The organism is Rhizobium binae, from assembly GCF_017357225.1.
In the GTDB taxonomy this organism is placed as follows: domain Bacteria; phylum Pseudomonadota; class Alphaproteobacteria; order Rhizobiales; family Rhizobiaceae; genus Rhizobium; species Rhizobium binae.
In genome coordinates, this window is record NZ_CP071610.1 from 57672 (window position 1) to 114849 (window position 57178).

Here is a 57178-nt window from a genome sequence, read left to right on the forward strand (position 1 = left end):
GGCGAAAGTGGAAGCTGCGGTTCGTATCGTCGAGCGCTGGCTGTTGGGCCGGCTGCGCCATCGCGTCTTCTACAGTCTCGCCGAGGTCAATGCAGCGATCATGGAGTTGCTCCATGACCTCAACGACATCAGGGTCTTGCGTCGGGTCAATTGCACGCGGCGTCAATTATTCGAGGAACTCGATCGTCCGGCTTTACGGCCATTGCCTGTCGAGCGCTATGTCTTCGCCGAATGGCGTATCCGGCGCGCTGGACTGGATTACCACGTCGAGATCGAACGGCATTATTACTCCGTTCCCTATCGCTTTGCCCGCGAGCAGGTAGAGGCACGCATCACCGCCAATACGATCGAGATATTCCATAAGGGCGAGCGGATTGCCGCGCACCGCCGCTCGAGCGGCAACGGCAAGCACACGACCATCCCCGATCATATGCCCTCGGCGCATCGTCGGTTCGCCGACTGGACGATCGAACGCATTCGACGCGAAGCCTCAGCCATGGGGCCGGATGTCGACCTGTTGTGCGAGCGCATCCTTGCCGACCGGCCCCATCCAGAGCAGGGCTTTCGCGCCTGCCTCGGGATTATCCGCCTTAACAAGAGCTTCGGCCGCGACAGAGTCAATGCCGCTTGCGCCCGAGCGCTGGAGATCGGGGCCCGGACCTATGGCTCGGTGCGCTCCATCCTCGACAATCGCCTCGACCGCACGGCGAGCTCGAATGGAGCCGCCTCGCACGAACCGATCCACCACGAGAACATCCGCGGACCTCGCTATTACCACTAAGGAGAACGAAGAATGCTTGCTCATCCAACACTTGATAGACTGAACGCCATGGGCCTGGCCGGCATGGCCAAGGCCTTCGGCGAACTCGTCGCCAACGGCGAGGCCGAACACCTCTCTCATGCTGAATGGCTCGGACTGCTGCTCGAACGGGAATGGAGTTCCCGTTACGACCGCAAGCTCGCGGCGCGCCTCAGATTCGCCAAGCTTCGTCATCAAGCCACCCCGGAAGATGTCGATTATCGCGCTGAACGCGGCCTCGACCGTGCGCTCTTCATGAAGCTGCTCGGTGGCGACTGGATCGGTGCCCACGACAATCTCGCTATCTGCGGTCCCTCAGGTGTCGGAAAGAGCTGGTTGGCTTGTGCCCTTGGCCACAAGGCCTGCCGTGACGACCGTTCCGTTCTCTATCAGCGTGTCCCACGACTCTTTGCCCAGCTCGCGCTCGCGCGCGGCGACGGCAGATACGCTCGCCTGCAACGCACCTTGGGTCATGTTCAGCTGCTGATCCTGGACGATTGGGGCCTTGAGCCGCTCAACGAACAGGCCCGTCACGATCTGCTTGAAATCCTCGAGGACCGCTACGGCCGTCGATCGACGATCATCACCAGCCAACTCCCCGTATCAGCCTGGCACGGTGTCATCGGTGATCCCACCTATGCCGACGCCATCCTGGATCGCCTCGTCCACAATGCCCACCGCATCGAACTCAGTGGAGAAAGCCTACGCCGAAATCTGCCGCGCAAAGCTTGACACATCACTCGAACGAACTGACAACAATTATTGCCTGCAGACCCCTGAGACAGGGGGCGAGATCATCCCGGAATCCGGGGGCGCAATCATCTCGGAACAATGGGGCGGCTTCATCGGAATCGGCACGCACTGGGCCTGGCGCTGCCGTGCGCCTCGGGGATCGAGCGTTATCTTAAGGAAAAGCAGGAAAACAATGTCCCCATCCTGGCGCCGGGCGAGATCTGCTCCGCGGCCTATAGGTTCGGCTGCCTCTCGGCCGACTTGGCCCAAACACTGAACGACAAGATGATGCGTGCTTCGATCGCTTAGGAGTCGAAGTGGGTTCGGCACTCCGCCCGCATGAAAAGCGATCTTTCTGAAGCAGGACTCAACGAGCCGGAACGCACTTCTCCTAAATGTTCATGTGGACCTTAGTTTTTCGTGCCTGGGCTCGCTTGAGAACGGGTCGCAGCGCTAACCCAGAAGGCGTGCCGATTTCCAATCGCCAAGCTTGCAATCGTTGGATGCGATGAGGAGTTGGACAACCGAAGAGATCTCTCCGCGATAAATGGCGAGATCGGCATCGGTTGCATCGGAAAAATCGTGGTGCCGTGTCACCTCCTGATTGCTGTAGAAGCGGGGCACTAGAAATCAACTTGAACTTGAACCGAGTGCACCGCGTTTCTCGCATCAGATACCGGCTGTTCTTCCCCAAGCTCGTTTTTGCAGCGACATAACAGGACGTGGGGGCCTGGCTCCGGCGACCAAGTCAACTCGAACCGCTGCCAACTTCTTCCCTCGCGCGGCCCTACTGAGGCAGTCCGCCATGAGCCTCCACCGTCCACGCTGACCTCGACGCTAGAGATCTGGCGATTTCCCCAAGCCCAGCCCCATATTTTCGTTGGCATGTCCGCTGACAGCAGATCATTTGGGGACGGCGATACGATAACGGACTCCGGGGCCACGCCCCAAACCGGCTTCGTTCCCGACGCGGTGGGGTCATTATAAAAGCGCGTCGTATAGGCGCCGCTTGCGCGCCGATCCGCAGCCGTGATCGAACCAACCCATTTTACGGAGTTTGTGCCATACCAACCTGGCACGACCAATCGAACCGGTCCTCCGCGCTCTGGAGTGAGTGGCCGACCGTTGATCTCAAGCGCGAGGATAACTTCTTCTGCAAGTGCTTTGGCTATCGGCAGGTCTTTTTGATAGGCTTCTTCAACATCTGCGTATTCGCCCCACTCGAGGCCGGAAGTCCAGATGTAAGACGCATGGCTGCTGATCTTTGCGCGTTCCAGAACAAGCGACAGTGGCACACCTTTCCAAACTACATTTCCGATTCTGCGTTTAGCCACTGTCGGAGCAAGCGGACTTCCAGCGCATTCGTGAAACGACATGTACTCGCGCTGTGGCATTGCTCGAAGGTCAGACAGATGCAATCTCGTCGGGTTACCCACGAGGCCATCGACATCCAAATGCCAATGCTCGGGGTCGATCTCCAGGAACCCCATATGCGTGACCAGAAAAAGATCATCTTCAGGGGTGATCCACGATTTAAGGGCATGAACGCCGTCGGCAGGGCCCTGGAAGGAGAACCCCTTCTTGGTCATGTGCATACCCGTCCGCGCCATCACCTCTACTCCGGCATGGCCACGGCCTCAGGGCTCGTTAGAGCGTCCTCAGCGCGGCCTTCCAAAAATCTGATTGGGTTTCGACGCATCCGATTCACGGTGACGTCGAAAATATCGAATCGGTTGTAACCAGCAACGACGTCGTGAAATCGTTTCGGCTCAACACAGTCGTCGAGATCGATTTGGGCATAGCCGATACCTTCGTCGGTCATTTCGTCACCAGTTGCCGCTCCAGTCGGCCCTAGGAAAAAGCTAGTGGCCCGCGGACTGGCATCTATGATCGCTTCGATCGCAGGATCATCCAAAGCAATGGATTTGCGTGCGACTTCGTCCAGGTGCCCCGCCACGATGATCCCGAAGCACTTGGCCTCGAAGCAATGCGCCGAGGCACGAATGCGGTTGGCCGCTCGGTTGTCGTAGTTGTCGCTTTCTGTCGGGACGCGAGTGGGCCAGATCGGCGGATAGCTGCTGATGTGGACTTGCTCGCCCTGCGTCATCAGACTGTAGCGCGCGAGCGGATTGGTATTCTCTCCGCAAATCAGACCGCCAATACGACCAATCCTCGTGCTTGCAACGACCAATCCTGCGCCATCGCCTGGATCCCAGACCAGTTTTTCAAAGAAGGTCGCGACCAGTTTTCGATGGTGGATCAGAATTTGTCCGGTATCGGAAATCAAGATATTACTATTCCACAACCCTCCGACACTTGCCGGGTTGCGCTCGGAAAAACCGATTGAAACGAAAACACCGTTATCGGAGGCTGCCTTTCGCACACGCTCAATTTCCGGGCCGTCTATGTACACCGAAGCTCTCAAGAAGCGTTTGAAATGTTGGTGCGATTGAATGGGCGGGTAAAGTGCTGCCCAGACGGGGAAACCGGGAAGAAAGCTCTCCGAAAATACCACGAGCGATGCGCCGTTTCGGACAGCCTCTGCTATCACTGAGCAAGCTTTTTCAGCGCTCGCTCCAGGATCGAGATAGACGGGGGCAATATGAGCAGCCGCGGCCCAGAATTTCATGTTTCCCATCAACATTCCTCTACAGATCCAGGCTCGCCATCAGCCATCTCGACTAGCTCGGCAAAGGCAGGCTCAAGATAGCCGCTTTGCTGTTAGACCGATTTCAATGCGTGCACCAAGCGGCAAGCTGGCGCAGCCGATTGTGGTGCGGGCCGGGTAGGGCGATGAAAAACGCGTCGCGTAAATCTCATTCATCTGGCCAAAGTCACCCATGTCGGTGAGATAGACATTGACGGATACGACATCATCCGACCCCAGGCCCGCTGCCTCAAGGACTTGAAACAGATTATCGAAACACTGGCGTGTCTGGTCGGCTACATTTCCGTCGACAAGTTTGCCGGTGCCGGGGTCTAGCGGTGTCTGGCCGGAGCAGAACAGAAGATCGCCGGCCCATGTCGCGTGCGAATACGGCCCCACTGCCGCAGCGTTTGAAGCATTCACAGTTCGTCTGGACATGCGTTCTCCCAAGGTAGGTTCAAGTAGTGCGACCTGCTGGCGATCAGCGTTTCCGCAAGATATTTTGCTTCACTGCGCACCACACATACAGCGGCACAGCACGTTTGAAACTATCAAAACGAATTTGCGAGCCAACCCGAATAGGATGCACTACCCTGTGCAAAAATAGACGGAGGGAGCATGGCGACTGCAATCGATCATCTTGATTGGGACGATCTCAAACTCTTCCTAATCGTCGTCCGGTGCAAGAGCATGACCGGCGCCGCTCGCGAACTAAAAGTCAGCCACTCCACCGTATCTCGTCGACTTGCTCGTCTGGAATATACGGTTGGCGGCGCACTCGTCGAACGGACCAAGGACGGACTTCTGCTGACACCGGCCGGCCTAGTTACAATGCGGCGAGCGGAGGAAATCGAGAACGGCGTGAATGCTCTTCGCAGCGACGTAAGCAATCGTGACGAAATACGCGGCACAGTCAGATTGGCCACCATGGAAGGCATCGCAACGCTTTATCTCTCCGAGCGCCTCGTTGAACTCAGTAGCCGGTACCCTGATCTAGACCTCGAGCTTGTAACATCGCCGCAAACGGTTCGGGTCGCTCGCCGGGAAGCTGATTTATTCCTAAGCTTCTTCAAGCCCCATGGAACTTCTCTCGACAGTCAGCTGATCGGACGTTTCAAGACTGGGTTGTTCGCTTCGCAGGCTTATCTTGAGCGAAATGGCGTTCCCTCTCAGGCGGCGGACCTTAGCGAGCACCGCTTTGTTGGCTATATCGAGGAGCTGATTCAGCTAGAAAGCGTGCTCTGGCTAGAGGAACTTGTACCCACCCCAAAAATTGCGTTCAGCTCAAATAGCATGATGTCGCAGATGTTCGCGGCGTCTGCGGGCGCAGGAATCGTAGCGCTTCCCGAATTCGCACTTAGTCTAAACCTGGGTCTCGTTCCAGTGCTCGACGAACTGAGCGGCGAGCGCGAGATCTGGATGTCAGCACACCAAGATCTAGCTTATCTTCCAAGAGTGAGAGCCGTAAAGCAATTCGTGAAAGAGCTGGTTCGTCGAGACGAACAACGCCTTCTGAGAAACTCACCTTGGTCTTCGTGAAGTTTCACAGATCGGACTGCGCGGAGCGCTCTGGCCGGCTGAATTGGCGGACGCTTACGCCCCGTCGCTCAATTCTGCACATCGGATTGCGAAGTTGTCAGCTTCCGTGACAACGCCGATTGCGTCAACAAGATTGACGCTCGATCAAAGGAAGGATCCCTCATGTCGCAAATCAGCCGCGACGCTCGCAAGACTTTGGACCTTCTTCGCTTGCGTGCTGATACCCCCGGCACAAAAAACAGAAACCACCTCAATAATGCTGGTGCTGCGCTGATGCCGAGCCCTGTTATTGAAGCGGTGGTTGAATACCTAAGCCGGGAAGGGGAGATCGGCGGATACGAAGCCGCAGCTGAGTCCAATTCTCTACTGGAGGGGACATATGACAGCTTGGCTACATTAGTAAACTGTGGCCGCGACGAGATTGCGATAGCTGAAAATGCGACGATCGCCTGGCAACGCGCCTTCTACTCCCTCTCTTTCGGACCTGGAGACCGGATCCTGACGGCAAGTGCCGAATTTGCAGCCAACTACATCGCCTTTCTGCAGGTTGCCAAGCGCACCGGCGTATCGATCGAGGTCATTCCGAATGACGCTTCTGGGGTCCTCGATCCGGACGCACTGGCGAAAATGATCGATGATCGCGTTCGGTTGATAGCAGTTACCTGGATCCCGACCAACGGCGGGCTTATCAATCCAGCAGCAGCGATCGGTCGAATTGCGCGAAAAAACGGCATCCTCTATCTTCTCGACGCATGCCAAGCTGCGGGTCAAATCCCGATCGATGTCAACGCGCTCGGGTGCGACATCCTGACTGCTACCGGCAGGAAGTTTCTCCGTGCACCGCGGGGAACGGGATTCATGTACATGCGCAAATCACTCCTGGATAAGATCGAGCCAGTGATGATCGACCTCTATGGCGCGCCCTGGACTGGTCCGGATCGATACGAATTGCGACCTGATGCGAGGCGTTTTGAAACATGGGAGAAGAATTATTCGGTTCGTCTCGGCCTGCGGGCAGCAGTGGACTACGCGCTCGATATTGGGCTCAAAAATATCGAAAAGCGCTGCAATCACCTTTCGTCAAAGCTTCGCGAAGGCCTGCGGGGGATACGAGCCGTGTCCGTGCATGATCTCGGGACGCCCCTTGCTTCCATCATCTCATTCACTGTCAACGACTGGGACTCGTCATCCGTCATGGCTTATCTGACTGGCAAGGGAATCAACGTCTCAGTTTCCCCTCCTTCCAGCACACCCGTCGACGCCTATACGCGACAACTCCCGCCCGTGGTGCGAGCGTCGCCACATTATTACAATACCGAGGAAGAGATTGATGCGTTCCTGGAGGCGATTGCTGGTATTGCCTCATAGCAGATTTGCTCGCCTGACGAATGAGCGGATCTTTGCAAAAAGACAAAGCAGTTGATGCGACCTTCCGTTCGCACGTGTTAAGCGGATCATGCCAACGCAACGCCGCCCTGACCTTCCACCAGAACGACAAGCTTCAAAACCGATGAAGATCGGCTCGACCCGAACACTGCGCGGTGTTCGTCGATGAACGAGATCATCGCTTCAATGGGCGGTCGAGCTCCGCCATCGCGAAAAATGCTGACGCTCTGCACAAAATCTCGTTGGCCAGCCGAAGCTCACGGTTCTCCGCTCCAGCGCCTTCATCCTTTCGGCGACGTCGCTTGGGAGCCCAAGTCGGGGACCATTGTCCACCCGGCCTTCTTCACCCCTCCCACTGAACGTCTGCGCAGTGCAGCCGATCTTGGCGGGGGCGCGGACTTCCGGTGAAAACTTGTTCGTTGTCTTGCTCATACCGGCTCCACTTTCTCAAAAGTTGGAGCGTCCGGCAATCAGGCACGGTTCACATCAAACGGCTCCAGGCATTTAGGCGTTGCGTCATTTAAGCATCCGTTCCGTGGATGGATTTCATTCAAACTATCAATTTCACCAATATCATTGAATCACTTAGGAAGACTGACGTCGACAAATTCGAAGGCGGCAAAGGACGAGTCAAGGAGTGCAGGATGGCCCGGATTGGTTAGTATCGCCCACAGTGCTCCTCCATTTATAACGCGACAACATCGTGTCACGTTGCCCGGCCAACCCTGCTCAAGCGTGCTTGGATGAACAGCAGGAAGAAGCTCGCTGCAATGGGCTGGAATGCCAACTCAATGTCATACACCACGCTAAAAGCACTGAGATTCGCTACCACCGGGAAACGCGACGCTTTCATCGGAAGAGCATTAGATGATCGAATTCGGGCCGCAAAAATAGTCGTCCCGCTCAATCGGCTACAACTCTCGCATCCTATCAACCGCGTCAAACGAAGTGGAACCGATAGATCGCATCGAAAGCACGTCGCTAACATCACGCTTTAAGGCCAACACCCGGCCTGTCGGGCCTCGTTGTCATCGTTGCGCATTCCTCGACGAACGGCCGCGCGTGAGTTGGCGGACCAAGAAGTTTGTTTCTAACGGATGCGCCGCTGGCAGAATATTTGCGACCAATTGTGTCTTTCACCAAATCGCGAACTTTGGGTCGCTTCTCAAGCGTGCACGGAACTGGTGACTTCATTGGAAACGAGCGAATACAAACCAGTAGCCTGGAGTTGCCAGCGTAGATAAGTTTGAAAGGTACGCGATTGAAACACGTTCTTGTCGCCGATGACGACCTCGCCATGCGCAATCTTATTGTCGAGTATCTGACATTGCATGCCTTTAAGGTAACCGCAGTCAGCGATAGTGGGCAGCTGAAACGTGTGCTCGCATGTGAACCGGTTGACCTTGTGGTTCTTGATTTTAATCTGGGTCGTGAAGATGGATCGGACATCGTGCGTAATCTGACGGTGAAATGGGATATCCCCATCATTGCCATTAGTGGCGACCGCCTTGAGGAGGCAGATCGAGTTGTTGCACTGGAGCTCGGGGCAACTGATTTCATTTCGAAGCCTTTTGGAATGCGCGAATTCTTAGCCCGTATCCGCGTAGCATTGCGCCGGCGGCCTATCAGCCCACGGGCAAAAGATCGACGTTCCTTTCATTTTTCCGGATGGACTTTGAACCTTAGGCAGCGTCAGTTAACCTCTGAAGAAAGCGATGAGGTCAAGTTGACGGCCGGTGAATTCAATCTTTTAGTAGCCTTTTTGGAAAGGCCACGTGACGTTATGACGAGAGAACAGCTTCTACTTGCGAGCCGTGTCCGGGGAGAAGAGGTGTATGACCGAAGCGTTGATGTCCTCATTTTGCGCGTGCGCCGAAAGCTTGAAGCAGATCCGGCCAACCCCCGTCTAATTAAAACAGCCCGGGGCGCAGGCTATTTTTTCGACGCTGACGTGGGCATATGGACCACATCAGCGTCTACGGTCCTGACAACGACAAGCGCCTGACCGGCAAGCATAACACGGCTTCGTGGAACAAGTTCTCCTACGGCGTTGCCGACCGAGGTGCTTCGATTCGCGTGCCACACTCCTTCTCAGGAAGCACTACAAGGGCTATCTCGAAGATCGCCGCCCGAACTCCCAGGCGCGCCCTACAAGTTCGCTTCGCAGATTCTGAAGACCATCTCGGAGAAATCCCCTCCGACTCCGCTTCGGCTGCATCCTAAGTTTTAATACGGCGCCGGCCTCCCCGCCGGCGCCAATGCAACTCGGGCGCTGGCGCGCCAATGACGTGATCAGGTTAAAACATCTCACAATGCAATGCTCGACTACTGCGAGTGCGACCGGACGTTTGCATTTGCTGCGACACCCGCGAAGCCTCCACCCAGGGCGACGCGACCATGGGAGCCGCAAAAACACCGCCGATTGCGACATTCAACTGCACGTGATCCTTGGCCAATTTTTGGATTGCCGTAGCGAGGCCTGCCTGAGCGCTGGACACCTGCCTTTGCGCGTCGAGAACATCGAGCAGAGACGAGGCGCCATCCTTGTACGAGTCCACCGAAAGCTTCAGTGTTTCTTCGGTCGTTTCCACTTGCCTGTGACGTGAGTTTACTGTGCGAACGTCGCGTCGGGCGGCTGTCAAAGCGTCCTGGACTTCCTGCACAGCTGTCAGCACGGTTGATTTCCAGCTTATGTAGGCTGCTGCCGCGGCCGATTTAGAAGTCTCCACGTTTGCCCGCAAACGGCCGCCGTCCAGAATCGGGAGGTCAAGGCTCGGCCCGAAGGACCATTTCGAGATATCGCCGCGACGGCCACGCTGATTGATATAGGAAGGTGTGATCGAGCCGGAGAGCGTTATCGCGGGATAAAGCCGTGCTTCCGCCACGCCGATCTTTGCAGTCGCCGCAGCGAGATTCCGCTCAGCTTCGCGAATATCGGGTCGATTGCGAATAAGATCGGCGGGAATTCCGGCATTGATCTTTTCGCGATAGACCGGCTGCCCTTCGTTTTTCTGCAGTTGCTTGACCACCATTTCCGACGGCAAGGCGATGAGGGTAGCAATGTGATGAGCCGACACGCGGAAGTTCAGTTCCAGACTTGGTAATTCGGCAATCGTCGACTGGACAAGCGCTTCGGCCTGCGAGACATCCAGCCGGGAAGCTGCTCCCGCTTCGAGTTGAAAATTCGTGAGATCGTAGGTCTCCTGGCGCGACTTCAGGTTCGCTCGAGAAATGGAGACGCGCTGCTGGTAGTACCGGGCGTCGATGTAGGAGGAAACAAGATCTTTGATTAGAGCCAGCTTTGCGACGTCGACAGCCGCATGCGCAGAATCAAGAGAAGCAAGTGCGCTTTCGGTGCTGCGCCGGTACTGGCCGAATACGTCCAGCAGCCAGGTCAACGATAGTTGCCCCCCGGAGATATTCTGGGTGCTCGTGACATCTCGCGCTTTGCAGATCGTGTGTGATGCTCCAAAATCAAGGTTGGGAAAGCCCCCGGCGCCAGTGATGGTGACGTCCGCGGCGGCGGCATTAATCCTTTCGAGCGCCTGCTGAACACTGAGGTTCTCATCCAGGCCGGTGGCAACGTACTGGTTGAGCGTACGATCTGAAAAGGAATTCCACCATGCCGACACCGCAACATCGCCGACGCTCTGTTTTGCACCCTCGGAAAACTTCGACGGTAAAGGCGTTTCCGGCGATGCATAGTCGGGCCCGAGCATGCAAGATGACAAAAGCAGCGGCAACACCGCAGCGGTTAGAGGGAGCGAATGCATTTCAATCAACCTCGATTACAGCACAATTCAAGTCAAACCCGTTTCGCCTGCCCGAAGAATGATGCAAGCGCACAATTGCCGACGCAGTCGATCGAGGCGAAAATTCGAGCGTGAGACTACGAAATCGCGTGCAGCCAAAGCAACAAGTCTACAACCGTTGTCCTCCCCCATTTGACTACATTTGTAATAAGTCGCCAGAAAGCCGGCCAGACTCCGACAGGAAGCCTAAAGTCTCGGCGCTTTGAGGAAGGACGCTGGCTATGACACCATTGACGAGTCCAGAACGCATATTTGCACTTGTCGCCTCGCCAATTTCGTGACGGCTACACCCAACGGGGCTATGGCCACTCCCTTACCTATATTCCTCGATGAGGCCGAGGGAGAAAGGGACGTCCTCTATGCACATCTGGCGCGACCGAACCCGCAGTGGCAGGCTTCTGTCATCGGCCATAGACTGCAGTCTTTATGGGGCAGGACGCCTATGTGAGGCCGTCCTTGTACGCTTCGAAAGCAGAGCATGGGAAGGTTGTCCCAACGTGGAATTACACAGCGGTTCACGCCTGCGGGCCGGTCGAGTTTTTCGAAGAAGCCGAACGACTATTTGAGATTGTGTCGCGCCTCACGAGAATCCACGAGGTGTCACGCTCGCTACCTTGGTCAGTCACTGACGCTCCCGAAGCCTACATTCATGCTCAAATTCGTGGCATTAATGGTATTCGCCCGCCGGTCGTGTCGCTGCAGGGAAAGTGCAAAATGAGCCAAAATCGTCCTGCGGCCGATCGCAATGGGGTGAAACAGGGACTTGGCGATAGCGGCAGCCCTACCGATCAGATCGTTTCTGACATGATCTTCGGCTGAGGCGAGCAATTGGGGAGTGAGATTGCGGAAATCGGCCTAGGAATGCAGCAATAAGTTAGCTGGCTCGTCATCCGTAGTTGGCTTGAGACACGAGAGCGAATGCCCCCAAACCATCAACATCGCAGCATTTTGTGCCGGATCGTACACATCGTGTTCCAAGAAGCTATCCTACGGGCAAGGTTGTCGGGATCGAGTTTCTCATCGACGGAGGCGGCAGCCGCGCGGACGGTGACGGTGGGCGTCATGGCGCGGTGGGATGTCGACAACAACAGCGGCTTGGTCATAGGTTACGAGGGAACGAGCGATCCCAGTTCGTACAATTTCGACGAATGTTGCGTTCGTACCGCCGTCAGGTCAATTCAGTTTAGCGAAAAATTCCTTGCAACAAATCATGGGGTACGATAGTTGTTCAGTCGGGCCTGGCCCATGAGATCGCCTTTGCGGTCGCCCAAAAGCCTCGATGGAAACGTCGGAGGCTTTTTGAGTTTTTAGGCCTTCCGTTCGACATTCTCAAAGCAGCTATATTTGGATCCGAGCACCGGCCGCTCGTCTTCCTTGATATGGCAGTCAATCAGCTTTCCGTCGTCGGTCAGGCGCTGGTAAGGACGATTGCTGGCATGATAGCCGCCCATGCAGATCGGCCATAGATACAGGTCCGCCAGTTGCGCCATCGGCGAAGTCTTTTGCTTGGTCTTGAACTCGTAGAGCGTCTGGTTCAACTGCTCGGGGGTCAAGGGGCCGTACTTATCGGAATTTTCCTTAGCGAACGGCATTCCCTCCGCCTTTAGAGCCTTGTAGTAGCCCTCCAGGTTCGCATCCTCAGCCTTGTTGCAGCGCTCAGGATGCACGCGCAGCTTCATGCCTTGGGCGATAGCGCATTTCGCGGCGCGTTCAACGACGACAGTAAATGCGGTTTTGCAGAGCATCCAAGGATTCTTCTTGTACTGGTCGAGGTATCGTCCACAGTATCCGGGGCGGTCGACAGTGCACGCGATACCGACCACGGGCGCCTCTCGCATCAGAATGTAAAGTTCCTCGTAGAATGCTCTCAGTTTGTCCTTCTCCCAACCCCGTAGCAAATCGAAGTTCTCGTTCTGCGATCTGATTTCCGAGGAGTGCAAGGGCGCGGTGATTTCCCATTTCGCACAGAACTCTGCGTGAAGGTCTCGGGCATTTTCCTCTGCGTCACTTCGAACCAGGATTCCACCGAGTGCGAACCAGTCGTACCCGTGCGCCGCTTTCTTCCCGACCTTGTGGGTGGGATGTCTAGTACCGGAATCGTCGAGGTAGAGGTTCAAGGTGACAGGCAAGGCAATCTCTCGTGGCAGTCGATCGGATTCGTTCTACTCGACTACTGATACCGCCAAATACATAATTTTTGCTCACTTACCATTTCACCACACCTTGATGTCGCTCAGCACCTAGTCAAGCTTGCGGCGGTTGGTGAGGAATGTCGCACGCAGCTGGCGGTAGTCAGGCGGCTGGTTCAGTCCTGACGACGGCGGTCGGCAAAAGGTCACGCACAGCAGCGGAACGGAGGCATCTAAGGGAAATCGACCGCTTAGATTTTTGGGATGGTTCGAATTCCTATAGTGCGATTATCTTCAACACAACGGTAGCCAAATGGCGCGTCGAACGCCACATCGAGGGCACCGTGCACTGCTGCTAAGTTATTATTTCGGCCGACATGGAATTCCAGGATCAGAATTCCACACTTTGAACGAACATTAGAATTCAGTCGTTGTCATTAGTCTATTAATTATATAAACGACGCCAACAATTGAGGCGCAACGAAATGAAAATTCTAGGTCTATCAGGCAATGTCAAGCAACCATCCCGAACTGCCTCTGTTGTGGAGGCCGTCGTCGCAGCAGCGGCATCGAAGCTGGGCCTCGAACGGCGAACCATAGAGCTGGTCGACGCTGCTCCCGTTCTATTCAAGGCGCTTCGATCCGACCAGCTGGATGCCGCGGGGCGTTCAATTATCGACGCCGTCGAGGCGGCTGATGTCCTGGTTGTCGGGTCGCCGGTCTACCGGGCATCGTATGCCGGCGCTCTCAAACATCTTTTCGATCTTGTTGACTACCGCGCACTAGCCGGCAAGCGGGTCATTTTAGCTGCGACAGGCGGCACACCGCTGCACGGTTTGATGATTGAACATCAGTTGCGCCCACTGTTCGGCTTCTTCAACGCCCTGACGCTGCCGACTTCGATCTACGCGACTGAATGCGATTTCGTGGATTATGAGATCACCAGCCCTGCGGTTCGCGAGCGCATTGAGCGCGCCGTTTCAGAACTCGCGCAGGTGCTGCCGGTCTCAGATAACGCCGCTGCCGACCGCGCCCATGGAAACCGACCAGCGCTCGTCGCCGCGTCAGCTTAGCCATTTCTAGGGAGAGTACCATGTCCTACGCCAGCAGAGAGCCGGTCAAATTTGCGTACTGGGTGCCCAATGTTTCGGGCGGCCTCGTCATTTCCAACATCGAGCAACGGACCAGCTGGACGATCGAGTACAACAGAAAGCTGGCGCAGATCGCCGAGGCCAGCGGCTTCGATTACGCACTGAGCCAGGTTCGCTTCACCGCCGGTTACGGCGCCGAGTTTCAGCATGAATCGGTCTCCTTCAGCCATGCGCTGCTGGAATCGACGACGACACTGAAGGTGATCGCCGCCATTCTGCCGGGACCATGGAATCCGACACTGGCAGCCAAGCAGATTGCGACGATCAATCACCTCACCAATGGTCGTGTCGCCGTCAACATCGTCAGTGGCTGGTTCCGCGGCGAGTTCCACGCGATCGGAGAACACTGGCTGGATCATGACGAGCGTTACCGCCGCTCGGAGGAATTCATCCGCGCGCTGCGGGGCATCTGGACCGAAGACAATTTCACCTTCCACGGCGATTTCTATCGCTTCAACAATTATTCGCTGAAGCCAAAGCCGACCGATCCACAGCCGGAAATCTTCCAGGGCGGCTCCTCGCGCGCGGCGCGCGACATGGCGTCGCGTGTTTCCGACTGGTATTTTACCAACGGCAACACGCCAGAGGAAATCAGAAAGCAGGTCGCCGATATTCAGGGTAAGGCAAAGGCCAGCGGCCACTCGGTGCGCGTCGGGGTCAATGCCTTCGCAATCGTGCGCGAGACCGAAGAGGAGGCCCGCGCCGTTCTGGCCGAGATCATTGAAAAGGCCAATCCCGAGGCCGTCAACGCCTTCGGCCATGAGGTGAAGAATGCCGGAAAATCCTCGCCGGAAGGTGAGGGAAACTGGGCGAAATCCTCTTTCGAGGATCTTGTTCAGTATAATGATGGCTTCCGTTCCAATCTCATCGGCACACCTCGTCAGGTCGCGGAGCGGGTTATCAATCTGAAGCGCGCTGGCGCCGACCTCATCCTTCTCGGTTTCCTGCATTTCCAGGAAGAGGTCGAGTATTTCGGCAAGCACGTCATCCCGTTGATCCGCGAGTTGGAAGAAGCCGAAACGGCGACTGCAGTCGCCGCAGAGTAATCGCAATACGTTGTCGGCCGACTGGAAAGCTGGCGGCCTGAAACAATGACAGGCCAAGAACCCGGTGGTTCGTGGAGGGATAGCGTGCGCCTATGAGTCCGTGGGCTCGTGGCGCGCCGCGAAAGCAGGGGCGTGCACACTATGACATTTGCCTTCGGAGGCTTGGGAGCGGCGCCGTTTCCGCCGGACGTTCAGGAGCACTTGGCCGGCTTGGACAGAGGAACAGGCGGCGCCTGGACCTCGCCCATTGAAGCCGGCGCAAAGGACGGCATCGTTCTGAAGCTGGCCGGCATTGATCTGTCCTTCGGTGGCGTCGTCGCCCTGAAGGATATCGATCTGTCCGTACGGCGCGGCGAAATCCTCGCCATTATCGGGCCCAACGGTGCTGGCAAGAGCTCGATCATAAATGTGATCAGCGGCGTATACCGACCCGATCGCGGTTTTGTGTGGCTCTCCGGGCGCCGCCATGCACAGGTCCCGACGCAGAAACTTGCCCGTCTCGGCATTGCTCGCACGTTCCAAAACCTGGCGTTGTTCAGGGGTTTGAGCGTTCTCGACAATGTCGTGGTTGGACGAGCGCACAAGACGCGGTCTAGCTTCGTCGAACAGATCGTCGGCCTCGGTCGAGCCCGCACGGAACAGAGGGATGCCCGCAGTCGGGCTTTCGAGGTGCTTGAGTTCCTCCACCTTTCGCATGTTGGCGATCGTCTGGTCGGTACACTGCCTTATGGTCTGCAAAAACGGGTGGAATTGGCGCGCGCTCTGGTGGCCGAGCCCGATATCCTGCTGCTCGACGAGCCGATGGCCGGCATGACGGCGACCGAAAAGAACGAGATGGCCGATTTCGTGCGCGCTGCACGCGATCGTTTCGGTACGACAGTCGTGCTGATCGAACACGATATCGGGATCGTCATGGACCTCTCCCATCGGGTCGCCGTGCTCGACTACGGTCGCAAGATCGCCGATGGAACGCCCGCCGAGGTCCAGCGCGACCAGCGCGTGATCGATGCCTATCTCGGTGTCGCCCCTGAGAACGAAAACGGGGAGGGCATCTGATGTCCGATTTCGACTGGCTGTTCTTCACCGAGGTCCTCGTCGGTGGCCTTCTCTCCGGCATCATGTATTCGCTGGTCGCGATCGGTTTCGTGTTGATCTACAAGACATCCGGCGTCCTCAATTTTGCGCAAGGGGCAATGCTCCTGTTTGCGGCGCTGACCTTCGTCAGCCTGACGGAACGCGGCATTTCCTTCCCGCTAGCATTCGCGATCACCTTCGCGATCATGGTCGTTATCGGAATTGCCGTCGAGCGCACGGTGTTGCGGCCGCTGACCAACAAACCGCCGATCACGCTCTTCATGGCAACCCTCGGCCTCTCCTATGTCATCGAGGGCGCTGCCCAACTGATCTGGGGTACGCAGGTGCACGGCCTTGACCTCGGTATCGAGGACGTGCCGTTCGATGTCGGTGGTGTCTACATCAGTCAGTTCGACATTTTCGCAGCGATCGTTGCCGCCTCGATGGTCCTGCTGCTCTCTGTCTTCTTCCGTTACACCCGCATCGGGCTTGGTTTTCGCGCCGTCGCCGACGACCAGTTCGCCGCACTGGCCGTCGGGTTGAGGCTGCCATGGATCTGGGCGACGGTCTGGGCCGCTGCAGGCCTGGTGGCGCTGGTCGCCGGTCTGTTGTGGGGAGCCCGCGTCGGAGTGCAATTCTCCCTGTCGCTGATCGTTCTAAAGGCCTTGCCGGTTCTCGTCCTCGGCGGGTTCGATTCGATCCTAGGCGCGATCGTCGGCGGATTGTTGATGGCGCGTCCGAGAAGCTGGCGGAGGTCTATATCGGGGAGTATTTCGGCGGCGGTATCGAAGGCTGGTTTGCCTATGTCATCGCGCTCGCCTTCCTCCTCGTGCGCCCTTCCGGCCTGTTCGGCCAGAAGCTTGTGGAAAGGGTCTGACCGATGTCCACGATCACCTGCGATCTTCCGGTATATCGCCTCCCCGCGCGCTGGGCGATGCCATTGGCCTGGCTTGCCACCTCCTATGTCGTTGTGCCGCTTATCGGGTCCGACTATCTTTTGGAGGCTATCCTGCTGCCGTTTCTGGCGCTCAGCCTCGCCGGCCTCGGCCTCAATATCCTGACTGGCTATGCGGGGCAGGTGTCGTTGGGAAGTGCTGCCTTCATGGCCATGGGTGCCTTCGCCGCGTTCAACTTCAATCTTCGCTTCGACGGTCTGCCCTTGATCGTCAGCATGGTTCTTGCTGGTCTCGCAGCCGCCGGCATCGGCCTGGTATTCGGCCTTCCCAGCTTGCGCCTCAAGGGCTTTTACCTTGCGGTATCGACGCTTGCCGCGCAGTTTTTTGTGCAGTGGGCGCTGACCAAATTCAGCTGGTTCTCCAATGATTCCGCATCCGGCGTCATCGATGCGCCTCAGCTTTCGGTTTTCGGTCTTGTTTTCGATGGGCCGGTCGGACGATACTATTTCGCGCTGACGGTGGTCGCCGTTCTCACTTGGCTGGCCTATCGTTTGGTGAATTCGCAGACCGGCCGCAATTTCATGGCCCTGCGCGACAACGAGACAGCGGCGCGGATCATCGGCGTGCCGGTGCTGAAAACCAAGCTTGTGGCCTTCGCAATCTCCTCCTTCATCATCGGCATCGCCGGCGTCCTGTGGGCTTTCGCCTATTTGCGCACGGTCGAGCCCGCCGGTTTCAATCTCGACCGGTCGTTCCAGATCCTCTTCATCGTCATTATCGGTGGGCTTGCCTCGATCCGCGGTGCCTTTTTCGGAGCAGCACTGATCGTCGTGTTCCCACTGCTCCTGTCCCGGCTTGGCTCCTTCCTGCTCGGCGATATCTTCAATTCGGGCGTGCTCGATATGAGCCAGCGCATTGTTCTCGGCGCGCTCATCATCCTCTTTCTGATCCTCGAACCGGATGGGCTCGTCGCTCTTTGGGATCGGGGCCGAAAACGAATCGGCGCCGCCATCGTGCGGTCCTGATCGAAACGGAGCCATCAAGGCTCTCGAATGCCAACAGCCTTCATCAGATCAACCCGGACCGGCGCCTTGCGCCGGTCAATACCCGGAGTATGTCCAAAAATGACGATCCTTTCCAAATTCAAGATCGCGGCTCTTGCCGCCGGTCTCGCCTTTTCGGTGGCCATGCCTATGGCCCATGCTGACGAACAATATTTTCCGCTCCAGAGCTATCGCGTCGGCCCTTATGCTGCCGGCGGCACCGGCTTCTTCGGTGGCTTCATCGATTATTTGAACCTGATCAACACGCGCGACGGCGGCGTCAACGGCGTTAAGCTGACATGGTCGGAAGCTGAAATCCAGTATGAGGTCGAGCGTGGCGTCGAAGCGTACGAGCGTCTGAAGAGCAACCCGAACGTCGCCGCCTGGAACCCGCTCTCTGTCGGCATTGCCTATGCGATGATCGATCGCATCACCGCAGACAAGGTGCCGTTGATCACCATCAATCATGGCCGCACGGATTCGACCGATGGTCGCGTTTTCCCTTATGTCTTCCCGCTGCTACTCAATCCCTACAGTGAGACCTCAGGGATCGTGAACTACATCGCCGGCAAGGAAGGCGGTATCGAAAAGCTCAAGGGGAAGAAGATCGCCGTCCTTTATCATGGGTCGCCCTATGGCAAGGAAACGATCCCGATCTACGAACTTTTGGCGAAGAAATACGGATTCGAGCTGCAGCAGATAGAGGTGCCGCATCCCGGCAACGAACAGCAATCGCAATGGCTCACGGTCCGCCGCGCCAAACCAGACTTCGTCGTGCTGCGCGGTTGGGGCGTTATGAACCCGGTTGCGCTCAAGACCGCGGCGAAGGTTGGCTTCCCAGCAGATCACATTATTGGAAACGTCTGGTCCAATTCAGAAGAGGACGCCATCCCCGCCGGCGAGGCCGCCAAGGGCTATACGGCAATCACCACGCAGGCATCGGGAGCCGAATATCCGGTCGTTCAGGAGATCGTCAAAACGATTTACGACGCCGGCAAGGGAAACCTCGAAGACAAGAAGCGCATCGGCTCGGTCTACCATAACCTGGGTATCGTCAACGGCATCCTCAATGTCGAGGCGATCCGTATCGCACAGGAGAAGTTCGGCAAGCGGACACTGACCGGCGACGAGGTCCGCTGGGGCTTTGAACACCTGCAGCTCGACGCGGCGCGTGTCGAGGCGCTCGGCGCCAAGGGCCTGTTCCACTCCATCAATGTCACCTGGGACAATCACGAAGGCAACGGTTACGTGACGTTCCAACAGTGGGACGGGAAGAAGTGGAACGTCGTTTCTGACTGGATCGCGCCGGACTGGGCACTGCTGCGGCCCATCATCGAGAAGTCCTCCGAAGCCTACGCGGCCGAGAAGGGTATCAAGCTTCGTACGGCGGCAGACGCCGAGACGGCTACCAACTGATCCATTCAGGCCGCGCCTGACAAGGCGCGACCTGAAGAACCGGGCGCGAGCGTGGTGCCTCCCTCTCCAACCCCGCGCCTTCTCCCAATCCGACCTTTTGAGCAAGAGGAACACGATCATGGCTCTGGAAACCACACTGCTTGCGGTGGATGATCTGAAGGCAACGTACAATCACGCCATCACGGCGCTCGACGGCGTCAGTTTCCATCTGGCGCGTGGTGAAATCCTGGCGCTCCTTGGCGCCAACGGCGCCGGCAAGACGACGACACTCAAGGCGCTATCCAATCTGCTTCCGGCCGAACGGGGGCAGGTCGTTTCCGGCAGCATCCGCTTCGACAGGCTCGATGTCCTGCGCATAGGCCCTGCTCCTCTGGTACGCGCCGGCCTCGTGCAGGTGCTTGAAGGTCGCCATTGCTTTCGCAGCCTGACAGTCGAGGAAAACCTTGTCTTCGGAGGGCTTGGCCGCGGCAGCACGCGCGCGCAGATCGCCGAAGATATCGAGAAAGTCTATGCGCATTTTCCGAGGTTGAAAGAAAAGCGCCGTGCACTCTCCGGCCTGACCTCGGGTGGCGAGCAGCAGATGACGGCGATCGGCCGGGCGCTGATGTCGCGGCCGCGCCTCCTGGTTCTCGACGAGCCATCCATGGGATTGGCGCCGCTAATCGTCCAGGACATTTTCCGGACGCTGCGTCAACTCAATCGCGATGAGGGTCTTTCCATCCTTGTGGCGGAGCAGAACTCCGCCATCGCTCTAAAATATGCCGATCGCGCCATCATTCTCGAAAACGGCGCAACGGTGCTGACCGGTGACGCACAGGATCTCCGCAGGCGCGACGACATCAAGTCTTTCTACCTCGGCAAGAGAGCCGTGGCTCCCTCCATCCCGGCCGTTGTCGGCTAACCACAATTCAAGAGGAGACACCACCATGACCCTTTCCACTATCAATACCGAGAATGCCGCAAAGGCCGTGCCCCCTGTTCCACGCCCTTCGGAGCCAGCCCACATTATCAAGACTGATGCCGAAGCGATTGCCGTTGCCAAGACACTTGCCGCAGAGTTCATCAAGGATTCGGCTGTGCGCGACCGCGACCGCATCTGGCCGGTCAAGGAACTGGACGCGTTTTCGCAAAGCGGTCTCTGGTCGATCAACGTGCCGAAGGCCTTCGGCGGTCCCGAAGTCTCCTATGCGACGCTTGCAAGGGTGATCGAGATCATCTCGGCGGCCGATTCGTCGATCGGGCAGATTGCGCAGAACCATCTTGGCGTCGTGGCAGCGATCCGCACGGTTTCGAACCCAGCCCAGCAAAAACTGTTGTTCGCGGAAGTGTTGAAAGGAACCCGCTTCGGCAATGCCTTCTCCGAATTTGGATCCAAGCGCGCTGCGGATTTCGAGACCAAATTTGTCGATGCCGGCGATCATGTCGTCGTCAACGGCAAGAAATTCTATTCGTCAGGGGCGCTGCTCGCGCATCTGGTGCCAATCGTGGCACTGGATGACGAGGGCAGGGCCTGGTACGCAATTGCCGAGCGCGGTGCGCCTGGTCTCACCGTCATCGACGACTGGTCCTCCTTTGGCCAGCGTACCACGCTGTCGGGCACGGTCCTGCTTGACAATGTCAAAGTGCCGAAGACTCGTCTCGTGCCTGGCTACAAGGGGTATGAAGTGCCGACCGCGGACGGAGCGATCTTCCAGATTATCCAAGTGGCTGTCGATACCGGCATCGCGCAGGCGGCGATCGACGAAACGGTCAATTTCGTGCGTACCAAGAGCCGTGCCTGGGTGGATTCTGGCGTCGACAACGCCTGGGACGATCCCTACACGATCCAGGCGATCGGGGACTTGACGCTACGGCTGCACGCGGCGCAGGCGCTGCTTGAGAAGGCAGGTTATGCCATTGACCGGGCGATCCTCGATCCGAACGCGGGAACCGTTGCGGAAGCCCAGATCGTTACCGCCGAAGCGAAGATCCTTTCCACTGAAATCGCGATTGCGGCGACCAACAAGTTGTTCGAATTGGCAGGAACGCGTTCAACCCTTGCAGAGCACGGGCTTGATCGCCACTGGCGCAACGCCCGCACCCATACTCTGCATGACCCGGTCCGCTGGAAGTACGCCATTTTGGGTAAGTATTTCCTGAATGGCGAGAAGCCACCGCTCCATGCCTGGAGCTGAGGTTTTCGATCTGCAAAGCACCCTGAGATCAGGTGCTCTGCAGATTTGTCTGCAACGTATACGCGGGAGGAAGCTTTCACCTTCGTCAACGAGGTGTCGCGGACATTGTTGCCACTGCTTGGCCGCCGATTGTCATAGCCCTAAGTCTTTTTCATATTCTGCCGGCCATCTACGAAGGGCGCACAGTCGTCCGGAGATAAACACTTCGGCATCCATCATTCAAATCCTTCAGATCAAATCAATGGATTTCACTAATAGGCTCTTAGAAAACATAAGGGGTGCTGGCAGCTTCGGCTGCCTCATAAGGAGTATATGTGATGATGATCAAAGGCACTGATAAAGGCCCCTTTATTATTAATGGATCCGATGACGACGACACAATCTATGGACTCAATCGCAATGACTGGATCAAAGCCGGCGGCGGCGATGATCTGATTTGGGCTGAACGCGGACACGACAGGATCGAGGCCGGTCCCGGCCATGACATCATCTGGGCCGGGGATGGCTCAGACGCTATCCATGCTGGTGATGGTGACGACCTCCTGTATAGCGACGGCTCATTCGCCGCCTTCAACCCCTTCGAAGTGCACCGCGTAATACCACATAGCGGCGAGAGCGACGACTGGCTCCACGGCGATGACGGGAAGGATACTCTGGTGGCTGGTGACGGCGCAGATGTTTTGGCTGGCGGCGAAGACGCTGACGCCTTCGTGTTTCGGTTCCACGATCCTATGGTTGGAACAACGCACTGCTATACGACTGTGAAAGATTTCGACCCGAAGCAAGACCGTTTTGTCATGGACGCCGATCACTTCGGTAAAGGGGATCTGTTTGGCGCAAATTTCATCAACCACTCGAAGGGTTTCCCAGGCCAATTTGTGGACACTTTCTACAATGGCAAGGCCGCGAACGCGCACGGTGAGCACGTTGTGGTAATCACAGATCGTGGGTTCACGTCTAGCTCTGCCGCCGCGACCGCTATTCACGGGGAAGCCCGCGGTGACATCATTGTCTACTATGATGAAAAAACTCTCGGTCATGATGACAAAACTCACGGTGCGACACTAGCCTATGTCGATTCCGCGAACCACGCGCATGCCTTCGCTCATGTCGACAATCTGCACGACATGTCAGATCTTACCTCGTTTACGGGGGAAAATTTCGGCTTCATTTAATTCGAAGACCCGAGGAGCGTTCCACCCTTGGGGCGCTTCTCTTTTCCAACGTGGCGCAGTACGGAAATAGAAACGACGTAATTTTGTGATCGAATGCACCGGCCCGTGAACAAGGTCCAATGGCCGGTCGCGTGCGTCCAATGTCGGCGTTGTTCAACCGAAAAGACGCGACCCTGGTCGAGAGGATGGTGAGATGCTGGCGAAGTTGCCCTGCTGCCGAAGACCAGCGTGGTATCAGGAGCGACGCCTGCGTAGCGTCCTCTTCTGTACAGGCCCGCGAAGCAATTCCATCTTAGTGAAAGTCCGCGTTGAGGGCCTTAGCAGGATTACGTCCCGTTTCATGGCTGCATGGCGAGGGGCCACGCGGTCACATCCTTTTGGTAGCGGTGCGTCTTCCCTCGAGGAAGGTTAACAGTGCTGTCGTCAACATACTGGCGTTGGCGACAGGCTTCGGTGATCTGCTCGGCCGGAAATGAGTAACCGCCATTACTTCAACAATCATTTACGTTGAACGAGCCTGGTGATCTCGCTGATAACGGTATGTCGCGCATGATGCCAGTCTGCCGCCTTGCTTGCGGCGCAAGTCTAGTCAACCGGCTGAAAGCAATAGGCGTTCGTAAGGGAAAACAGACGCTCAATGCAAAAAAGCGCCTAGGTCCATGGCGGTACTATCCGTAGACCAGGCAACTGGCGCGGGCTGGCGTCAAATTCCTTTAGGCCTGTCGTTTGGGTCAAACTGAATGATCGTGATCCAATTGGCAGTGAGTGCCGGTCGGCTCTCGTTCTCGATCTCGACCGTCACCTCGTAAGTGGTCACCAGCATGCTTGCGCCGCGAAATTGACATTCAGAGAGAACGAAGCGACCGCGCACGCGGCTACCGGTCTTAACCGGTGACATGAAACGCACCCGGTCTAAGCCGTAGTTAAGGCCCATGGTCTGCTCGCGGATCCTTGGCATGCCGCTGAAGTTCATCGCCGACAGAAGCGAGAGCGTCAAGAAGCCATGAGCGATAGTGCCACCAAACGGGCTTTCGACTGCTGCGCGTTCCGGGTGCACGTGGATGAATTGATGATCGTGTGTCGCATCGGCGAAGAGATCGATTGTGGTTTGATCGACGGTGATCCATTCGGATTTACCGAGTTCCTGGCCAATTCGCGACGGCACGTCGGCGAGCGAAAGTTCGTGCATACGACCTCACTTATTTGATGTCTGGTCAAGTCTTGGATTTTCTCGGAGGCGAGTTGCGAATTAAATCGTCACAATCATTCGACCGTGACTGATTTAGCCAGATTCCGCGGCTGGTCCACATCTGCCCCCATGACGACGGCCGTGTGATAGGCAAGAAGCTGCAGCGGCAGAGAAAAGATCATCGGCGCGATAATCTCCTCAACATTAGGCAACACGATGGTGTGCATGGTGGGGAGTTTCGACATCGACGCACCCGTCTCGTCGGTGATCAGAATGATACGGCCGCCGCGGGCGGCCACTTCCTGCATATTGGAGACAGTCTTATCGAAGAACCGATCATGTGGCGCGATGACGATGACTGGCATATTTTCATCGATCAGGGCGATCGGACCGTGTTTTAATTCTCCTGCCGCATAACCTTCAGCATGAATATAGGAAACCTCCTTGAGCTTCAGCGCACCTTCCATGGCCAATGGGAAATTTGTGCCACGGCCGAGATAGAGCACGTCGCGGTAATGCGACAATTCCCGTGACAAGAGCTCGATCTGCGGCTTGATGTCGTTCAGCACTCGTCGCATAACGCCCGGCAACGTCGCCAGACTTTGGACCAGCGCCTGCTCCTCGTCGTCCGTGATTGTGCCCCGCGCCTTGCCTGCGCCGATGGCTAGTGCAGCGAGAACAGCAAGCTGGCAGGTGAATGCCTTGGTAGAAGCAACGCCGATCTCTGGCCCGGCGAGGATCGGAAAGATGGCATCTGCCTCGCGGGCAATAGTTGATTCTGCGGTATTGACGACAGCGCCTATTCTCAGACCTTGTGCTTTGCAATAGCGTAGCGATGCAAGCGTGTCAGCCGTCTCACCAGATTGAGAGATGAAGAGCGCTGCCGACCGCAGCGACAACGGGATTTCGCGATAGCGGAATTCAGAGGCGACATCAATTTCAACCATTAACCGTGCGTAGCGTTCGAACCAATATTTGCCAACCAGCCCCGCTAGATATGCAGTGCCGCAGGCAGAAATTGCGAGGCTCTCAACCCTGCCAAAACCGATGTCGGTTGAAGTGGCTATGACATGATTATCGTTGACATTGATATAGTGACCAAGAGCACGGGCGATGACCTCGGGTTGCTCGTAGATTTCCTTCTCCATAAAATGCCGGTGATTGCCCTTGCCGACCAGGTCTGCGGTAGCAAGCGACATGTGCCGTGGGCGCGTAACGACTTTGCCTTCCGTGTCGAAAACTTGGACACTGGTTTTGCCTACAGCAGCCCAATCGCCATCGTTCAGATATGTGATGTCATTGGTGAACGGAGCAAGAGCGATCGCGTCGGAGCCTAGAAACATCTCACCATCGCCGTGGCCTATCACTAACGGTGGTCCATAGCGCGCCACCATGATGGTGGCGGGATCATCCTCAAACAGGATGGCAAGAGCGAAGGCGCCCTTGACGCACTTCAACATGGCATGCATTGCCTCAAGGCATCCCATGCCATCCCGGCGGAATTTTGTCAGGAGATGCGCAATCACCTCGGTGTCCGTATCGGTCTCAAACTTGACCCCTACCTCCGCCAATGCTTCCTTTAGCTCGGAGAAATTTTCGATGATACCGTTATGAACAACGGCTACACCATCGGCAAAGTGCGGGTGAGCGTTGCATTCTGTCGGCGCGCCATGGGTAGCCCATCGTGTGTGGGCAATGCCGACAGTGCCGCTCAGGGGCGCTTCTTTCAATCTCGTTTTAAGGTTCCCGAGCTTGCCTTCTGCACGGCGTCGGTGCAATTCTCCCTCGAAGATCGTAGCAACGCCGGATGAATCATAGCCGCGATATTCCAGCCGCTCCAAGGCTTCGATCAGCCGCTCCGACACGGGCTTATGTCCCACTATGCCAACAATCCCACACATGCTCGTCACCCATGTCCCAAGAGCCCCCGACCGGTAATCAGGAAGGCGGACGCCGCTCCGTGCGTGTCCTCCAGCGGGTGCTATTAAATCCCAACAGATTAGTAAAATTGGTTGTTGCGATAGCTATCATCCACGATATGGATGCGGCTCCCTCAGCAGGGTCGATAAACGCGTACGCAGCGAATGGTGCCTTCTGCAAAGTGTCGACTGATAAGCTACGCCCGGGTGTTGGGCGCCTGCCTCTGAAAATGTTCGAGCCAACAGGAATTGGTATTTGCTGACGGCATGACGTTCGACACGACCAATTGGCTCTCATCATGCGCACGGACTGAAAGGCAATTCGTTTTTCTGCAGGTGAAGCGGTATGTGTCTGTGGGTTGACCCTAAGTCGTAATTGCCCCTTTGCATGCAAACGTGATCACGGGTCGGTCAGCAGGACTGCCCAGCCGCATTTGCAAAGAGGTTTGTGTCAGATTGAAAGTGCCGACAGTTGGAACCGCATGGGCCATGGCGGCCCAGGCGTTCCGTTCGCACAAGCCAAAACACTACTTCGCCTACTTTTATGATTGCGGCAAGCGTCCACCAACCCTGACCCGAGCTGGATTTCCCATGGCCGTGCTTCCTGCAGCAACATCTCGTGTGACCACGCTACCAGCGCCAATGACAGCATGATCGCCGATCGTCACACCCGGGAGAATGATTGCTCCACCGCCAATCCAGACGTGGCTGCCAATGCTGACAGGTCGTCCCAACTGTAGCCCAGCCTGGCGCTGCTCTGGATCATGTGGATGGTCCGCAGTATAAATCTGCACAGCAGGCCCTATTGCGGTTCCGTCACCGATAGTCACTGCTGCCACGTCAAGAATGACGCAGTTGAAATTGATGTACACCCAAGCTCCGATCCGGATATTGAACCCATAATCGCAGTGGAACGGAGGACGAATAGCAGCTCCAAGCCCGACCGTGCCCAATCGTTCTAACAGCAGCGCATGCCACCGCTCGGCGGGGTCGCCCAGCGTGTCATTATAGCGCTTCAGCCAAGCCCCGGTGAGGAGCAGCTCGGCTTGGATCTCGGGGTCCGCTGCGTTGTACATTTCGCCAGCAAGCATCTTTTCTTTTTGGCTGCGTGTCATCGTCTCTTCTCAGATCTTGTTCGTGGGAGTGGTTGGTCGTTACCGCTCGGATTCGGCAATGTACCGGCAGAGCTCACAGAGGAGTTAACAGCAATCTTTCGCCTTTTCGCGGCTTGTTCGAAATCATCTGCTTAAGCGCGGCAAATCCTACAGATAGGCAGACCGGCAGCGACCTTCGATTCACCGGCTGGGGGAGGGCACAATAATTTAGCTTGGCAGATTCCGAACACAGCGGCAAGCGCATAGGCCGACCAAGGCTGTCTAAGAGATCCTCACAATGTTTCCATGAGAAGTTTTACTCAAATCACTGCCCAGCTTCCCGAAGGTTTTATTCTATTCCAAGCGCTATGGGCCGTCCGCCTTGCTCGATGCCGGCGGGAATGCAAATCGTCAGGGTCTTGGCGGGGCGCGGCACGACGAAGGGCTGCTTCATCGACGGAGGCCGCTATCGCGGCCGCCGTCAATAGAATCCGGAGCCGCCAAGGTTACCGCACGCTGGCTACTGCCTATGAACCGCTCATTTGCTGTAGTTTTTTCATCCACCGATCTTAGCGTGCGGAATTGGGGCGACAAGCGCGACAGCGGGCGGAGGTGGATATTCCACTTTCCGCCTCAACCTTCGCGCAAGACCGGAAGAGAATTGTTGAATGTAGGAAATTCACCCCCTTACTGGCAGACGGTCAGGCCGCCCGGATTTCGAATGGCGGCAAAACCGACGCCGTCGATCGTGTTGTCGTCGCGAGCAATGAAGCAGTAATTGTCATTGGCGGGGGGAGCGGCGACGATGCAGGAGTTGGCCCCAGCCGGAATGACATAGGTGTCCGCTCCGACGATCGCAAAGACGGAGGCCATTCCATTCGGATGGGGCACCGGCTGCTTGGTGAAGAGGATCGCATCGTTCGGCGGTGCGACCGCAATGGGCTGGTAGTTCCGGCAATCGGACGAAAAAACGAGTTGTGCGGCGGCGGGCAGCGCTGTTGCGAGGATAGAGACGGTGGCAATGGCAAGCCCGGCAGCGATTTTAGCGCGACGTGCTCTTTGGCCAGAGAATTTCGACGTGATCCCTAACATTACTATATTCCTTTGTTTCAGGGGTTGGTTGGCTTGCTCAAGCGTCAGTGATGATCCGGATCTCTGGGTCTATGGTCCTCCTGTCGCCGAAAAGGTTCCGTCAGCTTGGTAAGTCACCGTGTAGGTCGCGTAGCCGATGGTGAAATCGCAGCATGCCGAGTTGCTTTCGTCATAAGCGACGGTGCTTCCAACCGGCTGGTAGCCCATCTTCACGAAAAAGATCTGCTTCGGTATGCAGTTCATGACGGCGTTGGGAACAGGAGCGACGAAGCTCGAGAGTATGATCGCTTGATTGCCGTTCAGTGCGACGACGCCACAATAGAGTTCCGGATGCGGCAACGGCGTATAGGAAGGCACGTTCATGCCAAACCCTCCGATCGCAATTCCGGATTGATTGGCGGGCGCGGAAAGTCCGAGCGGATCGAGCGTCAAGGTCGTGCAATTGTCCGGCGAACCGTCGACCGTCGTGAGCGCAACCGGTCGGAATGCTGACGTGCTGCCGACCACGGATAGCGTGGCGGCATTGAGCGAGAGAAGCGCGATAAGCTGCGAGGGCGACGCCGCCTGTTTGGTGCTGAGGGCACCTGCATAGACCTGACTGTCCAAACCGAAATTTATCTGCGCTCCCGAACGTGCGTAATTGCCGACGCTTTGGCAGCCGAGACTGCCGCTGAGGACGGGACCATGGCTCGGCAGCAACGGAAATGCGGCCTGCTTTTGGAAGACATAGAAATATTGCGTCGTCTGCGAAAAGTTCCGAACGATAATCTGGTAAGACGAACTGGTCATGGCGTGTGACAATCCCCTCTGAGATCAAGCCTGTCCGTCGCCCGTGCACGCGGCGGCAACCGCGCGGATGGTGCGCATGCAGGTGAAGAGGGGACGGGTCTTCACCTGCATGCCTGTCGAGGCCTACTGGAGCTGCGTGGTCCAGGTGCCGTCAGATTTCAGGCTGACGTTGCAGACGGAATAGCCGCCGGTGAAATCGGAAAGCGCCGCGTTCACGCTGGATTGCGTGAAGTTCATGACGACACCTGGCGTGTAGGCGCCGGTCTGGACATAATATTTCAGGATCGGCTGGCAATCGGTATTGCTGGCCGGGTTTGCCTGCACGAAGTTGGAGAGAACGATGCCGCCATTGACGGCAACCGCCGAGCCGACATTGAAATAGGGCGGCGAGTTGAAGACCGGCGTGGTGATGCGGAAGGCGCCAGGCTGCACACCTTCCCCGTAGATCGGCGAGGAAAGTCCGAGTGGATTGACCGTCGCAGTCGTCCAGTCGTTCGATTTACCGCCGCCCCCCGAACTCGGAGCAAGATCGATGGCGCGGCTGGCTGACGAGTAGCCGGAAGAGGCCCCGATTTGCGGCGGCGTGTTCGCCTGCTGGATGCCGGCATAATATTGCAGGTTGACTTGGAAGGTCAGGATCGCGCCGGTGTTGTCGTAGTTGCCGAGCGATTGCGAGAAAAGGCTGTTCGAATAGACTTGCCCGCCGCCGGTATAAATTGCCGGCTGCTGAAAGAAGTAGAAGTTTTGCGTCTGGGATTCGTAGTTTTTCACGTTGATGGTCAGCATTGTAGACATGTCGGCAACCCTTCTGCGTTGATATTGAAACAAGGGTCTTCGCTGCGGCGAGGGCAGGGTGGCTAAGCTTCCTGCCGGCGCCGTCATTGAAACCCTAACTAGAAAGATCGTTGGCGTAGCTCATTTTAGCAACCTAAAGCTGTCAATCGCAAGGTAAAAAAGCGTGCGAAATTGTGCTTAGCGTAACGCGCGTTCCGGAGGGATGGATTCGAGCAGCCCAATAAGATTGGACTGAGCCGCCGCAGATCGGCCGCGCAGCGCCATTACCCATAACAATTCCGTGGTGGAGATCGCGCTGTTCCTATGCCCGTCCATGGTCCCTCGCCCCAAGAGCAGCCAGTCGAGGGAGACATCCAACAAGCGCGCGAGAGCGCAGGCGCTTTCCAGGGACGTATGGCCGCCATTCTGCCAGCGTGAGACAGCAGCGACGGAGACATTCAGTTCGGCCGCAAGAGCGTGCACTTTCCGGATCTTGCCTCGAGATATCGCTTCCCGAATACGTTTGCCGCGCGCCTGATCGTGGGTCATGAGCGTTCTTCCTTTGGTTGCGTTAAATTGGCAGCCACAGCGAGCTTTGATCGGTCAAAGATCAGAAATTTCGTCTGAAAATGAATGGCAAAGCGAAACACCGGTCAATCTGGGGAAATATCCAGATTGCTTCGCATCGACCTCCCGTTGTGAAACGTCAAGGCACCAGGAGGGCCAGATATGTTGCGGATACTCACCAGAGACATGCTTGAGACCGATCGGCATGCTTTCGATGAAATGTTTCGGGCGCGCGCCGCCGTTTTTCGCGATCGGCTGGGATGGCAGGTCGACGTCCGGGACCAGTCGGAAAGGGACCGATATGACGAAGCCGAAGATCCCGTATATCTCGTCACGCAACGACCTTGCGGCACGCTGACGGGTTCGCTGCGCCTGCTGCCGACGACGGGGGCAACAATGCTCAAAAGCGAGTTTCGGCATTTCTTCGATCAGCCTATCGACGTCGACAGCCCGACGACGTGGGAATGTACTCGCTTTTGCGTTCACCCATCTGCCGGACACATTGCGCAATCGCGCGCAGTCGCCACCGAACTGCTCTCAGGGCTTTGCGATCTCGCTCTAGACGCCGGTATCGAAAACATCGTCGGCGTCTATGATGGGGCGATGGCCGGGGTGTATCGCCGGATCGGCTGGAGGCCGACGCCTCTTGCCCGATCACTGCCCGAGATCGGCAAACTATATGTCGGCCTATGGGATGTGACCGCGGACAACTGTCGGACACTTCGGACCAACCTAGCCCGACACCTCAATCATACCTCTTCCTGTCCTGGCGGAGCCCTTGTCGATGGTGGCAGGCAGTAAGGCCAGTGTCGCCGTACCACCGCCCAACAGTCTCGCCAGTTCCTTGACCTGTTTTTCACATCGCGCCAGGGTTGCTATAAAATATGCTGTTCTCGCAGACCGCGAAATGGTACCACTGCCGGTAGTCAGGAAAACATACAACCGCGAGTCCATCTCATGCTGAGCAGTTCTCGTTTTTTCTACAGTTTGGATCGGATCTCCGCGTCGCCGACATTGGGAGATCTGGAAACGACGCTGGACGAAGTCCGCCACATCTATGCGATATCGCACATGGTTCTGCATGTGACCCGCTTCTCCGGCGGGGCAGCCAACAATCCATTGCTCATGCTGACCTACCCGCCCGAGTGGGTGAAGCAATATCTTGCCCGGGATTATTTCAGCATCGATCCCGTCGTGCGGCTCGGACAGCGCGGCTTTCTGCCCGTGGAATGGTCCGCGTCAAAGTGGGATTCAGGCCGGGCTCAGGGCTTCTTTAAGGAGGCGATGACCTTCGGTATCGGGCAGCAAGGCGTGACCCTGCCGGTGCGTGGGCCTCACGGGGAGCGATCGCTGTTTACGATCACCTCCAATCAGCCCGACTCCTACTGGCGTCGGTTCCGCATGGATAACATGCGCGACCTGCAGTTTCTCGCCCACCATCTCCACGACAGGGCGATGGTTCTGTCGGGGATGAGAAAAATTGCGGATTTTCCGCAACTGTCCCGCCGCGAACTGCAATGTCTTGAGATGACGGCCAGCGGCCTTCTGGCAAAGCAGATCTGCGCCCGCTTGTCCATTTCGGTAAGTGCGGTGCAGCTCTATCTCGCCTCGGCACGCCGAAAGCTGACCGTCGCCACGACCAGTGAAGCTGTCGCCAAAGCCACGGCGCTCGAATTGATATCAGCGTGGTGATCGCTTTCTCCGATGACCACGAAGGCCGCAAAGTCACCGTAAAGGTTCATCAATGCCAACAAGCATCGGTGCCGAGCTAACTTCGTCAGAAGAGTGTGCTCGCTGATGCCGGAAAGAGCGGGCGAAGGGCTGCGTCCCTCTCATCCCACAGCCTTTGCCCCGAGACGGCGGAGTGGCATGATGTGCGCAGAGAAAAATTTCAGATGCGAGAGTATCCGAGGTATTGGAACGAGACCTTGCTGACGGGAATCGGCGGTGCATGCTTCAAGCATGTGCCGCTGGCCTTACAACGGTTAGTCGTGACGGGCTTCACTTCATTGCACCTGCTTGAACGCAAGGACAGCATTCATGCCGCCCATGGCGAAAGCGTTGCTCATGGCCACGCGCACCCTGCGCTCCCGGGGCACATTTGGCGTGATGTCCAGATCACAATCGGGGTCTGGTTCGCGATAGTTGGCGGTGGGCGGCACGACACCTTCTTGGATCGCCATCACGCAGGCTATCATTTCGAGCGCACTTGCTGCCCCGAGGCAGTGCGCGTGAGTGGATTTGGTAGAAGAGATGGACAACGATCGAGCATGGTCACCGAAGACGCGCTTAATCGCCGTCGTTTCGATCTGATCGTTGGCCTTGGTGCCGGTGCCATGGGCGTTGAGGTAGTCTACATCCTCGGCATTTAAACCCGCATCAACAAGGCAGGCGCGCATCGCCGCCTCCGGCCCATGCACAGCTGGTGCAGCGATGTGATAGGCATCGGCGGAAAGGCCGATGCCGGCGACCTCGGCAAGCATCGTTGCACCGCGGGCGGCGGCATGCTCATAGCTTTCCAACACGGCCATGCCCGCACCCTCGCCCAAAACTAGTCCTTTCCTGTCGGCGGAGAATGGCCGGCAAGTATCTGGAGCGAGTACGCGCATTGCTTCCCATGCCTTAAGCACGATCCACACGAGTGGCGCGTCGCTTCCTCCAGCTAGCATAACGTCCGCCCTACCGAGCTTGATCTGATCTACCGCTGAAGCGATCGCATGGTTGGCCGAGGCGCAGGCAGAGGTGGCACCGAAGACTGGCCCCCGCAGCCCGAGGTTCATGCTTACCTGACAGGCAGCCGCGCTAGGCATTGCCTTTACCCCAGTGAATAGCTCAGTGCGGGTCGCGCCGCCCAATAGGAGGGTGCGGTAGGCCTTCTCGGTAGCGTCCCAGCCGCCAAAGCCAACGCCCACTGTCGCGCCGAAACGGTGGGCATTTCCTTCATCGCACGAAAGGCCGGCCTGTAGCATGGCTTCTTTAGCTGCAAGCACGGCAAGCAGGCTGAAGCGGTCCATGGAGATGAGCTGCTTGCGATCAATGTCGTGTTGAGGCAGCACTTTGATCTCGGTCCCGATCATCCCCTTCAGCTCATGAATCTCTGAGTTTGAGATCGGGCCGATGGCGGAGCGGCCTTCGCGCATCTCCGTCCAGATAGAGGAAGCATCGGTGCCCAGTCCGCACAGTCCGCCCAATCCGGTGATAACGACGCGCCTATCCATTCAGACCTCCTTGGTGAGCAGGCCACGGACGGCTTCCACCACGTCGCCGATGTTGTTGAGGTTCGACCAGGCATCGGCCGTATTCATCTCGATCTTAATGCCGTAGAGTTGCTCCAGATCCCAAAGGACATCGGCCAAACCCAACGAATCGATGCCAAGTGAAGTCAACTCAGTGTCAGTCGTTATTTCGCCGAGCGCTACGATCGTTCTCTCGCCGTTTTCAGCTTTGACGAGCTTATTGATCGCACTGATAATTTCCAGTGTGAGTTGGTCAGCCATTTGTATTCCTTTCCATCATGTCTAATTTTGACAAGCCGACGGCCTTGCGAGAAGACTCGATTTAATTGCTGCTAACATCGGAAGATGTTCCGGCTCGTCTGCGAAGTGACGACAGAAACCGATAAACTTACCGGAACGTCACCGCGCGGTCGCCCTGCTATGGATCATATGGAATGATTGGTAAAAATGATTGTGTGGATCAAAAGCATCCACGCTATGGATTGTGGCTCGGGCATTGCCGCAGCTGAATTCATGCGCCGGCGCAGTTGCAAATCCTCCACTTTGGCCGCTTTCCCGGGCCGGCGCGTTGTCAGTGCGGCGCAGGAAGCATGTGCGGGAGGTCGGTGAAGTCGCCGCGGCATGATGCTGGTGTTCAGCATTGAGCCGAACATAAGTGACAGAAATAAAGTTTTGAATCTCTTTTGCACGAGGCCGAGGGAAGCATACAAATGGCCACCTTCTCAGGTAGAAATGATCGCTCTCGGCACAATGATAAGCTGCGGCAGCGGGGTCCCGCCTGTAACGTGATGCCTCGTTTGGGAACACACCGAATGCGTAGGTTCCAATAATCAGCGCTCATCTGACTACTGGGGCTGTGGAATGAACCCGGCTGTGCCGCTTAGGACGTACAACTTTGCATCTCAGATTCCATGCGCGAAGCCTCTTTGATCATAATCTCGCGCATCCATATGTTTCCAGGATCAGTGTTGTGAAGAGCCGGCCATTGGACAGCCTCAGTGAACGAAAGAAGTGGCAAAGGATGCTCGATGATCCGTAAGGGGATAGTTTGTTCGTAATGTTTGACCAACCGGAGTGGGATGGTTGCTATTCGGTTAGTGCCTGACAGCAACGGCGGGATCAAATTAAACCCCGGCACGACGAGTTCAATACGCCTCTTGAAGCCGTGCTCCAGCAATAACCATTGCTCAACGGAAGGCTTAAGACCACGTCCGAACTTAGCCGCGACATGTCCCATGGACATATATTGCTCCAGGGAGAGCTTCCCTTGCAGTTGCTCGTTCGTAGAGCAGCCGACACACACCAGTTCCTCTTCGAAAAGCCTTGCCTTCGGATGGGCGCCAGACATGAATAAATCCGGAAGGATCAGAAAATCAACATCCCCGCGGCGGAGAAGCTCCTCGGGATCGTCGTCAAGTGGCAGCAACTCGAAGCTGACCCGTGGCGCCTCTCGAGCTAAGCGCAAGATGATCTTGTCGAAGAAGACCAGCGCCATGAAGTCTGAAAGGATAATTCTGAATCGGCGATCGGACTCCGCAGGATTTATTGGATCCCATGCGATGACGGAGAGCTGAATATGCAAGAGTGCTTCGCGAACAGCGGGGGCAAGTGCCTCTGCACGCGGGGTCGGAACTAGCTCCCGTCTCTGCATGATAAAAAGGTCGTCGCGGAAATAGTCGCGCAACCTAGAGATGGCAGCGCTCATGGCGGGTTGGCTGAGGTTGATGCTGCGCGCCGCTGCTGTGAGCTTGCGCTCGGTCATTAGAGCGTCGAGTGCTACAAGAAGGTTTAGATCTAGGCCTTTAAAACGCATGGGTTGAATATCCATTCCATAGATGATTGCCATCCAAACAATCAATTTTACCAATCTTTCGGATCACTTATAGAAAACCCGGAACTTGATCAATATCAGGACCAGGAACTAAAAAACGAAGCGCCGGGCAGGGGCCCGATTTGAGACTCTTACATCTCTTAACCGCTCGATTGCCTAACCGGCAATCCAACAAGTATGCGCAACAATATCGCGCAGCTCTGATCGTGGTTGGGCGAAGAAACAACTTGGAGCTTTTGCATGTCTTCTGAAGTGCGATGGAAAATCTGCTGGGAAAATGAGCTGGAAGCTTCCGACCACGCGGAACTCGCCGATTTTTTTTGCAAGACCTATGGGCCGACGGGAGCGTTCAATGCCAAGCCGTTCGAGACTGGCCGAAGCTGGGGTGGTGCGAGGCCCGAACGCCGCGCAATCGCATATGACTCGCACGGCGTCGCTAGCCACATGGGCTTGTTACGCCGCTTCATAAAAGTCGGTACGACTGATTTGCTTGTGGCCGAGCTAGGCCTGTACGGAGTGCGACCGGATCTAGAAGGATTAGGCATCGCTCACTCGGTCCGCGCTATGTTTCCGATTCTGCGCGAGTTGAGCGTTCCATTTGCTTTCGGAACAGTTCGCCACGCCATGCGGAATCACATGGAAAGATACTGCCGAGATGGTACCGCCAATATGATGACCGGGCTGCGTGTGCGCTCCACGCTTCCAGACGCGCATTCCGACCTGCCAGCCACGCGCACTGAAGATGTCCTCGTATTGGTAGTTCCCGTCGACCGTCCGATGACGGAGTGGCCCGCAGGCTCGTTGATTGAACGAAATGGGTCGGAACTATGAAGCGGCCTGCCTATATGAGCGAAGTACCGGTCAATCACACAAGCGGCCAGGAAGATCGCTGCGTTTATTTTACGTTCGATGATGGTCCTAATCCATACTGCACGCCGCAAATCCTTGATATTCTAGCTGAGCACCGTGTCCCGGCGACATTTTTTGCTATCGGTTCATACGTGAAGGATCACCCCGACCTCATTCGGCGTCTTGTGGCGGAAGGTCATGATGTCGCCAATCATACCATGACGCACCCCGACCTCGCCACCTGCGATCCCAAGGATGTCAAACGTGAAATAGACGAGGCGCATCAAGCTATTGTCTCGGCCTGTCCCCAAGCCTTGGTCCGGCACTTACGAGCGCCTTACGGGGTTTGGACTGAAGACGTCCTTTCAGCATCGGTGAGGGCTGGACTTGGAGCCGTTCACTGGTCGGCCGACCCTAGAGACTGGTCTTGCCCGGGCGTCGACGTGATCGTTGACGAGGTGCTTGCTGCTGCTCGGCCTGGGGCAATCGTGCTTTTGCACGACGGGTGTCCTCCCGATGAGGTTGAGCAATGCTCGCTTGCCGGACTCCGTGACCAGACGCTCATAGCACTCTCTCGAATTATTCCGGCACTGCATAGCCGCGGATTCGAGTTTCGTTCACTTCCCTGAAACACTGGACAAACGAGAAACCATGACCCTGCTCGCAACAACCAGCATCGCCGCCATCTCGCTTTATGCAATGCTCTCCACCGTTTACAAGAGCGCGCAGGTCTTTCATGCTAGGCGGACAACGATCTCAACAACACCTGCGAAAGACATTGAAACCAACCCCGTGCCAAGCGTTGATGTCATCGTGCCGTGCTTCAACGAGGACCCAATCGTTCTTTCGGAATGCCTCGCGTCGCTTGCGGAGCAAGATTATGCCGGAAAATTGCGCATCTATGTAGTCGACGACGGTTCCAAAAATCGCGACGCGGTTGTGGCTCAGCGCGCTGTCTATGCAGACGATGAGAGATTCAACTTCACAATTCTCCCTAAAAATGTTGGAAAGCGCAAAGCGCAAATCGCCGCTATAACCCAGTCCTCTGGGGATCTCATTTTGAATGTGGACTCAGACACCACGATCGCCCCCGACGTCGTATCTAAGCTTGCCCACAAAATGCGGGATCCAGCAGTCGGTGCGGCGATGGGCCAAATGAAAGCCAGTAACCAGGCGGACACCTGGCTAACTCGCTTGATTGACATGGAGTACTGGCTTGCCTGCAACGAGGAGCGCGCGGCACAAGCTCGCTTCGGTGCAGTTATGTGTTGCTGCGGCCCATGTGCGATGTACCGTCGGTCTGCTATGCTTTCGCTGCTCGATCAGTACGAGACGCAGCTTTATCGCGGCAAGCCGAGTGACTTCGGCGAAGATCGCCATTTGACGATTCTCATGCTGAGCGCAGGCTTTCGAACTGAGTATGTTCCGAGTGCCATCGCGGCGACAGTCGTTCCAGACACGATGGGTGTTTATCTACGCCAACAACTACGGTGGGCACGCAGCACCTTTCGGGATACTTTGCTTGCGCTTCCTGTACTGCCTGGTCTCGATCGGTATCTCACGCTGGACGCAATCGGGCAAAATGTCGGCCTGCTACTTCTTGCGCTGTCGGTATTGACAGGAATTGGCCAGTTTGCGCTGACCGCCACACTGCCCTGGTGGACGATCCTGGTCATTGGATCCATGACTCTTGTACGCTGTAGCGTGGCTGCCTATCGCGCCCGCGAACTTAGGTTTTTGGGTTTTGCTCTCCACACGCTCGTGAACATCTTTCTCTTAATTCCCTTGAAGGCATATGCCCTTTGTACCCTATCCAATAGCGACTGGCTGTCGCGCGGATCAGTCGCGATTGCGCCCACTGTTGGGCAGCAGGGCGCTACCAAAATGCCAGGGCGGGCGACATCTGAAATTGCCTATAGTGGCGAGTGATGAACACGTCACTGCAGCTCAAAATCTGGGACAAGAAATGAACGGGCAATTAACGAATTTGACGACGACGACCGCTGATCCGCACCAGGATCATCTCATCCTATCGGAGCGGCAGCACCAATCGAAATTTAAGGCAATGGATTCGCCTTCTGGCTCATTGTCCCCAGTCGCAATCGACCTAGCCGGCGTTTCGAAATCATATGGTGGTAAAGTCGTCGTCAATGACTTGTCGTTTACTATCGCCGCCGGAGAATGTTTTGGTCTTTTAGGGCCGAACGGCGCAGGTAAAAGTACGATCACCCGTATGATCCTAGGGATGACGTCGCCAAGTGCAGGCACAATCACTGTACTCGGAGCACGGGAACCGCGCCAGGTTCGCTTGGCACGAGCGAAAATCGGGATCGTGTCTCAGTTCGATAATCTCGACCTGGAATTCACGGTCCGCGAAAACCTTTTAGTATACGGCCGCTACTTCCGCATGAGCACCCGAGAAATCGAAGCGGTCATCCCGTCTCTGCTTGATTTTGCGAGACTTGAGAGCAAGACGAATACGCGTGTGGCAGACCTATCTGGAGGAATGAAGCGGCGCCTCACTTTGGCGCGTGCGCTCATTAATGACCCGCAGCTACTCATTTTGGACGAGCCGACCACTGGCCTCGACCCACACGCGCGCCACTTGATCTGGGAACGACTTCGATCGCTGTTGGCACGAGGCAAGACAATTCTTCTGACCACCCATATCATGGAAGAGGCGGAGCGCTTGTGCGACCGGCTGTGCGTGCTTGAAGCTGGGCGAAAGATCGCCGAAGGCCGACCGCATGCCCTGATCGAGGAGCAGATTGGCTGTCCCGTGATCGAAATTTATGGTGGCGATCCGCGGGAGCTTAGTCTTTTGATCAGGCCAAATGCTAGGCGACTGGAAATCAGCGGAGAGACCCTGTTCTGCTACACGCCTGATCCAGAGCAGGTGCGCGCGCAACTGCGTGGATATTCGGGCCTGCGCTTGTTGGAGCGTCCACCAAATCTAGAGGATGTCTTCTTGCGGTTAACCGGACGCGAGATGGAGAAGTAGACGATGGGCGTAGCAACATTACCCGCCGGCGGTTTGAACTGGCTCGCAGTTTGGCGCAGAAACTATCTGGCTTGGAAAAAAGCGGCGCTGGCATCCATTCTCGGAAATCTAGCCGATCCCATAATATATCTATTCGGGCTCGGCGCTGGATTGGGAGTGATGGTAGGGCGCGTTGACGGCGTATCGTACACTGCGTTTTTGGCGGCTGGAATGATCGCGACAAGCGCGATGACCGCTGCAACCTTCGAGACGATTTATGCGGCCTTTGGCCGAATGCAGGGCCAGCGCACCTGGGAAGCAATGTTGTACACACAGCTCACACTAGGGGATATCGTCGTTGGGGAAATGGCATGGGCAGCAACTAAGGCGGCGCTGGCGGGCACCGGTATTGGTATCGTCGCCGCCACGCTGGGATACACACATTGGTTATGCCTTCTCTATGCGCTTCCGGTCATCGCCCTCACTGGCTTAGCCTTTGCGAGCCTTGGAATGGTCGTCACGGCCCTCGCGCCCAGCTACGATTACTTCATATTTTACCAAACCCTTGTCATCACACCGATGTTATTTTTGTCAGGCGCAGTCTTTCCCGTAGACCAATTGCCCGTAGCATTCCAACAGATAGCGGCCTTCTTGCCCTTGGCACATTCGATAGATGTTATCCGCCCGACGATGCTGGGCCAACCAATCGCCAATGTCTGCCTGCATATCGGCGTTCTCTGCATCTACATAGTCGTACCATTCCTCGTGTCGACCGCATTGCTTCGGCGGCGACTAATGCGGTGATGAATGCCACTTCACATCATCATCATCATCAGCAGCATTCACGACGGTCGGGTTTGCTTTGCGAGGCCCGGCATCCCGTAAGATCGCATGGAGGCTGGGCGACGCGGCGCGTCTCCTGATCAACGACTGGACCTGCGATGACAGCGAGGAATATGTGGCTGCCGTCAAAACCTGCGTCGACGCATTGAGCGGGAAGATTGCCTCGGAACAATTCCGGGAAGCGCTTCTCTGTGCCGCCGATGAGGCGGGTATTGCCCGCTCTTTCGCTCGTCCAGCAGGGGAGTTGGAGAGCGACGACCGGATCTGCCTCAAGCGTGCAAAGGTAGTCCGAATTTAAAGGCTATCCGCTTTTCGGCGTCATGTTTGCACCGAGAACCTGCACATCTGGCTGGACCCCGACGCGCCACTCCTTGTCATCCGGTCGCCTCGAGAACCATGTTGAGGGGCGTCTGGGTTGCGCGCCGGGCATGAGTGAAACCGCACGACCGGATCACCTCGGCCAATCGCCTCTCTCCCGCTTGCGCACCAAGCGCGAGCGCCGTATCCGATTCCTCCTGATTTACGGGCGGCCTCTTGCCGATGGCCGCCTTCAAGGGATCGGGAACTCGATGCCCTCTATTTGGGGTGTATGCCGCCTGCGCTTGGCATCGACGCTCATCCATCGACCCGCGCACACTCTAACTGGATAGCCTCCTCGCGTCGACAGTAACGGGCAGGCGCCTGTTCTGCGATAGATCGGGGAGGGCTATCCGCCATCCATTTTTCAGCAAAATAAAGCCGCCCCAGAGGTTTTTGTGCTCAACCGAAATGATCGGTTCCTCAAGGTCTTTCTTGTGAATATAGACCGATAAGCCGACGTCAGTTCTGCTGATTGTCACTCTCATGCATGTCCCTTCTCGCTGCGGCGGCTTTGGAGCTCCGGAAGTCGGGCGTTATCAAAGCCTGTTAACTTAGTACGACATATGCCCAGGCCGGTATCTCCGTTATGGCTCTGTCTGAGGTTTGGACGGCATCCGTTCCGGGGCCTACGTCGGCTACTCAGGTTGCGCGCATCGCGCACTGGATAGGATATTGGTGGTAAGTGAATTTTTAACCTCATGTTCGCCTAGGAGACCACTGACCGCTCGTCTCATTTCTTTGCGCTTTAGTCCGGTGGCGATCAGGCAGGGACGCAGGTCTTCGGCATCGGACACACCGAAGCGCATTGTTGCGTGTCAAACTCACCTCTGCACTCGGTACATTTTTTTGGATCCACGACATATCCCTCACCTTTGAAACTGATCGCATCTGAGGGACATTCAAATTCGCAAGCGCCGCACTGGGTGCATTGGGATACAATGATCTTGAAGGCCATGTTTTAGCTCCTGATTCAATTAGAGGGGCCTAAAGCCGTCGGCATTGCCGGTTTGCCGCCAAACTCGGCGGCGTATAGCGCGCCAATCGCAGTCTCAATGTAATCATAGGAAAATGCGTCACTGGCTCGCACGCCAGTTTCTGCCAACCGCTTCTTTGGGCAATCGCCGATTTTGGAAGAGAGCAGAATGTCGATGCCGTCGAGTGCAACGATAGTGTGATCGAGAGTGGCCTTCTCGCCTATACCAACGAGGCAATACTGCTCGACCTTGCGGTGTCCCACCAAGTTGATCCCCTTTCGTGAGACTGCATACACTTGGAGTTCCCTTGCCTGGCCGAAATGTTCGTTGATCCGGCCGCCACCTTTAGTCGCCACGGCAACTGCAAGGGTTCCCGAAGAACCCAGTGACTTGACTGTTTTGTTCGCGTCCAATTTTGCTGCCAGTTGATCCCCTCGCTCATGCTGGACCAGCTTGCGATAGGCCTCGCGCTTGCTGGTGTCGAATTCAACTTTGGTGGAGATCTGGTCGAGGGCAAACTCTCGCTCGCGATCACCGCCCAGCAAACCGATGGCGTCGGCCCGGCATTGTTGGCAGTGGCGCATAAGCTTAATGTTACCATCGAGACAGTCTTGAAGTGCCTTCAGTTCGAACGGCTCCGGGCAACGTTGACCCGTAAGACCGTAATAAGTACCATGCGAAGGCTTGGAAATCAGGGGCACCACATTGTGCATGAATGCGCCGCGGTCTCTGATCCATCGGTTAACTTCGACGAGGTGCGTGTCATTGACGCCTGGAATCATAACCGAATTGATTTTGGTGAGGATGCCGCGCTTGGTCAGCAATTCCAAACCCAACATTTGGCGCTCGTGAAGGATCCTGGCAGCTTCTATGCCAGTGTATCGACGATGTCCGTGAATTATCCATGGATAGATCTTCGCCCCTATCTCCGGATCCACCATGTTGATAGTGATCGTCACGTGATCGATATTCATGTCAGCTAGCTCATCGACATGATCCGGAAGCGCCAATCCATTGGTGGAGATGCATAGTTTAATGTCAGGTATTTCTCTCGCAACTCCTTCAAACGTCGCGACTGTTTTCCTCCAGTCGTAACAAGCGTCGCCCGGTCCGGCAACGCCGATTACGGAAAGCTCCGGCACTTTGCTGGCAACGGCAAGCACCTTGCGTAGTGCCTGGTCGGGAGTTAACTTTACCGATGCGACCCCGGGACGGCTTTCGTTGGTGCAATCATATTTGCGATTGCAGTAGTTGCACTGGATGTTGCATGCAGGTGCAACCGCGACATGCATGCGAGCGAAATAGTGATGGGCTTGCTCTGAAAAGCAGGGATGATCTTTAATTCTCTCCCAGATCCGCGCATCTTTGTCATCCGTCACCGAAAGGCCATAGGACGAAGATGCGCGGCCACCGAGCATAGCGGGAGCCATCGGCGCCCGGTCGAAGGGGGCGCTGCTGGTCGTCCCGACCTTTATTTCCGGTTCCCACATCGCACTGTTCCACTGTTGAGGAAAGGTTACAGCTCCAAAAGCAAGAGAGATTCCGGTCGACGCGACATTGTTGTTTCAGCGCTTATGCCCCTTTTCCCGCTTGCTGCCGAAGATGTTTTGTAGAAATCAAGACAGGATCGCTCCCAAAGTCGTTAGGCCGACTCAACCAAAGCTTACGACATTCTTCATATCGTTCTCCGCTTAGTCTTTCTTCACATCGATACGATGCCGGCGTAGCGCATAGCCGACCTGCCGCGGCGTCTTACCCAGGATACGAGCCGCTTTGGCCTGTACCCAGCCAGCCTTCACCATTGCATTGATCAGCCGATCACGCTCAGTGAGACCCGCTGCCTCGATTGTGGCTGCGGCACCGCTGGGAGTACCTACGTTGGCCCCCAGTCCGCCTAACATTGTATCTCGCGGGTTGAGACTATGCACCGGGCCGTTGCCAGTGCCGTCGCGGGCGTCTTTCCAGAGGAGCGCCGAAGAACACTGGTCTTGCTGACAGGCAAAATCCGATGAAGTGATGGTATTTGAACTGGCGAGAGTGGCGGTCCTTTGAACGCAGTTGTCCAGCTCGCGAACATTGCCGGGGAAGGCGCATTTCGACAAAATGTCTATGGCCGACGGGGCGAAGTCGCAATTTCGATCATTTGCCTTGTTGAATTGCTCGAGGAACACTTGCGCTAGAAGCGAAATGTCTCCGTCGCGCTGCCGAAGTGGCGGCAAAATGATCGGCACAACATTGATCCGGTAATAGAGGTCGGCTCTGAACTCCCCTCGAAGGACGGCCACTTCAAGGTTTTTGTTGGTGGCGCATATAACTCGAACGTCTACTTTCAATGTCTTCGTTCCGCCGAGACGTTCGAATTCGCCTTCCTGTAACACGCGCAATAACTTCGCCTGGAATTGTGGTGATACATCGCCAATTTCATCAAGCAACAGCGTTCCGCCATTGGCCAGTTCGAAACGTCCAGCTCGTTGAAGGAGAGCGCCAGTGAAAGCGCCCTTCTCATGGCCAAACAATTCGGATTCCAGAACGGTTTCCGACAGCGCAGCGCAATTCAACTTAATAAACGCCTTGCTTTTCCGTATCGATAATGCGTGTATTGCTCTAGCAAAGCATTCCTTGCCAGTGCCGCTCTCTCCTCTCAAGAGCACCGCGGAGTTCGTCGCGGCCACGATATTGGTGGTAGCTAATACCCTCTTGATCGCGGGGCTCTCCCCAACGATCCAGTCGATTTTATCGAGTTGGGTGGGATGAGGCTTCGGTTTGATTTTCGGAATCTGTCCTGCTTGTTGTTCCTCGGCGACTGCGCCGCCATCGCTACACAATTCGCGATCGCGCTGGCAGGTTAAGCCGATCAGGACGGCAATCATTGCCAGAAGGTTTTCGTCCTGATCTCCGCTTTTCTGCGCGAAATCAATCCACAATGCGCCGATTGCTTTCCGGTTTACTTTAACGGGGAGAACGACAGAATTTTTCCCAAAGTGCTTCTCACCGCTAGCGATGACACGATTTATTGCGTCCGCCTGTTCAATTGTCAGAGAACGTGAGCGAACGTCGTCCCCAATGGGAGCCCGTACGTTTATCCAAGACTCTCCTCCGGAGCCGTGAATCACGATTCCGCCATCGCGCAATCGCAGATGCTCGACGAGCGCGTTCATGGCAGCCTTCAGCAAGTTGTCTAGAGGAAAAGAAGAGATAAGCTCTTTGGAGATGTCGTAGAGAATATGGAGCCGCGCCTCTGGTTTAATCATGCCTACAAACAGGGGAGGGTGCACTGCTTTTTACCCTGGTACGCGAAATATGCTAACGCATATTCCTAAGTTAAAAATACGTGTTATCGACGGCGCAAAAATTAGCCTTTCGAAAGGTTGAGTGGATGCACATTCAATCGCCGCCGCTAATGCAGCTGCATCGATCGCTGCTATCCCGGCGGAGGTAGGGACTCCTCATCCGAATTTGAAGAGGACCCCGAACCCTCCCCGGGGATAATTCCACTTTATGTCGCCACTCGCTTCGCATAACACTCTGCATGTGCCGCATTCCAAGCAGCCATCCGAAACAATCGCCACTTGACCAATTTCGTTCACCTCGTAGCATTTGGCCGGACAGATTTGCGTCAAGGCGAGGAGGTTTGGGCTCGGCGACCGATGCGGTCGCACCGTAATGTGCGGACGTCCAGTATCGACGAGATATCGGTTTTGGTACAGCTTATCCTCAATGCGCTCAATGGTGGTCGCCTTCATCGAATTTTCCTTTTAACGCCAAGATACGGCGGAGCGGACCGCGTCGCTAATCAACCCCCAACGGGATCGTGCGTTGATAAAGGAGGCAGCTGTGGCCTTCTCCCTGTTGATTTTAGGTGCACCGTCGACGCGCACAAAATTTTGCGCCGCCTGAGATATAAGCGTTGGATACGTCATGAAAAAATTGTGACTGTCGGTGTGGAGGAGGCTTGGAAGATCTTTGTGTTTCATCAAGTCTTTCATGACGAACGACTTATCCAGCATACCCTTATAGAGAGAGAGATTGCGTTTCGTCATCAGACCGCCACGGCTCTTTATCTGGAAGATCGCTTCACCCGCCATGAGGCCTGATGTCATCGCAAGGTTCGACCCCTCCCTATGCACGGCATTGTTTAGTTGCGCCGCGTCGCCCACGACGACCCACCCGTTGCCAAAGAGCTGGGGGATTGCCTTGAAGCCCCCCTCAGGAATAAGATGCGCGGCGTATTCTTTGATCTCTGATCCGGCCAGTAATGGTCGGATCGAGGGATGTTGCTTGAAGGCGTCAAGAAGGCGGTACGGATTTTCCATGCCTTCCGCTAAACCGGAGACGAGGCAGCCGATCCCCACCGAGATCGACTCCTTGTTGGTATAAAGGAAGCCCAGTCCGGCCATTCCGCGTGAAATCGTGCCGCCGGCTTCGATCACACAGCCTTCGCTACCGTTGAGGCCGAAGCGCTCTGCGATGACCTCTTCCGGCATGAAATGCATTTCCTTGACAGCGAGGGCCACATTTTCCGGCTTCGGCATATCGCGTAACCCGGCTCGTGTTCCAAGCAGTCCGTTCACGCCCTCAGCAAGGACGACTACGTCCGCGAGGATCACACCGCCCTCTCGGTCCGTGTGAACGCCTATTACTTTACCGCTCAGGTCCCAAGCGAGTCGGGTCGCTGTCGTTTCACAAAGGACTGTGCCTCCCGCCTCGCGCACCTTGCGTGAGAACCATTTGTCAAACTGGGCGCGGATGATCGTATAACGGTTTGGCTTCAGTTCATTGAAGTCATCAGAGCGATAGTGCACGCCCGTGTGCGACGAGTCATCCATTAGCCAGAATCGTTGCTCGACCAGATGCCGTTCAAGAGGAGCGTCATCGCGAAATTCTGGGATAATCGCTTCCAACATGTTGGCGTACAATATAGCGCCTTGAACATTCTTAGAGCCCGAATGTTCTCCACGCTCCAGCTGCAGCACTTTTAGACCGCGACTAGCCATCGAATACGCTGCGGCGTTGCCGGACATACCGGCACCAATGACGATCGCGTCGAACTTACTCTTGGTCATCTAGCCTTCCTCGGTCCATACCCTTGATAGAGTTGTGCGGTGGCATTCGCCTGGCGAAAGCTTCTGTTAGCGCCGGCAAGAACTCCAGCGCGCAAGCGACAACGCCGATGTGGGCGAAGTCAAAGATCGGCGCGTTCTGGTCGAGGTTGATAGCGACAATCAGATCGGCTCCTTCGACGCCAACGCGATGCTGGACCGCGCCAGATATTCCCGCCGCGATGTAGAGCTTCGGTCTGATGGTATGGCCGGACTGGCCAATTTGTCGATCAGCAGGCATCCAGCCTTTTTGGACCAGTGGGCGCGAGCACCCGACTCCCCCGCCGATCGTCGTTGCCAGGTTTCTCAAGTATTGCAGGTTTCCTGCGGCGCCGAGGCCGAGTCCGCCCCCGACCACGATGTCGGAGTTGTCTAGATTGGATTGCTCAGAACCGTCATTGCACAGGAATGCGAGGACCTTGGTGACGATCGCTTCCTCGACCATTGTGAGTTCGTGCTGGATAACGCGCCCAATTGGCTTATCCGCACGTTGCGGCGTCGCCATGACCCTGGACCGCACCGTTGCCATTTGCGGTCGGCTGTTTAGCGTGTAGATCGTGCACAACAAGGACCCGCCGAAAGTTGGCCGCGTCGCTGCGAGTGAACCATCTCCATCAACATCCAGCTCGGTGCAATCAGCCGTAAGCCCCGTTTGTAAGGTCGTTGCTACAGCACCGGCGAGGTCACGGCCGAGCGTGGTCGCGCCGAGAAGGAGAATTTCTGGTTTGTGAGTAGTGACCAGATCCGTCAAAGCCTTGGTGAAGGGTTCGTTTCGATAGTTGGCGAGGAGGGGCGACTCTACCAGATAGGCGACATCAGCTCCGTAGGCGAAGGCCTCTTCGATCGCAGGCTTGGTGCCCACGCCTTCAGACGAACCGAGGATTACCCCGGCCAGTTGGACACCCAGCTTGTCAGCTAGTCTGCGGCCTTCGCCGAGGAGTTCAATCGATACGGGATGAACATTGCCGCGCTCAAGTTCCATGAAGACCCAGACGTGCCGGTGATCGAGCTATGCTGGAATTTGGGTGACGAGGTTGATCAAGCGGCGCTCTGTGGCTTCGATTCGATGACCTCGATTCCGTCCTGGAATTTGGCACCTGCGATGAGTTTCGGCAACTGATTTTGTCCTTTCAATCGTCGCCACGTCCTGGCGGCGGCGATGACCAGCTTGAAGACCATCAGCGTGGCGGTCTTCGAGGATAGCGCACCCCTGGTGCGCACCGTGCGGTGGCGAACGGTGGCAAAGACGCTTTCGATGGGATTGGATGTTCGCAGATGATCCCAGTGTTCGGCGGGGAAATCGTAGAACGCCAGCAACGCATTTTGATCTTTCGTCAGGCAGTCGACTGCCTTGGCATACTTCGCGTCATATTTTTCGACGAAGACGGCAATTGCCGTCTCGGCCGAGGCCCGGCTGGGAGCGAGATAGATTTCGCGCAGGACTGCCTTCATGCCGGCCTGCACCGATTTCGGCACCTTGTTGAGAATGTTGGCTGTCTTGTGCACCCAGCATCGCTGGTGTTTGGTGTCGGGAAGGAGCTCATCGAGCGCCTTCCAGAAGCCGAGCGCGCCGTCGCCCACGGCAAGATCGGGCGCGATCTTAAGGCCACGCCGCTTGATGTCGACCAGCAGCTCGCGCCAGCTTTGCGCACTCTCGCGAATACCGGTCTGGAAGCCGACAAGTTCCTTCTTGCCCTCGGGCGTGGCGCCGATCAGGACCAGCATGCATTCGGCTTGATCTTCCATGCGCGCCTGCAGGTAGACCCCGTCCGCCCACACATAGACATAATGGCGCGCCGAAAGATCGCGCTTTTGCCAACGATCATATTCGATGCCCCACTCCGCCGTCAGTCGCGAAATCACTGAGGGTGAAAGGTTCGGCGCGTCCTTGCCCAGTAGCGCCGACAGGGCTTCCTGGAAATCCCCCGTCGAAACGCCGCGCAGGTAGAGAACGGGCAGAAGCGCATCCACACTGCGCGTCCGACGCGCCCATTTCGGCAGGATCGACGAGGAAAATCGGATCCGGTCAACCTCGCATTCCGCGCCGCGGTCCCGGATCTTCACCCGGCTGACCGGCACCGGCCCGATCCCCGTCTGGATGCTCCGTTCCGGGGCGTGACCATGCCGGACAATCCGATCACGACCATCGGCAAGCTTGAGATCCTTCATCGCGCCAAGAAATGCTTCGGCTTCCATCTCGATCGCCTGCGCTAGCAATTTGCGCGCCCCGCTGCGCAGCACATTCGTCAGGGGATCTTCAATTTCGTCGGGCTGACGAAGCCGAAAAATGTTGATAGTCTCGTTCATGGCGTATCGCTCTCCTTGAGAGGGTCTGGCTGGCTTCAATCACCCGCCTCGATACGCCGCCATTCTCAAACCGTCATCACCCATTTTCCACCATAGCTCCCGGTGATCTTCGAAACACTTCAGCAGCTTTTTCCCTGAGCTGGCGCGGCCGACAGCGTTTGCCGGCGTTTCATTTTTTCTAGCGACCAAAATCTACTCCTCGCTGCTCACCGATTGCCATGGGACGTGAGCTTGCGTTCCAAAAAAGGCTGGCGGGCAAAAATTGCAGCGACCGTCTCCGCGGCGACCTCGGCCAACGTTTTGTCGTTAATCTCCATTTGGATAGCTTTTTCGGCGCGCGGACCAGGAGCGAATACTCGCTTCACGACCGTCGGCGATCCCCGTAGGCCGCATTTGGTCAACTCCCCAATGCTGGCGTCAGCGGCCCCCCATTTAAGAACCGGGCTTCGCGCGGCACGGAAGGCGTCATCGAGAGAGCCCCGGCGGATAGCGTTGACACCGTCCAGCACGGTGATGAGACATGGCAGCGTGCTCTTCAGCATCTGGGTGCCGCTCTCTGCGTGCCGTTCAACCATGATCTCGCGCGAAGTGGGATCAATGGATACAATCTTCGTTACGTAAGTCAGTTGCTGGAGGTTCAGCCTCTTTGCAATTCCGGGTCCGACCTGGGCAGTGTCGCCGTCAATTGTCTGCTTTCCGGTAAAGACGATATCAGGCGCCCCATAGCTCTCGCCGATCTTCGCGACTGCTTGGGAAAGAGCATACGAGGTCGCCAGCGTGTCAGATCCAGCAAAGTGGCGGTCGGTCAGAAGCACTGCGCGATCTGCGCCGTGGGTGAGGGCTTTGCGTAGCGCTTGCTCAGCCATGGGCGGCCCCATCGTGAGAACAGTCACCTCGCCCCCATAGCGGTTACGAACTTGTAGTGCCTCTTCGAGAGCAAACAGGTCGTAAGGGTTAATGATGGTCGGTACGCCTTGGCGCATGATCGTATTTGTCACCGGGTGGACGCGTATCTGCGCAGAGTCCGGCACCTGTTTGATACAGACCACGATGTGCATAGTCGTTTAAGCTCCCAGTCGAATATGGGTTTTAGGGACCCGGCTTACTCTGAGCACTACTCGTGCCAATAAAGTTGCGCCGCAAGAAGATGCTGTCCGGGTTCAGGTTGATGCCCTCCTCAATCGCCGAGAGCGCCGCCTTCCAATTCTTAATCTCAATCGCCGCCGAGACTCGATCATGAAACAATCTGCGCAGCATAAGTCTCGCCTTCAGCAATCCGCTCCTCTTCGGCATTCTTTGCTTCCGCGCTGGCGCGCCAGGTGCCGTCAATCACTTTTGGTAAAACGTCCTGGAGCATAACCAGATCACCGATAAAGGCGATGCTACCGTCTCGGTCGACAACGAACGTCTTTGGAACGTGGAACGACAAGCTGGCTTTGAGCCAATCCTCATCCATTTCGCCTGAGTGGTCGAATCCCATCCGGATGTTCGTATTCGGGAGCGATTTGGTTATGGACGCGTCCACCTGGGCTCGGGCGTCGTCAGCCGTTGCAACTTCCTCACTTGCTGCGATCCCAATGAACTCAACTCTCGTGTCTCTGAATTTCTTGTGCAACTTCGCCAGGTCGGATAGCTCCGGCCCCAAATAACCGCAGGTAGTCGAAAAGAACTCAACGACGTATATCTTGCCGAGCTGGAAGTTGGAAAGCGGATCGCCGCGCAGCCAGTTCTGCACTTTGATAGGCGGGGCTGGAGAGCCGAGATTTAAACTAGAGGCCATGTTTTATGCTCCACAGTATTTTATGGGCCGCTTCGTGCTCGAGGAATGAGCCCTTCCGGCCAAGTATCAGCTCGAGTTGCTCCGATTTCGAAGAGCGGCGCTCGTTCCATCGGTTGGACAACAAACGCTGGTGATCTCGTCTTCTGAAATGGCTTCTGCGGGTGCGTGACATTGCGAATTCTTTCTTCTGAGAGCGTGACGATAGTCACCGTCGTGACGGGAAGATGCCGAGGTCTAATGCAGATGCAGCACGAGGCCATTCCAGAGCTCCTCGCCATGTAAGTCGATTGCTGGAGGTTCGGCCTCCTTCCGATGCCCGTCAGACCGGGGCCGTGTCGCCGTCAATTGTCTGCGTCCCGACGAAGACGATACCAGGCGTCCGAAGCCCGGGACTTGTTTGATACAGACCACGATGTGCATAGTCGTTTAAGCTCCAATCGGATTTGGGCTTTAGGGACCCGGCTTACACTGAGCACTACTCGTGCCAATCAGGTTGCGCCGGTAAGCCTTCGAGATTGCACATGTTTCGTTGTCGCTATGCGGAGGGTTTTGTATGGTTGCCGACATGTCGTGTCGCAATCCGCCCCGATCACCACCGCGAACGGATGGCGATTCGATAGGCTTCAGGTCGGACAACTCCATGATAGCTGCGATACGAGCCGGCCCCCGGGAGATAGCACGGGGACTGAAGTTCTGGTGCGGTGGGCGTGTATCGAGCTTCGGTTTACCGTTGATAATCTGACTAGCGACACCCGTATGCGCGATCAGAAGCAGAGCGATCGAGAAAATAACGCTGCGGGCGCCTAGTGAGGTTGGACAAGCGTTTTAGCTGATGTTGCGGCGCCACCAGGATCATTGCCAGAAGCGTGGAGAAACCCTTGCTGGAAATATCAATCGAAGGCCGTTCATGAACGCTGCCGCAGCGCGTCGAGGTCTTGGCTTTTCCGCGCCTCAATCGTCATATCAACGCCGTTCTGATCGGTTGGGCTACCGTATCCCCAAATGAACAAGCCGAAGCAACTTGATCTGACGCGACTTGCTGCATTGGGCCAGCGCCAGCTTGTGATCCTTCAGACGCATGACAACGATTTGCGACATTGTCGTCACCTTTGTCAGATCGGCGACAAAGGCTGCCTCCTCGTTCGCGCGCCTTTTCCGCCCACATAACTGGAATCGCAGCAAATTATTGTCCGTCATCTCAATCGGCCTGCTTGGCACGAATCTTGAGAGCTATTGCGAGGCAGCGGAACGGCCGCCGTATCCGCGTTGCGGGATAACCGCATTGCTTCGAACACATGAAGGAACTCTAAGCATGGCAGCTCTGCGTCAGATCGCATTCTACGGAAAGGGCGGAATTGGCAAGTCCACTACGTCCCAAAACACGCTAGCGGCCCTCGTGGACCATCACGTACCACGGATACCGGTGATCATCCGATTTGGGGGAAAAGCACAATGAGCTCGAAGACCATGTTGCAGCAGGCCCTGACACGCCTTGTTGATGCGGCCAAGCACCTCAACATCGACCCGACAATTCTCGAAAGATTGGAGTTCCCGCTAGAGACCACGCACGCTCGTCTGACGATTCGCATGGACGACGGCTCCCACAAGCACTTACGGGCTTGGCGTTCCCGCTATGACGATACCCGCGGCCCAACCAAGGGAGGCATCCGATATCACCAAAGTGTAACGGCAGATGAAGTAGAGACGCTCGCCTTCCTGATGACTATCAAGTGCGCAGTGGTGAACCTGCCGTTTGGTGGCGGCAAGGGCGGCGTCCAGATTGATCCTCACTGTCTATCCGAGACTGAACTGGAGCGCCTTGCACGTGGCTATGTCCAGATCTTCGCCAAGGTCATCGGACCAAACCGGGACATCCCGGCGCCTGACGTCAACACCAATGCGATGACCATGGCGTGGATGGCGAACGAATACGATTCCATCGTGGGCGAGGTGACCCCTGCGGTCATCACCGGTAAGCCGATCAGCCTTGGCGGCTCACTTGGGCGTGATGATGCGACAGCCCGTGGCGGCTATTATCTCCTCCAATTCCTGGCGCAGAAGCTCGGACTAGTGCCGGGAGCGCGAGTGGCAGTCCAAGGCTTCGGCAACGCCGGATATCACATAGCGCATTTGCTCGAAGCCGCCGGATACAAAGTCGTGGCTGTTTCTGACTCAAAGGGTGCGATCTATTGCCCGGCTGGCCTCGATATCAAAAAGCTGAATGGTGCTAAAGAGCGCCACGGAAGCGTTACCAGCTTCGCGGGTTCAGACGGTGTCTCGAGAATTGCTGCCGACGAACTGGTTTCGGTCGATTGCGACCTGCTCGTTTTGGCGGCCCTGGAGGACATGGTCCACGCGGGCAACGCTGCCAATGTAAAGGCTCCGATCATTCTCGAACTCGCCAACAGCCCGATCACGCTGGAGGCCGATGACATCCTCAAGAACAGGGGCGTCGTCGTTCTTCCGGATATCCTCGCGAATGCGGGTGGGGTCGCTGTCTCGTATTTCGAATGGGTACAGAACCGCCAAGGCTATTACTGGCCCATCGAGGACATACATGCCCGGCTGAAGACGAAAATGGAAGAGGAAGGAGCCGCAATATGGGCGTGTGCGAAGGACAAGAACATAACCCTGCGATGCGCCGCCTACGTCCACGCGCTCTCGCGACTTGTAGACGCTATTGAGGCGAAGGGGACCTAGCAGTTCTTTGCCAACTGATGCCTGAAAGGAGACCAACACGAGCCACCGCTGCGCGCTCGCAGCCGTGGTTTGCCGCCACACCGGACGCGCGAATGCTGACACGCCCCGTTTCAGATTGGGGCCCATTCGGCAAAGGAACTCTTCCCATCATGATCCCGGAGACGAGGCGAATTTGATGAGGTGCGCGCATCTTCCCGGTCAGGAAAAGTCCGCCGAGTTCGGTTTGGGTGATGGCGGGAGCAAATAAGGCCGACAACATCGATAGTCAATCGCTAATCGGCGAAACGAAGCCGTCCACTGAAGCCAATCGCCCTCTCCAGAAATGAGGAAATCACAGTGAGCACTTTCGCACCTGCATCGCATCTGTCCGGAATCAAGGTTTCGCCGAGCAAGGGCGTCTAGGAACACGTGACGCGCTACTCCTACAGAGGACCCTCGTGTGGCAAATAAATTGCAACGGAATCCGCGAAACCCAAACAAATGCAATTTTCTAAAAACAACGCGCTGCGAATTTGCCGTCGGATATAGGCTCGGGCGCAAGGAGGGCAAAAATCCGCGACGAAAAGCACTCCTGCTAATTGAAGGTTCGAGAAGCAATGGTTTGCGGTACATTCAAACCGCCCGACGTCTTGGATACCAACCGATTACTCTGGCGGCTAATCCAATCCAGTATGACTACCTTATGGCGGAATACAGTAAGGCGAGACTGGTCGATACTGAAGATTTCGATGCGGTGAGGGATGAGTGCCTCAATCTGGCTGCGACCTATGATATTGCGGGATATATCGGTTTTGAGACTCGCAGCGAGTCGGTAAATTTGACGGTCGCAAAGCTATGCCGGTGCTTCGACCGACCGGGCCCGAACCCGGTCTCGGTCGAACGCTGCAGCGACAAATTTACTCAACGTCAGCTCCTGACGCAGGTCCGGTTTCATTCGGTTACGAACACCATCATGCGCCCGAAGCGCATCAAGAGAGGGCTGCTCTAATGACCGTCATCGTCTACGACCGCAAGCGCGAGCTTATGATCGCCGACAGCCGCGGCACTTCCGGCGACCACCATCCGATCGGCGCGAAGAGGAAGATTCACCGGATCGGGGCAGGGCCACTCAGGGGCGCGCTGCTCGGCGTCACCACCAGGCAACCCGGTATGGGTGAACAGTTCACGCAGTGGGTGATGGCGGGCATGAACAAGGATGCGTTCGGCACGCGCGAGTCCGAGGTTCAGGCGATCCTGGTAAAGGTCGATCGCTCGGTCTTTTTCTTCAGCGGTTGCTTTTATCCATCCGGTCCGCTCGAAGACGACTTCTTCACCATTGGCTCGGGCAGCGAGTACGCCCTGGGCGCCTTCAGGGGCGGCGCTGACGCGTTCGAGGCGGTTAAGGTGGCAATCTCGTGCGATCCCTTCTGCGGGCCTCCTATTGTGCACCTGCAGCTCGATACGCCCGACGCCTATCAGCCGTCGATGATCCGGCGTGTCACCCGACTTTTCCGAAACTTCGGTAGCGGCACGGCTACCTGATAGGCTCAGGACTCACTGAATCAAAGCCAGAAGATGACGGTCGCTGCAGGACGTGTTGCAGGGATCAGATTCTGTGCGAGATAATCCCACCCATGGGATTTTTCATACAACACGCCGGAATTCTGGACGACCAAGTTCAGTCATCCGGTTGAGAACGTGGATGCCGATCTTGGCTTCTGTTCTGATTGTCGAAATTCCTCGCTTTGAGTTTTGGCCCAATGACCGGTCTTCCATCTACCCATCTGGGTCGTAAGCGCGTAGGCCATCCCACGTATCTTTCGGACTGCTGATCGGCGATTTTCTGCATGAGTCATGCGGAGAGTCCTATGAGTGATAGTGTGAATCAGCCTCGAACCTTTGAGATTTTGACCGCGGAGCCCGTGCGAAGACGACGCAAGCCGCGGGACTGGTCGGATGACGAAAAGGCGCGGATCGTCGCCGCGACGCTGCAGCCTGGGGCCAATGTCTCGGCGGTTGCCCGGTCTGAAGGCTTGGATCCCTCGCAGCTTTATGGGTGGCGTCGCAAGGCACTGGCATCGGGCGTTGTTGCACCCCTTACAGAGGGAACGGGCAAGCAGATCAAGTTCGCGCGCGTTGAAACGGTAAGCAACGGCTCGGTCGATATTGTCATTGCCGATATGGTCGTGCGCGTCGGCGGCGATTTTGACCCCGATCACCTGGTGAGGGTTCTGCGGGCGGTTCGCAAGGCATGATGGCTTCGGGTGTGGTGGTCTATGTGTCGTGCCAGCCGGTCGACTTCCGCAAGGGGGCCGCCTCGTTGATGGCGCTGGTGCGGGATGGCGGTCTCGATCCCTTCAATGGCGCGCTTTACGTCTTCCGCTCGAAACGGGCCGATCGTATTCGCATTGTCTGGTGGGATGGCAGTGGGGTCTGCCTCTATTCGAAAACCCTGGAAGATCAGGGCTTCTGCTGGCCGGGCATATCGGCGGCACGGATCCGGCTGGACCATTCTCAGCTGATGGCGTTGCTGGCCGGCATGGATTGGAAAAAGATCCGCCCGGCCAAGGTCCGGCGCCCCTTGTTGACGGGCTGACAGCGCCTGCGGCAAGATGAATCATGCCGCTGTAATGGTTGGGAAAACGGCTGTTTTTGTGCTCTACTCATTGCCATGGATTTGCCCCCTCACGACCTGCCGGACGACGTTGACGCGCTGAAAGCGATGGTCCTCGCGATGGCGCGCGAGCAGGCTGCGAAAGAAGCCCGACTGAAGGCCGCTGAAGCTGAGATCGCCCGGTTGGAGGCGGTGGAGAAGAGCGCCAACGAGCGGATTGCCAACCTCACATCGATCCTGAAGGTTCTGCAGCGTACCCAACATGGCACCCGTTCCGAGCGACTGCGCCTTGGTGTCAATGACGAGCAGGTGTCCTTTGCCTTCGAGGAAGTCGAGACCGGCCTTTCGGCAATCCAGAGCGAGCTTGATCACGCGGCCAAGGACAAGCCGAAACGGGCAGCACGTCCGCGCAAGGGTTTTGCCGCTCATCTCGAACGCATCGAGGAAGTGATCGAGCCGGAGATCCCTGCTGAATACGTGGGCTTGGAAAAGGTCCTGATCGGTGAGGATCGCTCCGAACGGCTGGATGTCGTGCCGCCGAAGTTCCGGGTCATCGTGACGCGCCGCCCCAAATACACCTTCCGCGGCCACGATGGCGTGCTCCAGGCTTTGGCACCGGCGCACATCATCGAAAGCGGCCTGCCGACGGAGCGGCTGCTCGCCTATATCGCCGTCTCCAAATACGCCGACGGCCTTCCGCTTTACCGGCAGGAGGCAATCTATCTACGCGACGGTGTCGAGATCAGCCGATCGTTGATGGCCCAGTGGATGGGGCATCTGGGCTTCGAACTTCAGATTTGCGCCGATTACATCCTTGAGCGCGTCAAGGAGGGTGAAAGGATCTTCGCCGACGAAACGACCTTACCCACTCTTGCGCCCGGTTCGGGGAAGGCGACGAAGGCCTGGCTTTGGGCTTATGCTCGCGATGATAGATCCTATGGTGGAACCAGCCCGCCGATGGTGGCCTATCGCTTTGAGGACAGTAGGGGCGCTGACTGCGTGGTGCGTCATCTCGCCGGATTCAGCGGCATCCTGCAAGTTGACGGCTACTCGGCCTATACCAGTCTCGCCAAGACGCGTGCCAAAGACGGCAGCAATGAAACGATCCGGCTCGCAGGATGCTGGGCGCATCTTCGCCGCAAGTTTTACGACCTTCACATCAGTGGTGTCTCAAAGGCTGCAA

At 56.6% G+C, this 57178-nt stretch carries 50 protein-coding genes, 8 pseudogenes and 1 other annotated feature (2 of these 59 only partly in view); of the genes and pseudogenes, 31 read left to right on the forward strand and 27 right to left on the reverse strand.

Translation table 11 applies throughout. The features are described 5' to 3' along the window. Positions 1-781, forward strand: partial view of an IS21 family transposase gene (istA, locus tag J2J99_RS32110; protein ID WP_168298910.1) — the 3' portion only. 749 nt of this gene lie to the left of the window's left edge; the window shows 781 of its 1530 coding nt (coding positions 750-1530); its start codon lies beyond the left edge, outside the window; the stop codon is at positions 779-781. Positions 782-793: 12 nt separating this feature from the next. Further along, positions 794-1531, forward strand: a complete 738-nt coding sequence (gene istB, locus J2J99_RS32115) for an IS21-like element helper ATPase IstB (protein ID WP_126924644.1) — start codon at positions 794-796, stop codon at positions 1529-1531. 623 nt (positions 1532-2154) lie between these two features. Here istB and J2J99_RS32120 read toward each other — a convergent pair. The 3 genes from J2J99_RS32120 to J2J99_RS32130 form a co-directional block, all read right to left on the reverse strand. Then, positions 2155-3141, reverse strand: a complete 987-nt coding sequence (locus J2J99_RS32120) for a molybdopterin-dependent oxidoreductase (protein WP_168298611.1) — start codon at positions 3139-3141, stop codon at positions 2155-2157. Positions 3142-3146: 5 nt separating this feature from the next. Next, a complete protein-coding gene (locus J2J99_RS32125; RefSeq protein ID WP_168298613.1) occupies positions 3147-4169 on the reverse strand; it encodes a carbon-nitrogen hydrolase family protein in 1023 nt (340 codons plus the stop codon). 63 nt (positions 4170-4232) lie between these two features. Continuing rightward, positions 4233-4616 (reverse strand): RidA family protein, encoded by a 384-nt coding sequence (locus tag J2J99_RS32130; protein ID WP_168298615.1) that lies wholly within the window; start codon positions 4614-4616, stop codon positions 4233-4235. Positions 4617-4796: 180 nt separating this feature from the next. On the opposite strand from J2J99_RS32130, the gene J2J99_RS32135 reads away from it, so the two are divergent. Together J2J99_RS32135 and J2J99_RS32140 are read left to right on the forward strand one after the other, a co-directional pair. Further along, positions 4797-5717: a LysR family transcriptional regulator gene (locus tag J2J99_RS32135; RefSeq protein ID WP_168298619.1), complete on the forward strand. Its 921-nt coding sequence runs from the start codon at positions 4797-4799 to the stop codon at positions 5715-5717. A 162-nt stretch (positions 5718-5879) separates the two neighbouring features. Further along, entirely contained in the window at positions 5880-7085 is a 1206-nt protein-coding gene (locus tag J2J99_RS32140) for an aminotransferase class V-fold PLP-dependent enzyme (protein ID WP_168298622.1), read from the forward strand. Between the two features lie 124 nt (positions 7086-7209). Then, positions 7210-7324: a sequence feature (AL1L pseudoknot), on the reverse strand. Here the strand turns inward: J2J99_RS32140 and J2J99_RS32145 are convergent. After that, a pseudogene (locus J2J99_RS32145) lies at positions 7244-7535 on the reverse strand (transposase); the annotation flags it as partial. It overlaps the preceding feature by 81 nt. Positions 7536-8364: 829 nt before the next feature. Here J2J99_RS32145 and virG point away from each other — a divergent pair. Further along, a complete protein-coding gene (gene virG / locus J2J99_RS32150; protein WP_205919050.1) occupies positions 8365-9108 on the forward strand; it encodes a two-component system response regulator VirG in 744 nt (247 codons plus the stop codon). Next, positions 9063-9326: pseudogene (locus J2J99_RS32155) on the forward strand (glutamine synthetase); the annotation flags it as partial. The gene virG and the pseudogene J2J99_RS32155, both read left to right, overlap by 46 nt. 74 nt (positions 9327-9400) lie before the next feature. On the opposite strand, the gene J2J99_RS32160 reads toward J2J99_RS32155, so the two are convergent. Beyond that, positions 9401-10876: an efflux transporter outer membrane subunit gene (locus tag J2J99_RS32160; RefSeq protein ID WP_168298627.1), complete on the reverse strand. Its 1476-nt coding sequence runs from the start codon at positions 10874-10876 to the stop codon at positions 9401-9403. 241 nt (positions 10877-11117) lie between these two features. On the opposite strand from J2J99_RS32160, the pseudogene J2J99_RS32165 reads away from it, so the two are divergent. Then, positions 11118-11734: pseudogene (locus J2J99_RS32165) on the forward strand (FMN-binding negative transcriptional regulator). A 488-nt stretch (positions 11735-12222) separates the two neighbouring features. Here J2J99_RS32165 and J2J99_RS32170 read toward each other — a convergent pair. After that, positions 12223-13044, reverse strand: a complete 822-nt coding sequence (locus J2J99_RS32170) for a DUF3800 domain-containing protein (RefSeq protein ID WP_168298634.1) — start codon at positions 13042-13044, stop codon at positions 12223-12225. 485 nt (positions 13045-13529) lie between these two features. Between J2J99_RS32170 and msuE the strand changes: the two genes are divergently transcribed. From msuE to J2J99_RS32215, 9 genes and pseudogenes are all read left to right on the forward strand, one after another. Further along, entirely contained in the window at positions 13530-14117 is a 588-nt protein-coding gene (gene msuE, locus J2J99_RS32175; RefSeq protein ID WP_168298648.1) for an FMN reductase, read from the forward strand. Positions 14118-14137: 20 nt separating this feature from the next. Beyond that, a complete protein-coding gene (gene sfnG / locus J2J99_RS32180) occupies positions 14138-15241 on the forward strand; it encodes a dimethylsulfone monooxygenase SfnG (RefSeq protein ID WP_168298687.1) in 1104 nt (367 codons plus the stop codon). Between the two features lie 162 nt (positions 15242-15403). Then, positions 15404-16297, forward strand: coding sequence for an ABC transporter ATP-binding protein (locus tag J2J99_RS32185; RefSeq protein WP_375337173.1), 894 nt, complete (start codon positions 15404-15406; stop codon positions 16295-16297). Then, positions 16297-17192, forward strand: a pseudogene (locus J2J99_RS32190) (branched-chain amino acid ABC transporter permease). Before J2J99_RS32185 ends, J2J99_RS32190 begins: the two are co-directional and overlap by 1 nt. Before the next feature lie 3 nt (positions 17193-17195). Further along, positions 17196-18236 (forward strand): branched-chain amino acid ABC transporter permease, encoded by a 1041-nt coding sequence (locus tag J2J99_RS32195; RefSeq protein WP_168298692.1) that lies wholly within the window; start codon positions 17196-17198, stop codon positions 18234-18236. Positions 18237-18335: 99 nt separating this feature from the next. Further along, complete coding sequence (locus J2J99_RS32200) at positions 18336-19670, forward strand: ABC transporter substrate-binding protein (RefSeq protein WP_168298699.1); 1335 nt, start codon at positions 18336-18338, stop codon at positions 19668-19670. A 118-nt stretch (positions 19671-19788) separates the two neighbouring features. Then, on the forward strand, positions 19789-20571 hold the full coding sequence (locus tag J2J99_RS32205) for an ABC transporter ATP-binding protein (protein ID WP_168298717.1): 783 nt from the start codon (positions 19789-19791) through the stop codon (positions 20569-20571). 25 nt (positions 20572-20596) lie between these two features. After that, positions 20597-21844 (forward strand): SfnB family sulfur acquisition oxidoreductase, encoded by a 1248-nt coding sequence (locus J2J99_RS32210; protein ID WP_168298737.1) that lies wholly within the window; start codon positions 20597-20599, stop codon positions 21842-21844. Positions 21845-22161: 317 nt separating this feature from the next. Continuing rightward, positions 22162-23019 carry a calcium-binding protein gene (locus tag J2J99_RS32215; protein WP_168298752.1) on the forward strand — a complete coding sequence of 286 codons (858 nt, stop codon included), beginning with the start codon at positions 22162-22164 and terminating at the stop codon, positions 23017-23019. Positions 23020-23722: 703 nt separating this feature from the next. On the opposite strand, the gene J2J99_RS32220 is transcribed toward J2J99_RS32215, so the two are convergent. The 7 genes from J2J99_RS32220 to J2J99_RS32250 all read right to left on the reverse strand — a co-directional run bounded on the left by J2J99_RS32220 (position 23723) and on the right by J2J99_RS32250 (position 30425). Continuing rightward, positions 23723-24208 carry a MaoC family dehydratase gene (locus J2J99_RS32220; protein WP_138333862.1) on the reverse strand — a complete coding sequence of 162 codons (486 nt, stop codon included), beginning with the start codon at positions 24206-24208 and terminating at the stop codon, positions 23723-23725. A gap of 74 nt (positions 24209-24282) precedes the next feature. Next, positions 24283-26109, reverse strand: coding sequence for a glutamine--fructose-6-phosphate transaminase (isomerizing) (glmS, locus tag J2J99_RS32225; protein ID WP_168298760.1), 1827 nt, complete (start codon positions 26107-26109; stop codon positions 24283-24285). A gap of 560 nt (positions 26110-26669) precedes the next feature. Then, entirely contained in the window at positions 26670-27242 is a 573-nt protein-coding gene (nodL, locus tag J2J99_RS32230; protein ID WP_168298808.1) for a nodulation O-acetyltransferase NodL, read from the reverse strand. A gap of 666 nt (positions 27243-27908) precedes the next feature. Continuing rightward, entirely contained in the window at positions 27909-28313 is a 405-nt protein-coding gene (locus J2J99_RS32235; protein ID WP_168298508.1) for a hypothetical protein, read from the reverse strand. Between the two features lie 69 nt (positions 28314-28382). Continuing rightward, on the reverse strand, positions 28383-29102 hold the full coding sequence (locus tag J2J99_RS32240) for a hypothetical protein (protein ID WP_168298835.1): 720 nt from the start codon (positions 29100-29102) through the stop codon (positions 28383-28385). Positions 29103-29225: 123 nt separating this feature from the next. After that, positions 29226-29897: a hypothetical protein gene (locus tag J2J99_RS32245; protein WP_168298856.1), complete on the reverse strand. Its 672-nt coding sequence runs from the start codon at positions 29895-29897 to the stop codon at positions 29226-29228. 177 nt (positions 29898-30074) lie between these two features. After that, entirely contained in the window at positions 30075-30425 is a 351-nt protein-coding gene (locus J2J99_RS32250) for a helix-turn-helix domain-containing protein (RefSeq protein ID WP_168298858.1), read from the reverse strand. Positions 30426-30605: 180 nt separating this feature from the next. Between J2J99_RS32250 and J2J99_RS32255 the strand changes: the two genes are divergently transcribed. Both J2J99_RS32255 and J2J99_RS32260 read left to right on the forward strand, forming a co-directional pair. Then, entirely contained in the window at positions 30606-31244 is a 639-nt protein-coding gene (locus J2J99_RS32255; protein ID WP_168298869.1) for an acyl-homoserine-lactone synthase, read from the forward strand. Positions 31245-31400: 156 nt separating this feature from the next. Next, the gene (locus J2J99_RS32260) at positions 31401-32135 is read left to right on the forward strand and encodes a helix-turn-helix transcriptional regulator (protein WP_168298877.1); all 735 of its coding nucleotides are present in this window, start codon (positions 31401-31403) and stop codon (positions 32133-32135) included. 314 nt (positions 32136-32449) lie between these two features. On the opposite strand, the gene J2J99_RS32265 is transcribed toward J2J99_RS32260, so the two are convergent. The 3 genes from J2J99_RS32265 to nodD1 form a co-directional block, all read right to left on the reverse strand. Beyond that, positions 32450-33661: a beta-ketoacyl-[acyl-carrier-protein] synthase family protein gene (locus J2J99_RS32265; protein WP_207601010.1), complete on the reverse strand. Its 1212-nt coding sequence runs from the start codon at positions 33659-33661 to the stop codon at positions 32450-32452. Beyond that, positions 33662-33940 carry an acyl carrier protein gene (locus J2J99_RS32270; protein WP_017958624.1) on the reverse strand — a complete coding sequence of 93 codons (279 nt, stop codon included), beginning with the start codon at positions 33938-33940 and terminating at the stop codon, positions 33662-33664. A gap of 619 nt (positions 33941-34559) precedes the next feature. Beyond that, positions 34560-35492, reverse strand: a complete 933-nt coding sequence (gene nodD1 / locus J2J99_RS32275; RefSeq protein WP_207601012.1) for a LysR family transcriptional regulator — start codon at positions 35490-35492, stop codon at positions 34560-34562. Positions 35493-35750: 258 nt separating this feature from the next. Between nodD1 and J2J99_RS32280 the strand changes: the two genes are divergently transcribed. From J2J99_RS32280 to J2J99_RS34400, 6 genes and pseudogenes are all read left to right on the forward strand, one after another. Next, positions 35751-36341 carry a NodA family N-acyltransferase gene (locus J2J99_RS32280; protein WP_168302438.1) on the forward strand — a complete coding sequence of 197 codons (591 nt, stop codon included), beginning with the start codon at positions 35751-35753 and terminating at the stop codon, positions 36339-36341. Continuing rightward, complete coding sequence (gene nodB, locus J2J99_RS32285; protein ID WP_168302439.1) at positions 36338-36988, forward strand: chitooligosaccharide deacetylase NodB; 651 nt, start codon at positions 36338-36340, stop codon at positions 36986-36988. The genes J2J99_RS32280 and nodB overlap by 4 nt, the downstream gene beginning before the upstream one ends. Before the next feature lie 22 nt (positions 36989-37010). Continuing rightward, entirely contained in the window at positions 37011-38288 is a 1278-nt protein-coding gene (gene nodC, locus J2J99_RS32290) for a chitooligosaccharide synthase NodC (protein WP_127431412.1), read from the forward strand. A gap of 37 nt (positions 38289-38325) precedes the next feature. Beyond that, on the forward strand, positions 38326-39360 hold the full coding sequence (gene nodI / locus J2J99_RS32295) for a nodulation factor ABC transporter ATP-binding protein NodI (RefSeq protein WP_207601013.1): 1035 nt from the start codon (positions 38326-38328) through the stop codon (positions 39358-39360). Between the two features lie 3 nt (positions 39361-39363). Continuing rightward, entirely contained in the window at positions 39364-40143 is a 780-nt protein-coding gene (locus tag J2J99_RS32300) for an ABC transporter permease (protein ID WP_168302427.1), read from the forward strand. A gap of 58 nt (positions 40144-40201) precedes the next feature. Next, positions 40202-40464, forward strand: a pseudogene (locus J2J99_RS34400) (DUF982 domain-containing protein); the annotation flags it as partial. A gap of 92 nt (positions 40465-40556) precedes the next feature. Here the strand turns inward: J2J99_RS34400 and J2J99_RS34405 are convergent. From J2J99_RS34405 to J2J99_RS32355, 11 genes and pseudogenes are all read right to left on the reverse strand, one after another. Continuing rightward, a pseudogene (locus J2J99_RS34405) lies at positions 40557-40688 on the reverse strand (SAM-dependent methyltransferase); the annotation flags it as partial. Positions 40689-40820: 132 nt separating this feature from the next. Beyond that, complete coding sequence (gene nifT, locus J2J99_RS32310; protein ID WP_017958633.1) at positions 40821-41027, reverse strand: putative nitrogen fixation protein NifT; 207 nt, start codon at positions 41025-41027, stop codon at positions 40821-40823. A gap of 275 nt (positions 41028-41302) precedes the next feature. After that, positions 41303-41497, reverse strand: a complete 195-nt coding sequence (locus tag J2J99_RS32315; protein WP_003551816.1) for a 4Fe-4S binding protein — start codon at positions 41495-41497, stop codon at positions 41303-41305. A gap of 15 nt (positions 41498-41512) precedes the next feature. Beyond that, on the reverse strand, positions 41513-43006 hold the full coding sequence (gene nifB / locus J2J99_RS32320) for a nitrogenase cofactor biosynthesis protein NifB (protein ID WP_168302429.1): 1494 nt from the start codon (positions 43004-43006) through the stop codon (positions 41513-41515). A gap of 201 nt (positions 43007-43207) precedes the next feature. After that, complete coding sequence (nifA, locus tag J2J99_RS32325) at positions 43208-44767, reverse strand: nif-specific transcriptional activator NifA (RefSeq protein WP_168302431.1); 1560 nt, start codon at positions 44765-44767, stop codon at positions 43208-43210. A gap of 195 nt (positions 44768-44962) precedes the next feature. After that, positions 44963-45259, reverse strand: a complete 297-nt coding sequence (locus J2J99_RS32330; RefSeq protein WP_168302430.1) for a ferredoxin family protein — start codon at positions 45257-45259, stop codon at positions 44963-44965. Between the two features lie 12 nt (positions 45260-45271). Further along, on the reverse strand, positions 45272-46579 hold the full coding sequence (locus tag J2J99_RS32335) for an NAD(P)-binding protein (RefSeq protein ID WP_207601011.1): 1308 nt from the start codon (positions 46577-46579) through the stop codon (positions 45272-45274). Beyond that, positions 46566-47621 (reverse strand): annotated as a pseudogene (locus J2J99_RS32340) (electron transfer flavoprotein subunit alpha/FixB family protein); the annotation flags it as partial. The gene J2J99_RS32335 and the pseudogene J2J99_RS32340, both read right to left, overlap by 14 nt. A 32-nt stretch (positions 47622-47653) precedes the next feature. After that, positions 47654-48922, reverse strand: a complete 1269-nt coding sequence (locus J2J99_RS32345; protein WP_104891281.1) for an IS256 family transposase — start codon at positions 48920-48922, stop codon at positions 47654-47656. Between the two features lie 206 nt (positions 48923-49128). Beyond that, the gene (locus J2J99_RS32350; protein WP_168302358.1) at positions 49129-49980 is read right to left on the reverse strand and encodes an electron transfer flavoprotein subunit beta/FixA family protein; all 852 of its coding nucleotides are present in this window, start codon (positions 49978-49980) and stop codon (positions 49129-49131) included. A 176-nt stretch (positions 49981-50156) separates the two neighbouring features. Beyond that, positions 50157-50702 (reverse strand): TlpA disulfide reductase family protein, encoded by a 546-nt coding sequence (locus tag J2J99_RS32355; protein WP_168302357.1) that lies wholly within the window; start codon positions 50700-50702, stop codon positions 50157-50159. A gap of 1312 nt (positions 50703-52014) precedes the next feature. On the opposite strand from J2J99_RS32355, the pseudogene nifH reads away from it, so the two are divergent. The 7 genes and pseudogenes from nifH to tnpC form a co-directional block, all read left to right on the forward strand. Further along, a pseudogene (nifH, locus tag J2J99_RS32360) lies at positions 52015-52104 on the forward strand (nitrogenase reductase); the annotation flags it as partial. Between the two features lie 50 nt (positions 52105-52154). Next, on the forward strand, positions 52155-53402 hold the full coding sequence (locus tag J2J99_RS32365; RefSeq protein ID WP_168302356.1) for a Glu/Leu/Phe/Val family dehydrogenase: 1248 nt from the start codon (positions 52155-52157) through the stop codon (positions 53400-53402). Positions 53403-53841: 439 nt separating this feature from the next. Further along, positions 53842-54390 (forward strand): ATP-grasp domain-containing protein, encoded by a 549-nt coding sequence (locus tag J2J99_RS34410; protein WP_246735478.1) that lies wholly within the window; start codon positions 53842-53844, stop codon positions 54388-54390. After that, the gene (locus tag J2J99_RS32375; RefSeq protein WP_246735477.1) at positions 54390-54923 is read left to right on the forward strand and encodes an Ntn hydrolase family protein; all 534 of its coding nucleotides are present in this window, start codon (positions 54390-54392) and stop codon (positions 54921-54923) included. Before J2J99_RS34410 ends, J2J99_RS32375 begins: the two co-directional genes overlap by 1 nt. Positions 54924-55228: 305 nt before the next feature. Next, entirely contained in the window at positions 55229-55636 is a 408-nt protein-coding gene (locus J2J99_RS32380) for a transposase (protein WP_246735476.1), read from the forward strand. Continuing rightward, complete coding sequence (tnpB, locus tag J2J99_RS32385; protein WP_168255030.1) at positions 55633-55977, forward strand: IS66 family insertion sequence element accessory protein TnpB; 345 nt, start codon at positions 55633-55635, stop codon at positions 55975-55977. The genes J2J99_RS32380 and tnpB overlap by 4 nt, the downstream gene beginning before the upstream one ends. A gap of 75 nt (positions 55978-56052) precedes the next feature. After that, a protein-coding gene (gene tnpC / locus J2J99_RS32390; RefSeq protein ID WP_168302355.1) for an IS66 family transposase crosses the window boundary here: on the forward strand, positions 56053-57178 show its 5' portion. 494 nt of this gene lie beyond the right edge of the window; 1126 of the gene's 1620 nt are visible here — the first part of the coding sequence; it begins with the start codon at positions 56053-56055; its stop codon lies beyond the right edge, outside the window.

What these genes read in the sequence shown, in the direction of transcription:
- istB (WP_126924644.1), top strand. Translation starts at nt 794, where the DNA reads ATGCTTGCTCATCCAACACTTGATAGACTGAACGCCATGGGCCTGGCC.
- J2J99_RS32120 (WP_168298611.1), bottom strand. Translation starts at nt 3,141, where the DNA reads ATGGCGCGGACGGGTATGCACATGACCAAGAAGGGGTTCTCCTTCCAG.
- J2J99_RS32125 (WP_168298613.1), bottom strand. Translation starts at nt 4,169, where the DNA reads ATGGGAAACATGAAATTCTGGGCCGCGGCTGCTCATATTGCCCCCGTC.
- J2J99_RS32130 (WP_168298615.1), bottom strand. Translation starts at nt 4,616, where the DNA reads ATGTCCAGACGAACTGTGAATGCTTCAAACGCTGCGGCAGTGGGGCCG.
- J2J99_RS32135 (WP_168298619.1), top strand. Translation starts at nt 4,797, where the DNA reads ATGGCGACTGCAATCGATCATCTTGATTGGGACGATCTCAAACTCTTC.
- J2J99_RS32140 (WP_168298622.1), top strand. Translation starts at nt 5,880, where the DNA reads ATGTCGCAAATCAGCCGCGACGCTCGCAAGACTTTGGACCTTCTTCGC.
- J2J99_RS32160 (WP_168298627.1), bottom strand. Translation starts at nt 10,876, where the DNA reads ATGCATTCGCTCCCTCTAACCGCTGCGGTGTTGCCGCTGCTTTTGTCA.
- msuE (WP_168298648.1), top strand. Translation starts at nt 13,530, where the DNA reads ATGAAAATTCTAGGTCTATCAGGCAATGTCAAGCAACCATCCCGAACT.
- sfnG (WP_168298687.1), top strand. Translation starts at nt 14,138, where the DNA reads ATGTCCTACGCCAGCAGAGAGCCGGTCAAATTTGCGTACTGGGTGCCC.
- J2J99_RS32195 (WP_168298692.1), top strand. Translation starts at nt 17,196, where the DNA reads ATGTCCACGATCACCTGCGATCTTCCGGTATATCGCCTCCCCGCGCGC.
- J2J99_RS32200 (WP_168298699.1), top strand. Translation starts at nt 18,336, where the DNA reads ATGACGATCCTTTCCAAATTCAAGATCGCGGCTCTTGCCGCCGGTCTC.
- J2J99_RS32205 (WP_168298717.1), top strand. Translation starts at nt 19,789, where the DNA reads ATGGCTCTGGAAACCACACTGCTTGCGGTGGATGATCTGAAGGCAACG.
- J2J99_RS32210 (WP_168298737.1), top strand. Translation starts at nt 20,597, where the DNA reads ATGACCCTTTCCACTATCAATACCGAGAATGCCGCAAAGGCCGTGCCC.
- J2J99_RS32215 (WP_168298752.1), top strand. Translation starts at nt 22,162, where the DNA reads ATGATGATCAAAGGCACTGATAAAGGCCCCTTTATTATTAATGGATCC.
- J2J99_RS32220 (WP_138333862.1), bottom strand. Translation starts at nt 24,208, where the DNA reads ATGCACGAACTTTCGCTCGCCGACGTGCCGTCGCGAATTGGCCAGGAA.
- glmS (WP_168298760.1), bottom strand. Translation starts at nt 26,109, where the DNA reads ATGTGTGGGATTGTTGGCATAGTGGGACATAAGCCCGTGTCGGAGCGG.
- nodL (WP_168298808.1), bottom strand. Translation starts at nt 27,242, where the DNA reads ATGACACGCAGCCAAAAAGAAAAGATGCTTGCTGGCGAAATGTACAAC.
- J2J99_RS32235 (WP_168298508.1), bottom strand. Translation starts at nt 28,313, where the DNA reads ATGTTAGGGATCACGTCGAAATTCTCTGGCCAAAGAGCACGTCGCGCT.
- J2J99_RS32240 (WP_168298835.1), bottom strand. Translation starts at nt 29,102, where the DNA reads ATGACCAGTTCGTCTTACCAGATTATCGTTCGGAACTTTTCGCAGACG.
- J2J99_RS32245 (WP_168298856.1), bottom strand. Translation starts at nt 29,897, where the DNA reads ATGTCTACAATGCTGACCATCAACGTGAAAAACTACGAATCCCAGACG.
- J2J99_RS32250 (WP_168298858.1), bottom strand. Translation starts at nt 30,425, where the DNA reads ATGACCCACGATCAGGCGCGCGGCAAACGTATTCGGGAAGCGATATCT.
- J2J99_RS32255 (WP_168298869.1), top strand. Translation starts at nt 30,606, where the DNA reads ATGTTGCGGATACTCACCAGAGACATGCTTGAGACCGATCGGCATGCT.
- J2J99_RS32260 (WP_168298877.1), top strand. Translation starts at nt 31,401, where the DNA reads ATGCTGAGCAGTTCTCGTTTTTTCTACAGTTTGGATCGGATCTCCGCG.
- J2J99_RS32265 (WP_207601010.1), bottom strand. Translation starts at nt 33,661, where the DNA reads ATGGATAGGCGCGTCGTTATCACCGGATTGGGCGGACTGTGCGGACTG.
- J2J99_RS32270 (WP_017958624.1), bottom strand. Translation starts at nt 33,940, where the DNA reads ATGGCTGACCAACTCACACTGGAAATTATCAGTGCGATCAATAAGCTC.
- nodD1 (WP_207601012.1), bottom strand. Translation starts at nt 35,492, where the DNA reads ATGCGTTTTAAAGGCCTAGATCTAAACCTTCTTGTAGCACTCGACGCT.
- J2J99_RS32280 (WP_168302438.1), top strand. Translation starts at nt 35,751, where the DNA reads ATGTCTTCTGAAGTGCGATGGAAAATCTGCTGGGAAAATGAGCTGGAA.
- nodB (WP_168302439.1), top strand. Translation starts at nt 36,338, where the DNA reads ATGAAGCGGCCTGCCTATATGAGCGAAGTACCGGTCAATCACACAAGC.
- nodC (WP_127431412.1), top strand. Translation starts at nt 37,011, where the DNA reads ATGACCCTGCTCGCAACAACCAGCATCGCCGCCATCTCGCTTTATGCA.
- nodI (WP_207601013.1), top strand. Translation starts at nt 38,326, where the DNA reads ATGAACGGGCAATTAACGAATTTGACGACGACGACCGCTGATCCGCAC.
- J2J99_RS32300 (WP_168302427.1), top strand. Translation starts at nt 39,364, where the DNA reads ATGGGCGTAGCAACATTACCCGCCGGCGGTTTGAACTGGCTCGCAGTT.
- nifT (WP_017958633.1), bottom strand. Translation starts at nt 41,027, where the DNA reads ATGAGAGTGACAATCAGCAGAACTGACGTCGGCTTATCGGTCTATATT.
- J2J99_RS32315 (WP_003551816.1), bottom strand. Translation starts at nt 41,497, where the DNA reads ATGGCCTTCAAGATCATTGTATCCCAATGCACCCAGTGCGGCGCTTGC.
- nifB (WP_168302429.1), bottom strand. Translation starts at nt 43,006, where the DNA reads ATGTGGGAACCGGAAATAAAGGTCGGGACGACCAGCAGCGCCCCCTTC.
- nifA (WP_168302431.1), bottom strand. Translation starts at nt 44,767, where the DNA reads ATGATTAAACCAGAGGCGCGGCTCCATATTCTCTACGACATCTCCAAA.
- J2J99_RS32330 (WP_168302430.1), bottom strand. Translation starts at nt 45,259, where the DNA reads ATGAAGGCGACCACCATTGAGCGCATTGAGGATAAGCTGTACCAAAAC.
- J2J99_RS32335 (WP_207601011.1), bottom strand. Translation starts at nt 46,579, where the DNA reads ATGACCAAGAGTAAGTTCGACGCGATCGTCATTGGTGCCGGTATGTCC.
- J2J99_RS32345 (WP_104891281.1), bottom strand. Translation starts at nt 48,922, where the DNA reads ATGAACGAGACTATCAACATTTTTCGGCTTCGTCAGCCCGACGAAATT.
- J2J99_RS32350 (WP_168302358.1), bottom strand. Translation starts at nt 49,980, where the DNA reads ATGCACATCGTGGTCTGTATCAAACAGGTGCCGGACTCTGCGCAGATA.
- J2J99_RS32355 (WP_168302357.1), bottom strand. Translation starts at nt 50,702, where the DNA reads ATGGCCTCTAGTTTAAATCTCGGCTCTCCAGCCCCGCCTATCAAAGTG.
- J2J99_RS32365 (WP_168302356.1), top strand. Translation starts at nt 52,155, where the DNA reads ATGAGCTCGAAGACCATGTTGCAGCAGGCCCTGACACGCCTTGTTGAT.
- J2J99_RS32375 (WP_246735477.1), top strand. Translation starts at nt 54,390, where the DNA reads ATGACCGTCATCGTCTACGACCGCAAGCGCGAGCTTATGATCGCCGAC.
- J2J99_RS32380 (WP_246735476.1), top strand. Translation starts at nt 55,229, where the DNA reads ATGAGTCATGCGGAGAGTCCTATGAGTGATAGTGTGAATCAGCCTCGA.
- tnpB (WP_168255030.1), top strand. Translation starts at nt 55,633, where the DNA reads ATGATGGCTTCGGGTGTGGTGGTCTATGTGTCGTGCCAGCCGGTCGAC.